The sequence below is a fragment of the Aeropyrum camini SY1 = JCM 12091 genome, assembly GCF_000591035.1.
Lineage (GTDB): Archaea > Thermoproteota > Thermoprotei_A > Sulfolobales > Acidilobaceae > Aeropyrum > Aeropyrum camini.
In genome coordinates this window covers 455,393-512,780 of sequence record NC_022521.1, presented here as the reverse complement: position 1 = coordinate 512,780, position 57,388 = coordinate 455,393, and the positions used below count along the sequence as shown (strand labels likewise).

Genomic DNA, 57,388 nt, shown 5'->3' with positions numbered 1-57,388 from the left:
ACGTCGTAGTTGAGCAGCCTGGCTGCAAGGTAGACGGCAGCGGCTGCCAGTGCAGCAGATTTTTTACCGTGGAAAGTTTTAATGTTGGCCCCGCTACCCGCTTTAAGCGAGACTCTAACAAATTCGAGAGCTATCCTCTTAACCTCGGGGTCTAAGCCCAGGTTAGAGACTAGCCTGTTTATAAATTCCTCTATCCTCCTCATCTTGGTGGAGGAGCCCCGGAAGCGAGCCTTAACTATAGACTTCCTAACAAGATTCTTAACCACTTCCGTCTCCGACATCTGGAGTATGGCTTTCTGAACACTCTCTATCTCGACGCCCGCAGCCTTCGCCACCTCGCCGATGCTAATAGGTATTCCATGTATCTCTACCGCCTTGGCTATGGATGCCGCTACATACTGCTCAACCCTCCCCGGCCTCCTGGAGACCGAGTCGAGATAGCTTCTTAGAATGAGGGCGGCAGTCTCGTGCACGCTAGCCGGGATCTTAAGTATCTCCACCAGCTCCTTCAGTTTTTGAAGTGCGGTTATAGTCGGAACCTCCGACCTTGATATGCTGCTCGTAGCATACTTCGAGGTCCTCAGCCCCCTCTTCAAGGGGTTCCTGGCGGAGCTATAGTCGCTCATCCTAGCACCTATGTTCATATCGTGCGTCTTGAACGATACGGGAGTCGCTGTCTCGGGTGTTGAAGAATGCCTAGGCACCACCATATACTCGGCAAAACTATTTTCCTTCAAAACCTCCCCAGTATCGAGACAAACCCACTCGCCCTCGGGAGTTACTATGACGTTTTCGCACGAACCATGCATTTTAACCACCCCAGGTGGAGAGATGCCAAGCCCTCATGCACGAGGCACACCGCCCGGAGGACTCGGCGCTGTAGCCCAGTAGCTAGGTGTTGGGAAGGGGGATTGTATCCCTCCTACTTCCCCGCCTTTCCCTTCTTGAAACCTCTACCCCTCTTTGAACCCCGTCTTGGAGGGCGAGGACCTCCTTTCATCGGCCGTTTCTTAATGGGAACAAGCATCACAAGCTCCACTCCCGGGCCGAGCTTCTCAATAACCTCCCTATTTCTAGCCCTGACCACTATATAAGGGGAGTTTACAGGGCCTATGACGTCTGAGACGTAGCCCACCTCACCGTCTCCAGCCAAAACCACTTGAAACCTACCACGGGGCGGGTCTCTCCTCACCCTCTCGCTAGGCTCTACCACTATATGCCCCGTCCTCACTATAGCCCTCACAACGCCTAGAGGCACTCTCCTATATTCTACACGCCTTCTCCCCGTACCCCCTCTAGTTCTACGACGCTGCTTTCCGCGGTCCGCCATATCCAAACCCTCCGGGCGGTTGCCTACTCTAGGCCAACGTCCTTGCAGCATTCTATCGTATTACAGGGCCGCGGTTTATAGAAGCTATAACACCAGTTTCCCACGGGAAAAAATTAAATCCTGAAACCCCCGAAGGCGGGAGGCGGGGGAGTTTTAGCCTGCTTCGGCCGCTTCAGCCTCTTCTCCCCCCTTTTCAACACGTGTTGGCAGACCCCTCTCGATCCTGACCCTGGCCGTTCTCGCTAGCTCTCTAACAACGTCCGTCTTTGTGACCACCCCTAGTACGCGCCCATCCCTGTCGACGACGGGCACACCGTCTACATTGTACTTTTCCATAATCTCTATAGCCTTTACAGCATCGTCGTCAGGCCTTACATACACGCCCCTGAGCTCTGTAGTAACATCGAGTACTATGAGAGGCAGTACCTTAACGTACCTCCCCCGCCTGGCGGACCCCCTGACAAGCTTTCTCACCCAGATTAGCCTCCTAGACTTCCTACCCATAGCGTCTTCATATGCAACGAAGGGGAGCCTGTTAGCGGACACCACGCCTATAACTTCTCTGCCGTCGTATACTGCCAGGGCGTCGAGGTAGAAGTTGTGCATCTTGTTTACAGCGTGGTACAGGCTATGGTGCGGATGCACTATTCCGATGCGGCCAGGCGTCATAATGTTCTCTACCTTCGACCGCCCTATCATCAGCCTCCTATACGCCTCTACTAGGTCGTCTTTTGTTATGAAGCCTATAGGCCTGCCGTCCTCGTCCTCCACAATGGCTACTTCGCTTCTCGAGGAGACCATTTTCAGGGCTACCTCCTCTATACTCGCGTCGGGCTTTACTCTCTCCACATTGGTGTCCATCACGAAATCTATGAAGAACTTGTCGTAAACCCTCCTCCTCCAAAGCGGGCCTCTCAGGCCAATGGCCTTAAGCATGCTCCACTTAGACACAACTCCCTTTATGTTACCATCCTCGTCTACCACAAGTACGTAGTTAGACCTGTACCTGAGCATTACCCTCCTGGCGTGCTCGATGCTATCGTTCACTGTTATCGCTGGTAGCTCGCTTCTCGCTATGTCTGCAGCGGTGACCCCAGCTATCTCAACTGGCTGCGGCCTCTCAACCATTACTTGCTGCAGAACCTTCTCCGTGCTAACGTATGCTATCCTCTCCTCAGGCTTGACCTCTATCGGTACGACAGGCTTGGCTACAGGCTTTGCCCTGCCCGGCTTGGCGCCCTCGATGTAGGCCCTCGCCACGTCGAATATAGTGACCACGCCTAAGACGCGGCCCTCCTTCTCATCTATCACCGGCAGTACTGTATACTCGTGTTCGGCCATAACGTCAGCAACATATTCTATGGGGGTTTCAGGCGTGGCCACAGGCACACCTCTCAACATTATCCTCCTAACCTTTGCCACAGTCTTCAACCCGCGCTCGCTCTCCCTATGGAAGAACCATCTGCTGGTTGACACAAACTCGCGGGGGGTCACAACTCCCCATGGAACAGGATCCTCCCTACTCCTCACGACAACCTTACCCGGCATCCTCCTATACACTAGATCGCTCCAAACCCTGTCAACCCTCTCTCCAGGCTCTACCAGATAGCGATCTAAATCCTCAACAGTCATAACCTCGGCTACAGTCTCGGCTACAGGCTTGAAGCCAGCCCTTCTAAGAGCCCTTACTATATCCGCTATGGTCACGACACCGACAAGCCTAGGGTTCTCCTTAGACTCTAGGATGGGCAGTGCGTAGACCCTCTCCTCAACCATCCTCCTATAGATATCGGCTATATCTTCGTCCCTGTAGGCCACAGGGTGGTCGAGTGCAACATCCTTAGCACGCAGGTGTGAGTAGTGGCTTGTCACCTGTATAACCTCGTTCCACGTGATATACCCGGCTACCTTCTCGCTCTTTTCGCTCTCAACCACTACAGCTATCGGCTCCTCCTCACTCCTCATCCTAGCCCTAACATACGTTACCGGGTCGTTGGGGTACACTACAACCTTAGGCTTCCTGGCTATCTCCCAAGCCTTCAACTCAACAGCCCCAGTAGACCTTAAAATTAATGTAAAGTAATTAAACAGTTGGCTAGTCAGGCCGAAAGAACGTCTAAAGAGTGTTTTGAATGCTATAAACCTATCTAGACCGTTCATCTAGTTCGCATTGCAAAAAGGAAATATCATCTAGAGATAAGCGCCGCTCCCTATCCCTCCCACTCCACGAGAATCTCAGGAATTATGTGGGAACTAAGATTTATAGAGTTTCACGTTTTAAATTAATCTAGTAATGGTGAGTCAAGGATCTCCAGAGCGCATAGGCGAGGTGCTTAACAGATAATGGTTAGAAACGTCGAGGTTTACGAGAAGCGCGCCCTAGAGCTTATAAAACAGACGGAAGGTATATTGCAGAGCGAGCTCTGGAAGCTCCTTGGCCTAGATAGCCGTGAAGGCTCGCGGATAGTCCTTCGTCTAGCAAGGAAGGGTATAATCCGTAGGGAGCAGGTTGTCATAAACGGTAGGAAAACGTATAGGCTCTACCCAGCAGAGCCCACAGATAGGAAGCAGCTAAACATTATTGTGGACATAGGGTCGATACTCGATATACCATGTGTTGTATGCCCATATATAGACGAGTGTGGCGAGGGAGGCTTCTACAGCCCCGAGAGCTGCCGCCTTATAGACGAGTGGGTCCACGGCAAGTAGGCTGCCCAATCTACCTTGAGCTGAGTTTCACAACAGCCTCTCGCACTTCCTCCCAGGGGGCATCAGTCCTCACCCCCTCGCCAGAGAAATGAGTGGCAGCTGCCCTATATCCTCTCTCCCTCAGAAACTCTATTACCAAGCTCTTCTTTGGCGTGTTTACCCTGGCTTTAGACGCTAGGCTGGTCAGCGACACGTATATATTCCCTCGGGAGAGCGGTGTTTCTCCCAGCAGAATTTCTAGGAGCCTCTCCACTCTTGCACGCGTTCCGAGCCACCCCGACTTTCCCGCTATATCGAGCATTGCCTCTATAAATGACTTGTCGCCCAAGCTCCCAATCCACGCAGGCTCTCCCGCAACTATATACTGCCCGCCGCACACCTCCCGGGGATCGCTGCTATGAGGCACTGCAATAGCCACGCCAGCCTCGGAGCAGTAGACTACTTTTCCAATACTCTCCTCCAGCATGGCGTCAGACCGCTTTGCACCGCGCTCCACAGAGACATACACCCGGTAGTAGTGGTCTGCATAGTATGCGACCAGAGGCTTCACAGCTTTGTCGTGTGATGCAGCGACCCTAGCCAAATATCCTAGAAGAACCCTTAGCCCCGTCTCCTTGGAAAGAGGCGTTTTTGACACGCCCCTGAGCATGTACCTCCTAACAGCGGCCCTCGCCTTTCGGCCCTCAAGCACGGCTAGATCAGTAGCGGTCACCGCCACCACGCTGCCTTTACCCGAGAGGGCTAGGGCTGCGTCTAGGAAGGGCGCTGGAGACCCGTAGGGGTCTATATCTATCAGCGACACTGGTGTGGGCCTCTCCCTAGAGAGGTGGAACATCAGGCTGTTGGAGTCTCTGTTGAAGATTGTGTAGGAGCCTGGCTCCAGGCCGTTCGCTCTTGCGTTGAGAGCTGAGAGCCTAGCTGCCTTAGGGTTTATATCATTCATTATAACATGCCCCAAACCGGCCTCCAGAGCGTACCTTACACCTCTCACGCCAACGCCTGAGTGGGCGTCTAACGCCACCCCCGACCTAGTCATAAGTCCTAGCGATCTCAGGGCAATGGCTACTATGATGCTCACATCCCTGTTAAACTCCATTGCCGGGTTATAGAAGACCTCAAGCCACGCTGGCTCTAGCCTGCCGGAGACTATAGCGGACTCCGGGCTAGGCATATATACTATAGCCTTGCCCTCCAGAGTCGCTGCAAGCCTCGCTGGAGAGTGCATCAGCAATCTCACCCGCCAACCCGGTTAGGTATCCTCTATTCCCCTCGTCTAACCAGACTATACAGCCCCTCTCTAACAGCTTATACAATCCAGGGTCTAGACTCCTGAGCCTCCTGTGGAAGACTGTTACCACCGGCTTCCCCGACCTGAGGACCTCGACAAGCGCCTCCCTAAACCCGGGCACCGCTAGCTCCATAGGACCCACCTCGTCGACAACTATGACGTCAGCAGAAGCAAGGGCAGCGCGGAGGGAGCTATACATTACCCTCCATGCCTCTTCAACTAGTACAACATACCTCCCATGCCTAGCACGCCTCCCCCCAGGCGCTACAAGCCTCTCGTCGGCTACAGCCAGATAAGCCTCCTCCCCGCTGGCTATGTCAACTATCTTAAACGCGACACGCCTGCCCCCTCTCCTCACCTCCGGAGCAGTAAAACCCCCTAGCCTGCACCCCCTGCCCCGCAAAGCCTCAGCAAGCCTCTCAACAAATGTACTCTTACCAGAGCCAGGCGGCCCGGTAATATGAAGAGACCTCCTCGACTTGACGCAGCCCAAAACCCGGTTAAACTCCCCTCTTGACTGCAATGCCACACAGCCCCTCCAACCAAGATCTGGCGTGGAAACGCATGAAGCATAAAACAGTCTTGCCAGGTCTGTAGAAGGTTTGGCAGGCGAGCAGCCGGTAGGCCTCTCTAAGGAGGTTTAAGATCTGGGGGCACAGAAACATTAGATTATAGTTTTCTCTGTCGGGCTATCTCTTTTTTATGGCTCAGGTAGAGTTTATATGCATCTCTGCCTAGCATTGTCTTGAAGGAGGTCCCGCGGGGCGATGGGAGCCGTGCTCCAAGCCCCGGCGGGGATAGCCTAGATGGGAGTCCCGTGCCGCTGGGCTCCACCGCCCCCCATGACCCCATGCCCCAGTGAAAAGAGGTGGTGTGTGCGAGGCGGGAACCGAGGAAAACTGTGTCACAACGACACGCAAAGATACAGATTGATACGTGTTAGAGGAAGCGGTTGAGAGCCTCCCTGTATTGCCGATCTACGGCACCGCCTCTAGTCCTCTTCTATTCTCCCCTTACTAACTTCATTCAAGAACTCTTTCACATCCTTCACTATAGCGTTTGCGTGGTCAAGATCCTTCACAAGTCTCTTCTCCTCGTCCGTCACCACGGCGTAGAGGCTGCTGGAGAGTATGTTCCCCATCTTAGCCCCCTTCATTATCCTGCTTATCATCCTCTCCCTGCCCTCCCGGCTCCGCTTCACTACTATCATAATCCTGCTCCCCACACCCTCGTCCCTGCTCCTGCCCGCTACCAGGTCAACCACAGTCCTCTTAGCGTGGGAGACTCTGAAGCCCAGCTCAAGCAGCTTTTCGCCAACTATAGCCTCCTCTGGCCTATCAAAGTCCCTCTTCGACACGGGCTTCCTGGGGCTGACGAGAATATCTATGGGCTCCAGTATTTCCTCTCCAAGTATGTCAACAAGCTTCTCCGCCTTCTCTACGGAAGGGGCCATAACACCCCTCTCATACTCGTATATACTCTTCCTGGAAGTCTTGAGAATGTATGCCAGGTGGCCCAGGCTTAGTCCTTTCTCCAGCCTCTTCTCCCTGAGTTTTTCGCTGCTTATGCTTACGGTATAGATGTCCTTGTACCTGGTTACATAGACCTCCTCCCTACCCGATATAAAGTTCTCGAAAGTCTCCAGGTTTACCATATTTACCCCGTACCTGTCGTAGACAACACTGGTCAGCAGTTCTTCGCCGGCCATCTTCTCAGCAATTATTACGGCCGACACGCCTAGGCTGTTGGCGACCGCCGACAGCTCCTCCACCTCCTTCTTAGATATAAGCGACGCATCGTATATCGCCTTAACAAGTACAACCCTGGAGCCGGGGAGGCTGGCTATCAAATCTATACTACGCCTCGTCGGGCTGCTGGGGTAGTCTATGACCACGAGTCTCTCAGCGTACCTGTAGAGTGTCGCTATAACCCTGTAAAGATAGTCCTCGAAATCCCCTGGAAGACCCTGCACCATCAGCTGCCCCCCGGCTTGGAGCTTAGCTCTCTAACCCGCCAACACAATCTATCCCATCTGCTTCCATATATTAATGATTCGTTATCCAGGAATATTTAAATAGACTAGAGGAGACTCTACTGGGGGCAGAAGTTTGAGCCTGCCAGGCGTTGAGGAGTATGCACGCTGCCTAGAAAGCCTATCTTCATACTCCAGGGAGCCACCTTTAAAAGGAGGATACTTCGAGAAATCGGGGGGTGTTATACTGGCTAGGCTCAACAGCGGGGAGGAGGTTGTGGTAGTAGGGGATATACACGGCGACTACAATACATTCAACACTATAGTGGAACACTCGCTGAAAACACTAGAAGGCGGGGGGTATATGTTCCTCCTAGGCGACTACATAGACCGGGGCACGCCGGAGGGCCAAGTTCTAACGCTCTACAGGCTCTGCAAACTCACAGAGACGTTCCCAGGACAAGTTATCATGCTCAGGGGCAATCACGAGCCGCCCCAAGGGCTAGAGCCTATGCCGCACGACTACCCCCTAGCACTTCACAGGTTATACGGAGACCATGGCCGGGAGCTTTACAGGCTGTCGCGGAGACTTTTCGACAGCCTGCCCCACGCGGTGCTTGTCGAGGATACCGTTCTCATGGTACACGGCGGCCCGCCTACTATCAATCTGGAGAAAGCATCCAGCGACCCGGCACTCTACCTCGGCTCCAACGGGGATCCAGAGGTGGTAGCTGAGATACTATGGAACGACCCGGCCGAACTCGACATACTTAGGGCTCCAAACCCGCGCGGGGTAGGCAGCCTATGGGGGCCGCCGGTGACGAGGCATGTTACAAGAGCGTTGAAGGTGAAACGTATAGTCAGGGGCCACGAGCCCGCCATGAGAGGCTACAAGCTAAACCACGGTGGAGCCGTTTTAACACTGTTTTCTAGACTAGGCGCCCCCTACTTCAACAGTCAGGCTGCATTCATGAAATGCAAGCTAGAATACATAGCCCTGGATGACCCAGAGGAGCTTTTGGATAGATGTATAGTAACCCTAGAGCCTGACCACTGGGAATACGCTGCTCGCCCAGGATAGACGCGCCAGCCCCATAGGTAATCATTATTGCATGAACATAGCCTAGGATTCCATTAGGCTCCCTTGCAAGGCTATATTATAGAGTGTGTAGATTAGATGCTTTGCTAACCGCCTTCTCTACCCCATACTATTCGTAAAAATCAAGGCGGGGCATCCATACTTCTGGGCCAGCATGTTGAGCCTGCTGCATGCCTTGCACATTAAAACTTGGAGCTTCCCCATTAATTCTTTATCGCTCCCCTGCTCCTCATTCTTCTCGTGTGCCTCCACGAGGAGGGAGGCCGCCTCCCGCACTATTTCATAGACCTCCTTGTCCCTGATTATCTTGTCAACGAACTTCTCCCCCCTCTTGCCGGATATATAGTAGGACACTGCGGCTGGCGTGGCCCCTAGCATTTTAGCCACACTGTATTTACTCATCTTATACTCTTCAACGAGGATCTTGGCTATGCTCGCGCGTATCGATGGGAATATGTTCTTCGCCGCGTACTCGCATGGAAGCTCTATTCTCTGCTGCATACCTCACCATCCCGCCTAGGAATACCAATACCCCTAGCTTTAACCCATGTTTAAGAGAGGTCCCAGAGTCATTATAAATTCTTGCCTATATACTAGGTCTCTCGTTCTCCGCTAGATCCTCCTATCGCCACACAGGCTCTTTCCACTTTGGGAGACAGGGATTTTTACTATATCAAAAGATAAGTTCTTTAGGTATAAGTATGGCTTGATTAGGACTTGGTTGTAAAACTTTGAGGAGGAAGATGGGAGATGGCTAGGTATTACGTGCTCGATCTGTCGGAAGACTTCAGGCGGGAGCTGAGGGAGACTCTTGCAGAGATGGTGAACCCCGTAGAGGTTCACCTTTTCCTATCTAAGGGAGGCTGCGAGACCTGCGACGACACGCTCCGCCTCTTGAAGGCTTTCGAGGAGGAAGCCCCTACGAGGGATGGTGAGAAGCTGCTGAAGCTTAACATCTACTATAAGGAGAGTGATGGGGAAAAGTTCTCTGAGTTCAAGGTTGAGAGGGTGCCGACTGTAGCCTTCCTGGGGGGCGAGGTCAGGTGGACGGGCATACCTGCCGGCGAGGAGATAAGGGCTCTGGTGGAGGTTATAATGAGGATCAGCGAGGACGAGTCTGGGCTTGAAGACACTACTAAGGAGGCTTTGAAAGGCCTTAAGGGGAGGGTTCATATAGAAACCATTATAACGCCGAGCTGCCCCTACTGCCCCTATGCAGTGCTCCTCGCCCACATGTTCGCATATGAGGCGTGGAAGCAGGGCAACCCCGTCATACTATCTGAGGCTGTCGAGGCCTACGAGAACCCCGATATAGCCGACAAGTATGGTGTTATGAGCGTGCCCAGCATAGCTATCAACGGCTACCTAGTGTTCGTCGGCGTACCATATGAGGAGGACTTCCTAGAGTATGTGAAGAGCGCGGCTGAGGGGAGACTGACTGTTAGAGGCCCTATAAGGGCTGGGGAAGCGGAGGAACTATAGAACACGCCCTTTACACCCTACACACACATATATAGCCCTACACACCCGCTTTATGCAGCTGAGCAGTCCCCCCTACCCGCCTCCTCGCCCGTCAGGAGGCGTTAGTTATAGCTAAAAATATCATGCAATAGCCCGCCTAGCTCTGGGAAGACGTTTGCAACGCTAATGTTAACCAGTGTTTCGGCCCTTCTTCTCTATCATCCTTAGCAGCAATCCCCCGCCCGCGTAGATCTTCGCCTTCATGCAGCCGCATTCGGCAACTGGTAAGCTTATCCTCGGCCCCCCCGGCATCTCGGTGGCCCCTAGCAGCGTCTCAACCTGCACCAACTTACTCTTGAAGGGGGGGTTTAGATAGACTGTGCCACTACCGATCCCCCCGACTGCGGCGGCCTTAAGCTCAACCACCTGGCCGTCCACTCTGGTTAGGTAGGCGAAGCTCTTGACCGAGTAGAAGTTCCCTATACTGGCTGGGGCCCTCTCAAGCAGCCTGTAGCTGTAGAGCAGCTCCATCAGAGCCTTGACGCCCATCTCAACACCTCCCCCCACTATTGCGAAGACGCCCCTAGAATGGACCTCGAGCCGCCCGGGCCCTAGGCTCACCCTCGCCCCCCCAGGGGAGGCTATGGAGACTTCGAGCCCGGGGCCTGAGATGTTGAGGACGTTGCCGACGTACTCCCCGCCTGGAACGGGCTTCTCAAAAGCTAGGCCGTAGAGCATGCCGGCCTTGTACGACGCTACAGGTGTTCGGAGGGAGACCCCAGCGCTATCACCATGAGGTATTATTACTATGCTATCGCCAGCGGCTATGAGGGCGGCCTCTCCGGAGCTGCCCAGGGTTAGAGAGCCTATCCGGAACGCGCGGTTGATAGTCAACAGCGCGCCGCCAACCTCCACCGACCTCCCAATGCCTAGACTAGACCTGGCGCACCTCAGAGAGGCCTCGCTGGAGGAGGCTGGCTGCAAGGTTGGGGGGCTATACGGGCCGAACTCCGTCTCTACGCATCCAGACAAGCCCGCGGGTACTGGAGTGACGGTTCTCCAGGAGAATGGGTTGAAAACCGCGTTTTCTAAGAATCCGTCCCGCCCCGCCTCAAAGCTCTCCAAGCCCTCAGGGGGCTCTAGCCGGGTGTAGCTCCCTACAAAGGAGCTGGGGGGCTCTCCCACGTACTCCGCCGCCAGCCCCTCGCCGTACTCGTAGGGGCCGCACGCCAGCTTCACGCCGCAAGGGGGCTTCGGCCCCTTCAGGTCGATAAGCAGGGGGGCCGAGCCGGGTGTTGAGTAGATCTGTGGGCCGCTGCGCCGGAGGACCTCGCCCCCCCGGGGGGCCAGCAAGCCGTCAAAACACAATGGCAAGTATACCACCGAGGTCCTCCGGCCTCAGCCTCTTCACAGTTATTATAGTGTCGCCGTCCACCTCGTCCACCGAGGCTCCAGCATCCTCCAGAGCCTCGAGACGGGAGCCCCCTATAGAGCCCCTGACGAATATGTGCACCTTCCCAATAGAGCCGTCGCTACTCAGGTAGACGGAAACCTTGGCTGGCTGGGGGGCTGCTCTTATACCCCTCACCACCTCCCTCCTAGCTACACCCCCCGTGAGGGTGGCATAGCTCTCGCTGGAGACGAACACCGTAAACCCCATGCCTTTAAGCATGGAGGCCACAGACCTACAGGCTCCCCCGCACGTGTGTGAGACCAACCCACAACACACCCCGCGACTTCAGCCGGGTAAGTAGTCCTCACAGCAGTGCTCGGTCCGGGAGTAAATCATCACCACACCCCTATAATCCCATCCTACGCTCTTGAGGCCCAATAGTTTTACCCTTCGAGGCTTAAAGCATGATCCACGGGCGGATGACGATACTTGCCCCCACCTGAGCTGTTGTGAAGAGATTACCGCGGACTACAGACGCCCTCCGGCTGGTAGCCTAGCCGCGTCTCCTCTTGCCCGGGCCTATTTTCCTGAGCTCTGTGGCCACCGCCTTTATTACTCCGCTCTTACTAACGCCCTCGGGGGCCAGGACGACGATCCTCCGCCTCACCCTCCACCAGAGCCTCGGATAGCTAGACTCTTCTACAACAGCCTCGAACCCCGCTCTCCTTGCGGCCTCCGCAACGTCCTCGGGCCTCGGCGAAGGCACACCCATGTCACGCGGTACACGTCGGCCAAGACGCCGTGGGAGCGTCGAGTCGAAGTACGCTGGCCACAGGATTATCCTCTTCCCAGAGCCGCCGCCGGGGTCGTCGCCCCCGTCTTTTCCACGCCGGAAAACCATTTTAGACACCCCCTTTCCCGCTGGGCTACAAGGCTCTGTAGGCCATATGTGGGTTTTACCCTGGGGTGTCATTAAGCCGCTACTCCCTGGCGTCCTTGAGGGCTCTTGATATGAGCTCCGTCAGGCTGGCCAGCCCTGTCCCAACTATTATGTATTGTATGAAGCGGGAGCTGCCTACGGCGTCTATAATGTTGGATATCACCGGCTGGCCCGACTCTAGCACGAGCCGTAGGGAGGAGCCTAGGTCGTAGAATGCGAGGGCTGTGAAGCCCAGCATGCTTAGCATGGCTATGTTCTTCGAGATATCCACCCTACCTTCCGTGGCCCCCACTATTATGCGTGATATTATAATGTACATCATGACGCCCGCCATCGCGAGGGGTATGGTGTATGTTAGGAACGATACTATAGCTGAGGTAGCACCCTCGCTCACATAGCTTATGTACGCCAGCGAGACGCCGAGCAGGAGGAGGAGGGTCATCACCGCTAGACCCCCGAGCCTTATATGGGGCGCCTCTCTCAGCTCCTCGACGAAGCTTTGGAGCGAGGTCCTCACCGTGTCGTCGAGCTTGAAACCGTATATGACCATGGCAAGCCCGACTATGAGGAGGGAGATCTTGAGGGCCAGGGAGAAGAAGCCGGCCAGCATTAGGAGTGCAGCCACACTTATAACCAGGCCCGGCACGCCCAGGACGAGGGTGGAGTAGTGGGGGTCTGTGACGGCCTTCCTCAAATACCTTGCTATCAACATGTAGTTTGACTCTATGCCTAGGTGCTGCGAGACTATAACACTCTCTATACCGGCCACCCTCCCCACATCCCTGAGTATGTGGCTGGCCACCGCCTCCTCACCGCCGTCACCCACTATGTAGATGTCGACGTTGGGGCCCAGCTCGGACACTATACCCTCTACCCTCTCCCTGAGCCTCCTCTGAGCCTCGACCCCCAGCCTCCTGCTCCCCCCCACGACAGCTATCTCCACATCACCATAGTTCTCCTTAAGCTTCCTGTAGAGTCTAAGGCCGGCGAACATGGTGTTTGCGTCGGCGTCGTCAGGCCTCTCCATAGCGAACCTAACCGCAGCCTCTAGAACTCTGTTGTACCCTACTAAAACGCTCTCCCCGAGGGTCTCACCCACATCGTCGTCCAGATCGACGACGAGCACCAGAGCTCGGCGAGCCCTCTCACCAGTCTCAACAGCCCTCTGCTCCCCTCCAGACACGGTCCTAGACAACCCGCCTGTTAACCCCGCTTCTGCCCTCTCCACTAGATTATTATAGTGTCCCGGGTAAGAGGTTTATCCTAGCAACCTTGGTTTTCAGATGCGTAGAACATCCTTTATCCTGCTCTTATACTTTTCTATGGGAGGCGTCTCCTCGGGGCTGAAGCCCCTCAAGGCGGCGAGCCTGACGCTGGCTAGGCCGAAGACGAGTGTTTTTGAAAGGTACTCTACAACAGTACCGCCAGCTCCTCCCCCGGTGCCTGCTCGTATACTCGCGGTTTCCACACCGTACTCCCTGTAAATGCTATCGACGACGTCGAGGACCTCAGAACACCGGCTGCCCCCCTGGTCGACCCTTATGAGCACAGCGGCGTAGAGTCCTTCAGAAGCCTCTAGGGCCACTATGTCGTTGTGCGACGACTCGGGATAGATCTCCAGCCTGGAGGGCATCTTAGCGTTCTCGGCAAGCTCGTTCTTAAGCCTGACTCCCAGTGGGGTGCCGGGGCCGCATGTAACGATAGTTGCTATCCTGTGGCCAGATAGGGAGCGGGCCAGCCCCTCGGCCTCCGTCTCAAGGCTCTTTATGTCTATGCTGCCAGCCAGCCTTCCCAGAGACTGTAGATCCACGCCCAGAGACTTGGAGAGCATAGCGATAACAGCCGCCAGCATCCAAGGAAATGAGACGCGTGGGAGTATCCCCGGGGGTAGGCGGGCTACCAGCCAGCCCATGTCCCTAGCCATGTCTAGCAGGCGCCCTCCCGAGGTTATCGCCGCAACCATGCCCGCGTCTCGGTGGAGGAGGGATCCGCACTCCAGAGTCTCCACGGTGTTTCCAGAGTAGCTGGCTAGGACTAGGCCGTATCCCCTGTGGCGTGGGGGTCGGGGGGGTTTGAAGTCCTTGACAACCCTAAACTCCGGCCCCTTGGGGTTATGGAGGCTCAGCAGCGCCTCTACATAGTCTCCCGCAGCGCCGCTCCCGCCCATGCCGCAGTAGTATATCTCCTCGAGCCCCTCAAGAGCCCCCTCAAGGCCGCCGTACCTGGCCAGCGCCTCCGAAAACCATCTGGGCCAAGAGAGGTAGAGGTCCTCCAACCCTAATCCACCCCAGACTCTCACCAGCTATGCGGGGAGGAACACCTGGTTCTCGAGCGTCGCATACCTCCTCTCCCTCGCTATAGCCTCCCTGTATACCTTTGGTATGTTAAGCATGTGCAGCATGGATCCGTAGTCCAGGAACCTGAGCTCAGCCCCTTGTAGCTGCGATGAGAGTCTCGCCTCGAAGAACCCCCTGTCCCCAAGGGCTCCGGGATCCTTCTCGTCGCTCGCCACTACGAAGCCCCACATGCTGTCGAAGCTCGGTATGTAGACGCCGTAGCTCTCAACATGCTTGAAAACCCTGGCAACCGTGTTCCTTATTATCGCGTGGTACTCTGTGAGGTGTGAGATGCTGACGGCCTGGGTGACGAACACGCCCCCAGGCCCCATGACCTCCTTCACCATCCTATAATACTCCTCCGAGTACAGCCTCGTAGCCGGCCCCGCCTCCAGGGGGTCGACCAGGTCTGCTATCACGACGTCGAACCCCGTCTCCGCCCTGCGAGCCACATAGTTCCAGGCGTCGTCAATCACAACCTCCGCACGAGGATCGTCGAAAGCCCCCCTGTGCCACTCGCCCAGATACTCCCTGGCAACGTTTACAACCGTCTCGTCTATATCAACCATTACTGCCTTCTCCACGCTCCTGTGCTTGAGGACCTCGCGCAGGGTAGCCCCCTCCCCACCCCCCAGTATCAGAACCTTCCTGGGGCCGCCGTGCAGGATCATCGCGGGGTGGACAAGGGCCTCATGGTATATGTACTCGTCGGACTCGCTAGACTGGGTCTTGCCGTCGAGGACAAGCACCTTACCCTCCCCGCTAACCCTTATAACAGCTATCTCCTGGAACCTGCTCCTACCCTGGAATAAAACCTCCTCAACATGCTTCAGCGTAGCCCTATCCGGGGTGAGCCACTCCAGGAACCAGCTCCACTTCAAAAACACACTCTTCTCCCCACCGCCAGCCAACCAGAGCCACCCCCCCTTCCCACATGGGGGGTGGGGGGAAATAGCTTAACCGCCTTCCTCGACCTCCCTACAGCTTCTATTACCTCCTCGGCCCGGCTATACTTTGGTGTCGTGGAGCGTTGGGGGTGGCGTGTTGCAGGGGGTGGCTGGGAGCATTAGGGTGGCGGCCCTGGATATAGATGGGACTCTCACAGAGAGGAGGGGGGCCGCCAGGCTGGATGTGTGTAGCATTGCCGTGGCGAGGCTTCTCAACGCGCTGCGGGTTACCACGATACTGATGACGGGTAACAGCCTCCCGGTGGCCGTCGGCCTCGGCGTCTACCTAGGACTTGAGGGGCCTGTCGTGGCGGAGAACGGCTGCGTGGCACTGGTTGGCGGGGAGAGGGTTCACATATGCTCCGGCAGGCCCCCGGAGAGTCTGGTTAGGAGAGTTATGGAGCTCGGGTTCAGGCCTAGCTGGCAGAACGAGTATAGGTATCATGAGTACAGCCTCATACCCGTGAGAAGGGAGCCCAGCGTTGTCGAGAAGGCTTCGGACATTGTCGAGAGAGAGGGGTACAGGGCGATATGGTCAGGCTACGCCCTCCACATACAACCCCCCGGGGGTGGTAAGGCGCGCGGGGTTGGCGAGGTCCTGGAGAGGATAGGAGCAGGCTGGAGCGAGGTCCTCGCGGTGGGCGACGGGGAGAACGACGTCGAGGTCCTGGCCAGGGCCGGCTACTCGGGGGCCCCGGGTGATGCGTCGGAGCAGGCTAAGCGGGTCGCCAAGCTGGTGGCCAGGAGCCCCGGAGCCCGGGGGACGCTGGAGATAATACAGAGGGTGCTAGGAGGCGGGCCAGCCCCCGCCTGCTAACCACTCGATAAGGCCGGAGAACGTCTCCTCTATGCTTCCGTCGAGGGGCACGCCGTGCCTAGACTTGAAGATGTAGCCGCTGCTCACACCCTCCCACGAGGCTGCTAGGGCCGTCGAGGGCGGGGCGAGCCTGCCAGCCATGGAGAAGAGCGGCTTCAACGGGAGCCCTCTACAAGCGCCCCCCCGCAGGGCGGTGCATAACAGCTCGGCCCCCCTATAGTAGGGGGCGTGGTGGGAGACTGCGTGAACCCACTTCCCGTCGAAACCCCCTGAGACAGCCCTCCTATACACCCCCCCCAGGACCCGGGAGGAGACGTAGTTGACTGTGTAGTCGAGGCGTGGATAGAGCCCGAGCCGGGCCAGGGTGAAGAGTATACTCCACTCCCTATGGTAGGCGTGGGAGCCCACTACAAGGCCGGGCCTCACTATGGAGAACCTCCCTCCCAGCCTCCCCGAGCTCGACACCAGCAGCTTCTCCCCCTCAGCCTTGGTCCTCGCGTGGTGAGACCTCCACCGCCGCCTCCCAGATAGGTGTTCCTCCTCCTCGTACACTATAGACCCGGGGGGGAGGTCCTCAAGCCTGCCGTACGCCAGCACACTGCTAGTATACACCACCCGCGAGCCGAGGCGCTCGGCAGCCTCTATCACGGACTCTAGCAGGCCGACGTGAGACTCCCACTGCACCCTATACCTCCCCGATATCTTGCCAGCAAGATGAATATACACATCCCCGCCGAGGCGCTCCAGCCCGTCTGCGGTAATCGGCGGGTCCAGCCTGACGAGCCTAGCTCCTAGGGACTCCAGCCTAGACGCTATAACCCGCCTAAAACCCCTGGCTAAACCCCTGTACACCACAACAAGCTCCCCCACCTCCAGCAGGGCGGGGGCTATGTTGACGCCGACGTAGCCTAGCCCTCCAACAGCAACAATCCTAACCAACAGCACCACAACCCCGAGCCAGGCCTTAAGGGGCGATTTACCCCCTCAAGCCTACCCAGTAATACCGGCGGGATGAAGACTAGCTAACCGTGGCTCACCGCTGGGATGGCCTTGGGCTCTCGCCGGACCGCCATGCTATATCAGCCTTGTCGCGAGGCCCAGGAGTTTCAGCGCGCCCGGGCTTCTGGCGAGCTCCCTGAGGAGGACGTGCTTCCTGAACATGCCGAGGGCTATCTCGGCGTGCGCCCGGGGGGTAAGCGACTTGAGCAGCCTCCTCCTCTCTTCGACCTTCATCTCAGCGACCAGGTCTAGTATCCTCTTCTGCATTGAGACAGCCCTTGCTATAGGCGTGGCTCTCAGTCTCTCCAGCGGCCTGCCGCCCTCTATAAGGGACGCCGCCGCCTCGTAGCCGGATATTAGTGAGGGCCTTATACCTTCTCCCGTGAGTGGGAGGACAAAGCCGGCGGCCTCCCCCGCCTTGACCATGCCATCCACCAGTCCCAGGTCAAGCCCCCCAATAGCTATCCTAGCCCCCTCCAGCTTAACCCTCTTAAGACCCCGCAGGTCGCTCCGCGAGGAGATGAACCGCTCCAGCCTGCTCCTCAGCTCGCCGGCTGTTGCGAAACCCCCTATGCCGACCTCTATGAACCCCTCCTCCTTGGGGAAAACATATGCATAGCCGAGGAGGCTGGTGTCGAAGTGTATCTCCAGCATGTCCCCCACGGGATCGCTCCTGGAGCCGGTCTCCATTATCCACTGGACAGCCGTTATCTTCAGCCCGCCATAGTAGGGGTGTCCCCCGGCGAAGACGCCCTTCTCCACCCTAGCCTCGCCACCCCCGGGCAGCTTAACCCTAGAGGAGCCAGGCTTGTACTTGGCCCTGTAATATATCTCGGCGTCGGACTCTACTGCTATGGCCTCGAGCATAACTGTCTTGTCCACTATATAGCCCTCCAGGAACTCCCTCATCTCGAACAGGAACTCACCGTCCACATACATCCTAGCCCCTCTTATACGCCTGAGAATAGAGTCCCTGGGAATTCTGACCGGCAGGCCGTCGTCAACTACTGGAAGCCCCCTGCCACACGGCTTAAGACCAGGCTTCTCCATGGCCTCGTACACTACAGGCTTCACTCCCAGCTTCGAGGCCGCGGCAGCTGCACCGGCCCCAGCGGGCCCGAGGCCCACTATGCTAATGCTCCTCACGGCCACCAGCCCCCGCCTTCTTGAGAAGCCTGTATACACCCACGTAGTCCTCCCCGCCAAAACCCATCTGGGATAGGGTGGCGTAGACGTTTGACACTGCGTGCGAGACAAGCCTCGGATAACCCCTGTCCGCCAGGGCCTGGAATGCGTATCTAGCGTCCTTCTCGGCGAGGGAGACTGTGAATGTGGGCTTCGGCTTGGACACAGCCCTCTCGAAGTACTTGCCCGCGAGGCCCGAGAAGACCGTTCTCTCGAGTATACTGGAGAACAGGGCCTTGTCCACACCGTAGGCGTCTAGTATCAGCAGGCTCTCCCCCAGGCCCACCAGGGTTGTTAGGAGTAGGTTGTTGAAGGCCAGCTTCAAAGCCGCAGCCGTGCCGTAGCTATCGCCCACCTTCACCAGCTCCCCCAGCTCCGAGAGAAGGGGGAGTACGGGGGCTAGAGCGCTCCTGGGGGCTGCCGCGAGCACTATAGCCTCGCCGCGCTCCAGAGCACCCGGCCCGCCTATTACTGGGGCCTCAACATACTGTATACCCAGCCCCTCTAGATACCTTGCCGCCGCTATGCTTGCCCTCGGCGTTGTGGTAGCGCTATTCACGAAGACTAGGCCGTCGCTCCTCCTAAGCTGGGACACCACGCTGAGGAGGGCGTCGTCGTCTGAGACGAAGGCCAGCGCCGCCTCCACGCCGGCTATGGCCTCAGCAAGGCTCCCAGCAGCCTCCACTCCAGCCTCCCGCGCTAGCCTCTCAGCCTTCTCCCGGGTCCTATTCCAGACTACCACCCTGTACCCTCTCGAGGCCAGCCTTCTAGCCGCCCCCGACCCCATCCTGCCAGCTCCTACAACAGCAACCCTCTCCACCACACGCCTCCACCCCCTGTTAAACCGGTGATTCGGCCCTTTCTAAACGGGTGGTGGGCGTCACATCTCCTCCCTAGCCCACATTCTAAGGCGCTCCCTCCTCTTTATCTCCCTCATAATCCTCTCTAGATGCCTGTAGACCGTGCTGTGCATCCTCCCCTCCGCCAGCATCTCTATAGCCTGCTTCGCCGCCATAGCCCTCTCGTAGTCGCCTATTATGGCGACCTCGTGTTCGCCCACGTTTATGTAGGTGTCCGTCATCTCCTCAATAGCCCTCCTGGCCCTGCCGCCCTCTCCTATGATCCTGCCCTTTATCCTCCTCAGGTGGTTCTGGCTATCCCCCACTATCTGCTTCAGGTCTACTACTACAAGTATCTGATCTTCCTCCAACAGCCTGAAAGCTTTCTCAGGCGGGAAGCCCAGGGATATAGCCTTAACCACCTCGGCGGCCTTCATCATGTTAACCGGTGGGACGCCCTCGGCCTCCGGCTCAACTATAACCATCGAGTTCTCGGTATCCACTGTTATCACAGTACCAGTCCTCCTCATTATCTCGGCCTTAACCTCGCCCTGCGGCCCTATCACAGCACCAAGCCTCTCAGGCCTCACCTTCACATATATCCTTGGCTTCGCCCCCTCCCCGCTCAACCCCTCACACCCCGGTGGATACAGCTTCGCAGCCTAGAGAGATAAGCGTCAAAGTCGAACTCAAACCCGATCTTAACGGTAAGAAACCTGTAGAGGTTCTCCACGTCCCTCTCGAGAAACTCCTCCGCCCTAGGGTGGCTGTGGGGGACGGCCTGGGAGACGTCTATGATCCAAGGCTCCCCCCTCCAGAGCAGAATATTGTACTCGCTGAGGTCCGCGTGCACCAGCCCAGCCCTACACACTATAGCCTCCGCCTGGCGGAGGACCTCGGCAGCTATAGCCTCCGCCTCTCCCCCCTCCAGCTCCTCCGCAACCTCCGCCAGAGTTGGGGCCCTGTAGCCCCTCTCCCCCAGGAACTCCATGACTATTATGTTAGCCTCGACAGCAATGGGTCTGGGCACCCTCACACCCGACTCGCGCATCCTCCTAAGGTTTCTATACTCTTTCCTAGCCCACTCGTAGATCAGCCTCCTGATGTTGCCGGCGGGTATGTCCTCGAACCTGGGGTCCCCTACTATGTACTTCTTTATGCTCTTTCTGAAGTCGGACGTGAAGGATAGGTATATCTTAACGGCTACATCGCTCTTATCCCACCCAACACCCCAGTAGACCTTTGACTCCTTCCCACTGCTTATAGAGCCCTTGAGCTCCCTGAGAACCCTGCGGGAGTAGAGCTTGTAGAGGTGAGAAAGGGTTATGGAGTCGAATACCTCGTCTACAATCTTGAACATATCCCGGTCCTTAACCCTCTCTTCCTCCTCCCTCTCCCTCCGCAGCCATCTAGCCCTCCGCCTCACTCCGCTCCAGCCACCTCTTCCACCAGCTCTTCGGGCAGGAGGTTCATCTCGACGAGCTTCCTAACCTCGTCCCTAAGGTACCTGTATACAACCTCCCCCTTCTTGTCCGCAGTACCCCAGGGGAGGAAGAGGACCACGTCGCCCTCCCTCATCCACACCCTCCTACGCATCTTCCCAGGTATCCTGGCCATATACACCTCGCCATCTGTGCAGAGGACCTCCAGGAACCCCGCGCCCACTACCCGCTGCACTATGCACAGCATAGTACCCTCGTCCTCGCTGGGGAGCGGCATCTCGCCCCTCCTCTCATGCCTACCTCTACCCCTAGCCATGCCGCTTTACCTCCACTCTAACCGGTCTCCCTCAAGACATATATCCGGCCGCCGTGTATAAAGACCTCGTAAACCCTGCCGGGCTCCATGCTATCTACGAAGGACATGACGGAGCCCTTAGGAGCGTCCACAACCTCCTGCATCCCCTTGTCGGCGTCTAGGAAAACAATGGAATCGCCGTCGCTGCTGAGGAGCATCATCCTCCTCAGGCTGGAGCCGGGCTCGTAACGCTTCACACCAGCGAGAACGCCAGACCTGCTGGTGTCTACCACCCTCTCCCTACCGCTATCCAGATCTATAGTCACCAGCCCCCTACCGCTCCTGCCCAGGTATAGGTGGGGCCTCCCATCAACAGATATAATCTCCCCTGGCCTGTACTCGGGTATCCTGACGGATATTGTCAGCCTACCCTTCCTTTTTCCAGACGGCTGCCTACCCACAAGCTTGTAGGACTCCTTGACCTCGGCCGAGAACTCCGACCTGAGCTTCCCCGCCAGCATCCTGGCTGCTGTCTGGTCTGTGAGGTAGATGTCGAGACCCTCCCTCGACTCGTCAACCTTCACTATGAAGCCCGCTATAGACCTGTTCCTCCTTATAACTCTTGCCACACCCGCCTTCACATCTCCACCCAGAGAACCGGCCGTGCTCCTCACCCTAACCTCAGCCTCGAAACCCCTCCCGGTAGACCTGGCTGTGCAGCGGGGGCAGAGGGCCTGGGAGGCCTCTACAGAGACAGTTCTCCTCTCAACCAGATCCCGGCCGCCAGCCCTCCCGGCTATCGTAACCAGGACCGTATAGAGCCCCGGCCCCTCGAAGCCCTGCATTAACTCTATAGACTCTACCCAAGCCTCCTCCACAGCCTCCGTGGGCTTCATCCTCATCGTAAGCACCATGTGCAAGTACTCCCTGAGAGTGTCCTCGGCGCTCTCCAACCCCTCGTTCCACCCCCCCTGGTACCTGTAGGCTCCGCAGTCCCTGCAGTAGACGAACCTGATAGTCTCCGGCAGCCTAGCCACTCCGTACCGCTCCACATAGCAGTCTGGGCAGAGCCTCCTAACACCCTTGCCCTCTAGAGGCCTTCCGCAAGAGGGGCAAACACCCGGCATACCAGAGCCACCGCCGCATACGCGCCGCATACGCAACAGGTAAACGCCTATCCACGGCCAGTCCCGAATAGTCACAACCCGTGCATTATATTGTTGAATATCTTGTTTACCGGGCAAATCGTCTCCATAGACTCCCCCGGCCGCCTCACACGGCTCAGCTGCTCATCGTGGGGTACAGCTGTCCAGGCGAAGATTCCGCTAGGTACACCCCCAAGTATCGGATTATCGAAAAACTCCACACCAGTCTTCAACTGCTCCACGCTAACCATCTCTACCCGGAGAATTGAAAAGGACGCCCAAGGGTATAAGGGTTAATCCAGGATGCCAGCCAGTAGTGTGGGAGAAGCATATAGGGCTGGACGTAGGGACATTATGATTTTTGGAGGACTCCTCGGCGGGCCTATGAAGCCAGTCGTGCCCAGGAGGAGGTCGGTGACTGCCTCTGGGGTAGCGAGGCCCGCCGCCGCGCAGAGCATTTATCCTGCCTGTGCACCCCCTCCTCCACCGTAGCCAGTCTATTAATAGCCCCAGCTGAATTCCCGGGGGGCGGGGTCTCGTGTCCTCTGGCGAAAGTATAAAAATATATAATTCATATATATAGCTCTCCAGGGCTCGAGAGCGGGTTTCCAGATTTTACAAATAAATATTGTTGAAATAATTATTAATATGTGAGTGGCAATAGAAGTGTTACATTCCTTTATGGTGGTTTGCGGTGTCGGAGCAGATAGTTACCGTGATAAGGGTCAGGCTTGTAGGCAGGAGGTGGAGGCTCTCTTTCCTGAAGGCTCTCTCAGAGAAGCTTATGGAGGTCCTCGGCGGGGATACCGAGGTGCGTATAAACAGTTTCATAGCCCAGCCCTCAAGGCTTCCTATAACCGATATAGACATATTCTCCGGCTCAGTCGAGAAGCTAACCGACGTCAGGAGGGCTGTCGAGGACGTGCTACAGGAGATGAAGTACCCCCTGGGCAGGCTGCTGACGGTGAAGCATGTCCAGGTTTCCATGGCGGCTGGTGAGGGGTAGGGCGCCCGCGCCGGGGACCGGGCCTGCTTAAACGGTTTTAAATAAAGCCTGCTCTTAAACCGGTGCACGAAATATTTATCCTAATTATTAAACTATTCTTTAACTCCGTTAACATACTATCTCATGTGGTTCGAGCAGGTGACTTGGCATGGTTAGTTTTAAGAGGTACGAGCTACCCCCGCTCCCCTATAACTACAACGCGCTGGAGCCCTACATCATCGAGGAGATAATGAGGCTGCACCACCAGAAGCACCATAACACCTATGTCAAAGGGGCTAACGCGGCTCTCGAGAAGATAGAGAAGCATCTCAGGGGTGAGGCCCAGATAGATGTCAGGGCGGTTATGAGGGACTTCAGCTTCAACTATGCAGGCCACATAATGCACACCATTTTCTGGCCAAACATGGCTCCCCCGGGCAAGGGTGGAGGGACGCCCGGCGGCAGGGTGGCGGATCTGATCGAGAAACAGTTCGGCGGCTTCGAGAAGTTTAAGTCTCTCTTCAGCGCGGCCGCCAAGACTGTTGAGGGCGTGGGCTGGGGTGTCCTCGCCTTCGACCCCCTAACCGAGGAGCTTAGGATACTGCAGGTGGAGAAGCATAACGTCCTCATGACCGCGGGCCTGGTGCCCATACTGGTCATCGACGTTTGGGAGCACGCATACTATCTGCAGTACAAGAACGACAGGGGCAGCTACGTTGATAACTGGTGGAACGTGGTAAACTGGGACGACGTGGAGAAGAGGCTGGAGCAGGCTCTAAACAACGCGAAGCCCCTATACCTGCTGCCCCAGTAGACCTCCACTAGCTCCGGCCTGCTAGCACTTTTTTAACAGTCCTACCAGCTATATAGTCCATAAGCACCTCCTTCGCCCCCTCACCTATGTCAATCACCTTTGCATCCCTGTACATCCTCTCCGCCTCACCCCACATGGCCAGCCCCCTGCCGCCAAGTATCTGAACCGCCGACCAGGCGGCTTCGAGGGCCAGCTCACCCCCCAGGATCTTCGCCATAGCCGCCCTCTCCGGGTCCACCCTGGCTCCATCCTGGAGGGCCGAGTGCACTAGGCTCTCGAGGGCGGCTCTACGCGCCACTATGGAGGCTATCCTCCACTGCACCCCCTGATACTCTATTAGGCGCCTGCCGAAGACGGTCTTTGACGAGGCTGCCTCGGCTATAATCTCTATGGCCCTATCCGCTATGCCGAGGGCGAGCGAGGCGTAGCCGAGCCTCCCGACGTTTATATACCCGAGCGCCACCCTAACCCCGTCCACCCCCGGCTCCGTCAGCCTCTCGCAGACGGCGCCGCCGAAGAAGACCTTACCCACCCCGGAGCCCCTGAAGCCCGAGAGGTCCAGCGGCTCCACCCTTATCTGGGGCTGCCTCTCGCACAGGAACAACCCTGGCTCCCCCCCAGCCGTGGCCAGCACGACAAAGTGGGTGGCGTAGAGGGCGTTGCTGGTAAAGTACTTCATACCCTCCAGCCTGTATGAACCGTTGCCCAGCTCATCCGCCCTCGTCGTTATGTTAGCCCTAACATCAGTACCGCCCCCCGCCTCGGTTATGCCCAATGCGTATATCCTGCCCTCCCCGCCAGCGGCAAGCCTACAGCTACCATGGACCAGCAGGACGTGGGCAAACCCACGGCTATACCTGGAGGCCCTCCTAACAGCCTGGAGAAGGCACTCCACACTCTCTATATCGAAGAGGCCCTCAGCAGCAGCCTTGTCCAGCAGGCTACTGGGAACCCGGTTCTCCCTGTCAATGTCTCCCGCCAGGCCTGCAAGCTCCTCATCCAAGAGCCTCGAAGCACCGGGCCCTAAACAGGATTCCGAGTACACTAAGGACCACCCGGGCCACACTGTACCAGGTTGAGTAGGCTGCCGCGGCGAGTATTTTTAGCCAGACCCGGGGAGAAATACTTACCTATGGTGCGGGGGTGCCCGAGCCTGGCCAAAGGGGGCGGGCTTAAGACCCGTTGGCGTAGGCCTGCGTGGGTTCAAATCCCACCCCCCGCACCATCCTAACAGCCTAAATAGGTGTCGGCAGGGGGAGCCTTCCGGACGCTCAGGGCTTCCTGCTTGGATAGTGAGAGGGGGAGCGGCGGCCCGTCGAGGTGCTAGATTCTGCCCCTGGCGGTTTCCACCAGGTATTTTGCGGCTACTATGTATGGGAGTATCTCCAGCCTCCCCAGCAGCATCCCAGCTATCAATATTATCTTCATCCCTGCGGGAGCCTCTGGGGATGTGACGCCGGTTGAGAGGCCTATGTTCGCTAGGGCGCTTGTAACATCGAATATGATGTCGACAGTGCTGTACTGGCTTGAATAGAGGGCTACGGCGGTGAGACCCAGGAGGACCTCGACAGTGGTGAACGCCATTATAACAGCCAGACTCCTCTTCACCATGTCCTCCGTCAGCCTCCTCCCTCCCAGGAGGTTCTTGGGTACGTAGCTGCTTGGCTTCAGTATCCTCGTCGTCTCCACGTCTAGGGTCTTCAATGCTATGGCCAGCCTGAGAACCTTTATACCCCCCGCAGTGCTGAACGCACTCCCCCCTATGAGGCCTAGGGCTGCTATCGTCAGCTTGTAGCTGTCGCTAGCCCCCTCCAGGCTGGCGGTTGAGAAGCCGACTGTTATGTAGCCGGAGACGCTGTTGTAGACGGCGTCGGCCAGGCTATATGAACTCCTCATCACAGGGTCCACATACCATATTACCGTGGCCGCGACGGCTGAGACTGCAGTCAGAAGTAGTATTGCTCTGAACTCAACGCTCCTAAGCACCCTGCCCAGCCTGAGCCTCATCATGTTGTCCAGGTCGACAAAGCTGAGGGCGCCGAACAGGGATACGAGCAGGGTTGAGGCGTACACCGCGTAGTTGCCCTTGTAGAAACCCACGCTGTCGGCGTGGGTCGAGAAGCCCGCCGTCGATATGGCTGTCATGCTGTGCTGTATGGCGTCTGAGAGGCTCATACCCGAGAGGTATATTATTATGGCTCCCAGCAGCGTGTACACAGTGTACACCAGCGTCATCCTTATGGCGCTCGCCTTCAGGCTGGCCTCAAGCCTCTCAAACCTACCCTCGGCTATGTACAGGGCGGCGGCCGAGATCCCCGGCCTTGCCAGGAAAGCCACGGTAAACACCACAATACCCACACCCCCCACCCACTGCAGCATGCTCCTCCACAGCTTGACGGACTCCGGTATCTCGTCAACGCTCGGCACATACCCCCCACTGCTGCTCTCCGCACCAGTGAGTATGGAGAGCCCCGTCGTCGTCCAGCCCGCCACAGTCTCCAGCAGGGCGTCGATATACGGTATATCCAGGATCTCCGACATCAGGGCGGCTGAGAACAGGGGTACCGCCAGCCAGGTAGCCACGGTTATGAAGACGGCATCCCCCCGGCCAAGCAGCCCTCCAGGCGCCCTGGATAGGAGGAGGCCGAAAAGCACAAGCCCAACACCAGAGGCGAGCAGCTCGGCTGAAACCCTAAACTCCACCTCACTACGGCCGCCCCATACGAGAAGGCCCGTGAGGCCTGAGACCGTGAAAGGCAGGCTAGTAACCATGAGTATGAGACCTAGGTACTGGACGGCTGTAAACAGGGTTTGACGCCGCCTCCCGACAGCCAAGGGACGCACAGCACCCCTCCGCGGCTCATACACGCAGGGCCTCCCCATTCCACGGGTAAAGAGTCCTAGGGTGTTGATGTCGGGGTCGGAGGTTATAATCACAGCCGCGGGGGGTCGAAGCCAGGCTAAACTCCTCACCGGGGCCCTCGGTGGAGGTGCATGTCTTCAGCCCCCCATTTTCGATTATTTGGATGATTTGGATCGTATTAATATGGCTGTGGGTCTGTTGGGAGGGTGCTGCACGGGTTGGAGGTGGCTAGGCTCGAGGTTTTCGAGGTTTGGATGCCCCTTGTCTCAGAGTTTAGGACGAGCTTCGGGAGCACAAGGCTCAGGCCAGCCCTCCTGGTTAGGGCTGTGGAGAGGGGTGGCGAGGAGGGTTGGGGGGAGGTTGTGGCCGGCGAGGGGCCATGGTACTCTAGCGAGACAGTCTGGACAGCCTGGCACGTTATCGAGGACTACATAGCAAGGCTGCTGCCGAGCAATATAGAGTCGCCCGAACTAGTGGGGGAACGCCTCTCAAGGATCAGGGGGCACAACATGGCTAAAGCTGGTGTTGAGATGGCTCTGTGGGATCTTAAGGCTAGAATGGAGTCGAAGCCCCTCTGGAGCCTCATCGGGGGGGTTAAGAGGGATGTGATCGTGGGGGTGAGCGTGGGCATCCAGCCCTCCATAGACATTCTGGTTAAAACGGTTTCCCGCTATCTCGAGGAGGGTTATGGCAGGATAAAGATCAAGATAGAGCCGGGGTGGGATATAGAGCCTGTCGAGAGGCTTAGGAGGGAGTTCCCAGATGTGCCGCTGCAGGTGGACGCTAACGCCGCCTACACCTTCCTCGACGCCCCCCGGCTGTCGAGGCTAGACGAGTACAGCCTCCTTATGATAGAGCAGCCTTTCCACCACGAGGACCTGCTCGAGCACGCGTACTTCCAGAGCATGGTTAGAACGCCGGTTTGCCTCGACGAGAGCGTTAGGAGCGTTAGAGACGCCGTTGCAGCCCTCAGACTCGGGTCGGCCAGGATAATAAACATCAAGCCGGGGAGGGTGGGGGGGTTGGCGTCCTCGCTCGAGATACACGACTTCTGGAGCCTCAAGGCACACCTACCGGTCTGGATAGGGGGCATGCTGGAGACGGGGGTGGGCAGGGGCCATCTTGTAGCCCTAGGAACCCTCCCTGGCGTCAGGTACCCCTCCGACATAAGCGCCAGCAGCAGATACTACGCGGAGGACATAGTAGACGCGCCGTGGGAGCTTGAGCCTGGCAGCGTCATAAGGGCGAGGAACAGGCCCGGGATAGGGGTTGAGGTGAACTGGGAGCGGCTGCGTAAATACGTTAGGAGGAGTAGAAGCTTCACCCTCCAGGGCAAGGCCTCCTGACGAGCTCTGAAGCGAGGAGCAGGGCCTTCTCCCTATCGAGGGCGCGTGAGAGCAGACTAGCCACCATATCCCGAGCCTCGCCCGGCGGGAGCTCCCTAGGGGCCCAGCCTGTTACCCACAGTATCGAGTCTATGTGGAGGACCGGTATGCCCGAGGACCTCGAAACGTAGCCCCAAGCCCTCTGCGCCGCCTCAGGCCTGGCTACAACCTCCCTATAGCTAGGGGCGTCCACCATCCCCGAGGATATGCTGGCGCAGGCAACCCTAACGTCAACCGGTATGGGGACGTCTAGCGTCAGCGGCCTCCTACCGGCTAGCGGCCTTACAGCATAGTACGCTATCTTAACCGAGAATACCGTGGTCTTCCTGAAGCCCTTCTCGCCCAACGCCGTCCTCAGAGCCTCCAGTATCTGGGGGGCCATCTCCACCAGGGCTGGAGGATCCTCCAGAACACCCCGGAGGGTTTCGGCCGCGCTGGCGGCCTTCCTAACCCTCCTCAGCTTAGCCTCCCTACCTATAGCGGCCCCGCTGCAGGAGGTGAGAAACCCCTCTACAGCCCTCAAGACACCCTCCAGGCCCTCGGCACGGGGTAGCGAGGACCTCATGTGCCTGTAGAAGCAGAGCCACCACTCCTCACCCCTCATGGCCAGCCTGTAGCTGGCGAGGCCTGTGAGGAGGGCGGCGACAGCCGCCTTCCCCGGCCCCACCTCGGAGGCCAGCCTCGACACGAGCTTGTACTGGGGGTCTGCCTGTTCCTCGAAAGCGAGGACCTCGCCCAAGCTAAGCCTGGAGAACGCCCTGGCAACCCCCTCAACCCTCTCCCACCTGAGCCTCTGGGCCAAGAAGCCTCACCCACCCCTCCTCAGCAGCATGAGCACGGCTACTATAACGGCAGCGGCTATGAGTATCGAGGCCAGCGTGGCGGTGGCTATAGCCCCCTTCAGTATCGAGGCGGCCAGGGCGAGGGCCAGCCTGTAGGCTACTATGAAGACTATGGCTGCGATGACTATAGTCTTGAGCCTCCTGAAAAACAGCCTCCTAGGCGGCGCTGGCATCTCCCCCTATCCTCTCGCCGGTTCAACCCTCGGCGCTGAGGGCAGCCAGTATATCCTCGGGCTTCACCGGCAGCCTCCTCACCCTAAACCCTCGGCGCCCTGTATACCTCCTAACCGCGTCCTCCACAGCCCTCGCAACGGCGGGTGGCGCGGCTATAGTGCCAATCTCCCCTACACCGCGGGTGCCGTGGGGGTGGTGTGTGGGGGTCTCCTGGAAGTGGATCTCCACAACGTCGGGGTACTCGAGGGCCGTGGGCACTCCGTAGTCCGCCAGGCTCAGCGAAGCCGGGTAGCCGTCGCTGGTGTACACCATCTCCTCGTATAGGGTGTCGCCTATACCCTGCACTATACCGCCCACCAGCTGCCCCTCAAGAAGCATGGGGTTGACTATGCGGCCTACGTCGTCGAGAGACCTATACTCCACAACCCTCGGCACCCCCGTCCCGGGGTCTATCTCGACAACCGCCACGTGCAGGCCGTAGGGGTAGACGGGCTTCCTAGGGTCGTACTTTGCGTATGCAGAGAGTACCTCGCTGGCCCCCTCACCCAGCTCCCTGTACAGCTGCTCGACCACGTCCCACAGGCCCACGAAGTCCTCGGGGCTGTCGGCGACGTAGAACTCGCCCGGCCTGTACTCGACCCTCTCGGGCTCGACTCCCAGCATCTCCGCGGCCTTCGCCCTCAGCCCCTCCAGGACTTCGGACACGGCCTCTATAACGGCCCCGCCGCCTACAGTTATGGTCCTGCTGCCGAAGGTGCCTACACCCTCTCCTATGAGACCGGTGTCCCCCCAGTAGACCCTCACCCTCCCGACGTCAACTCCCAGGAGGTCGGCCGCGATCTGGGCGAACCCGGTGGCGTCTCCCTGGCCCGTGGGGGTGGAGCCCACTACAATGCTCACCGTGCCATCCCGCCCCAGCGACACCTTAGCCGTCTCGAAGGGGCCGCCGCTGGTTATCTCGACGTAGAAGGCGTAGCCGAGGCCCAGCATCCTACCCTTCCTACTCTCCTCTTCGACCCAGGACTCGAGCTCCCTCAGCCTCAGGAGTTTCAGACCGCGTTTCAGGGTTCCAGGATAGTCGCCGGAGTCGTACTGCCAGCCGAAGCAGTTCTTATAGGGCATTGCCTCGGGCTTTATCATGTTCCTCAGCCTAAGCTCGGCCGGGTCCATACCCAGCTCGTCGGCCAGCAGGTCCATCATCCTCTCTATGAAGAAGATGCCCTCAGGTCTCCCAGCCCCCCTGTAGGCAGCTAGAGGCGTCTTGTTAGTGTAGACTGCGAGGACCTCCACATCCCCGTTCCCAATATCGTAGGCTCCCGGGAGTATGCGGCCAGCTATCAGGGGGAGGAAGATGCCTAGGGGGTAAGCACCCACATCACCTATTATCCTACCCTTCAAACCAGTATCATACCGTCCCTTGAGGCGGCTAGGGAGAGTTCAGCCCTTATGTCTCGCCCATGGGTTGTGGCTACCATGTCCTCCCTCCTGGAGGGATACCATTTGACCGGCCTCCCAAGCCTCATGGCTAGGTAGGGAACCACAATCTCCTCAGGGTACACCTCTATCTTAGCGCCGAAGGCGCCGCCCACGTCAGGCTGTATAACCCTAACGTCAGCCGGGGGAGGCACTATCTTCTCGAGAAGCTCGTCCCTATGGTCGTGGGGGGTCTGTGTCGACACCCACACGGTCAAAGTCTTACCGTCGAAGCTGGCGGCGACTCCCCGGGGCTCGAGGCTCGCCGCATACTTCCTCGCAACCCAAAGGCTGTCCTCCACAACCACCGCGGCCTCCCTGAAAGCCTTCTCCACATCACCGCACGACAGCCTCCTAGAATATGCTATGTTACCCTCGGCCTCGTCATGCACCCTAGGCGCCCCAGGCTCCATAGCCTTCAGAGGGTCCACGACGGGCTCCAGGGGCTCGTAGTCGACCGACACCAGCTCCACAGCATCCGCCGCCTGGTACGGGTCCCGGGCGACAACAACCGCTACAGGCTCCCCATAATACCTAACCCTATCCCTCGCCAGGGGGTACATGGGGCTCGAGGGGACGTCGAATGTCCACGGCTTCAGCGAGCCCTCGAGATCCTGATAGCTGAACGCGGCCACGACGCCCGGCGCCTTCAAAGCATCGCTAAGGTCAACCTTCCTAACCTCCGCGTGGGGGTACTCGGACCTGGCGAACGCGGCGTAGAGCACGCCCTCCAGCCTAACATCGTCAACATACCTCCCCCTCCCTGTCAACAAGCGGTAGTCCTCAAGCCTCCTCACACGCCTACCCACATACCTCCAGCCTACCCACCTGGATAGACGCAATACACCACACCCGCTTCAAGACCCTAATGTGGAATCCAGGATTAATTCACTATCGCAGTATAGATTAAGTTGCCGCTATACACATATACGGACAAGCAGTCCCTTCAAACCAAAGCTTCGGACTGGTACTTGCGGGTCGAAGTCTACAGTATTTGAATCTGAACTGTACCAGACTCCAACCACTCCAACAGTCACCGCCGTGAATAGGCTTTTTAACAATTAGCCTATGGTTCCCGACGACGATTTAGAACACAAGCGGGATGTAGGGGGTTGGGGCTACCCTGTTATGTAGTCTGGCCTGCATATAGCCTTAGGGGGTTATTTCTTTTTCCGGGGGTAGGTTTGCCGCCTCTCGCCAACGCTTCTGCGGGGGTGGGCGGGTAGCTTGAGCGCTGTGGCTAAGAGGAGCAGGAGGTCGAGGGCGAGGGCTGAGGAGGCTGCGAGGCCCGGGTCTACGGGCGAGAAGTATAGGGAGATGAGTGTAGCCGAGTTCTTCGCCAAGAATAAGGAGCTGGCGGGGTTCGCAAACCCCACTAGAGCCCTCTACCAGACTATAAGGGAGCTAGTGGAGAATAGCCTGGACGCCACCGACGCGAAGGGGATTCTACCGTGGATCCACATATCCATTAGGCAGATAGAGGGCTCGGAGGATAAAGGGGGGAGGCCCCGTTACAGGGTTACGGTTGAGGACAACGGTATTGGGGTGCCCGTCACCAGCATGGCTATGGCTTTCGGCAAGGTCCTCTTCAGCAGTAAATATGTTATAAGACAGACGAGGGGGATGTACGGCCTGGGCGTGAAGGCCGCCATACTCTACGGCCAGATGACTGCGGGGACCCCTGTGGAGGTTTACAGCGCGACTAAGGGGTCCCAGTACGTCTATATGATGAAGCTCGTCATAGACGTCCAGCGTAACGAGCCCAGGATACTGGAGAGGGGTGAGTGGAATAAGAGGGGCTCGTGGCACGGCACTAGGGTCACCCTCTCGCTAGAGGGGGACTGGAGCAGGGCTAAGAGCAAGATCCTGGAGTACATTAAGAGGACTGCGGTTATAGCGCCGTACGCCGAGATAATACTTGAGACGCCCGACGGCGAGATATACTATTTCCCCAGGTCTACGAGGAAGCTGCCCAAGCCGCCGAGGGAGTCTAAGCCGCATCCACACGGCGTCGATATTGAGCAGCTTAAATCCATGCTCCGGAACACCAGAGCCTCCACCCTCAGGGAGTTCCTCGTGAAAGAGTTCCAGAGCATAGGCGACAAGACCGCCCAGGACTTCCTCGAGAGGTACGGGCTGGACCCGGGTCTGAAGCCCAGGGAGCTTTTGAAGAAGGGTAGGGAGGGCCTCCTGAGGCGCCTGGTAGACGCCCTGATGGAGTACCCCTTCAGAGCCCCGAAGAGCGACTACCTGAGCCCAATAGGCAGCGATATAATAGAGATTGGGCTTAGGAGGATGTTCAACCCCGAGTGGGTGGGGGCTGTCTCGAGGAGCCCCAAGGCCTACAGGGGCCACCCGTTTATAGTGGAGGTTGGGATAGCCTACGGGGGCGGTATAGAGCCCCGCAGCGAGCCGCTGCTGCTGAGGTACGCCAACAAGATCCCTCTGCTCTACGAGGAGAGGGAGGACGTGAGCTACAAGGTGGTCAGCAGCATCAACTGGAGGCAGTATAACGTCGACTTCCCAGCCCCCCTTGTTGTGCTCGTCCACATAGCCAGCACCAAGGTGCCATACAAGGGCGTGGGTAAAGAGAGCGTCAGCGACGTCCCAGAGATAGAGGCGGAGATAAGGAACGCGGTGCAGGAGGTTGCCAGGAGGCTTAGGCTCTACCTGTCCAGGAAGGCCAGGGAGGAGGAGGCTATAAGGAGGAGTGTGACCCTGGCGAAGTACATACCCGAGGTTGCCGTGAGCCTGGCATACTTCCTACGGCCCCCCAGCAAGTGGCAGCCGCCCAAGCCTGAGGAGGTTAAGAAGCTGCAGGAAGCCCTCATCAAGATTGTAGCACGCCACATAGAGCTGCCGCCCGTCGATGGCAAGACCGAGGATCCGGAGGCGATTGTAAGGAGGATAGTGGAGAGCGTGGAGCTCGAGTAGCCGGGGGGGTGACGGTGGGTGTCGGGCGAGATGTTCGGGGACGAGGTAGATATTAAGGCTAGGCTTAGGGCGGCTGAGGTTATGTATAAGAAGTTCCACAGGCTGATAAGCGACGTCATAAAGGGTAGGCCGCCTAAGCTGGAGATACCGAAGAGGACCCTCTCCAACACCATATTCGACCCGGAGAGGGGTATACTGGTTATAGGCGAGGAGAAGCTGGAGAGGGAGTTCCTGAACGTGGGCGAGTCGAGGAGGTTCATGCAGACCCTGCTGATGGCCTCCATAATATACCAGTCCCTCATCGAGAACGAGTACCCGACTATAAGGGACCTGTACTACAAGGGGAAGCACACTATAGTGTATAGGGACTATACTGGGAGGAAGAGGGAGGAGAACACGTGGGACGAGCAGAAGGAGAGCGACAGCGTGATACAGGATATAGAGGTCTACACTGGCCTCTTCAGGGAGGACATGCTAATACTCTCGAAGGAGAAGGGCAAAGTAGTCGGCAACATGAGGATAAGGAGCGGTGGAGACGTTATAGACCTCTCCAAGCTAGGACACGGGGCGTACGCAATAGAGCCCACCCCCGACCTGATAGAGTTCCTCGACGTCGACGCTGAGTTCGTGCTTGTTGTTGAGAAGGACGCTGTGTTCCAGCAGCTACACAGGGCCGGGTTCTGGAAGAAGTATAAGGCCCTTCTCGTTACGGGCTCCGGCCAGCCCGACAGGGCCACAAGGAGGTTCGTCAGGAGGCTGCACGAGGAGCTGAACCTGCCAGTGTACATTATAACCGACAGCGACCCCTACGGGTGGTACATCTACTCGGTCTACAAGGTGGGCAGCATAACCCTCAGCTACGAGAGCGAGAGGCTCGCCACCCCCAAGGCCAAGTTCCTCGGAGTCCAGATGACAGACATCTTCGGCTACAGGGGGAAGAAGCCGTATCTTAGCGAGGCTGAGAGGAAGAAGTTCATGATAAAGGCTACAGACAAGGACGTGAAGAGGGCTAAAGAGCTGCTAAACTACTCGTGGATAGGGAAGAACCGTAGGTGGAACGTCGAGATAAGGCTGTTCCTGAAGCACCTGGTGAAGCTCGAGATAGAGGCTATCGCCAGCAAGGGCCTCAAGTTCTTCGCCCACCAGTACATACCGGAGAAGATAGAGACGGGAGACTGGATAGACTAGGGAGGGCGGCAGGCCTAAGAACTACCCAACGCTCCCCACCCCATCGCCCGCAAGCTCCTCCAGGGTGGCGTTGACGTCGGGTATCTCGAAGCACACTCTATGGCGGCTGGTTCTCGGCGGGTAAAGCCTGCCCTCTACACCCCTCCTCCTAACCTCCTCCTTCGAAACGCTAACACCCTCCCTCCACGAGCCTACTGAGACGCATGGTGAGTCGTAGTCTACTAGCACAGCTGGCGCGTACCTGGCTCCCAGTATCTTAAGGGCGTTGAACCTATGGTGGCCGTCCAGTATCACAAGGGTTTTGGCGTCAACGAGTATGGGCTTCACAACAAGCCTCCTACGCTTAATATCCTCGAGGAGGATATGGAGCCTTTCACCCTCTATCTCCTCATGCGGCTTTAGGGAGGAGATGGAAACCAGGCCTACCACACCATGGCTAAGCCTGAAGAGGGGCTTGAACACATTCAGAGGCATTCCAGCCAGTCCAACCCCGCGCACCCCCACTTTACAGACCAGATAACACGCCGGAGGATTTAAAGATAAGGTATGTCGGTTTAGCCTCGTGGGAATGCTGGGCTGGCCCCAGTAAATCTTTAACCCTCCGGAGACAGTACTCAAGAGTCTGGGCGCGGCGGTCGTCTAGCCTGGACTAGGACGCCGGCCTGCCAAGCCGGAGGTCCCGGGTTCAAATCCCGGCCGCCGCACCAGCTTTCTTAACCTTGGCATCTTCTAGCTCGGGCTTAAACCTTCTTCCCTCCAGATACCCCCCAGTAAATTCCAGGGGGTGGGGGTTTGGAGGCTGCCTATCCTGTTATACCCTATAAGCCTAGGATGGAGGGTGAGAGGGACCAGCCTCTGGAGCTGCAGCTGGTGGATTTGGAGAGGCTTGAGGCCGGCGGCTATATGAGGGTTGTGCATCACGCTGGGGAGAAGGGGTTCCATATAAAGCTTGTTCTTAACGATAGGGAGGCGATCAGCCTTTTCGTGTGGAACGACAAGGTTTTCAGGTGCCTTAACACCCTGGCCCGCAGCTACGGCGTCATACCTATTGAGGAGATAGAGGTTGACGAGGAGGAGGGTGACAGGCTTATAGCAGAGGGTAGGTACAGGCTTCGCAAAGGTGTTCTAGAGCTGGTTTTCGAGAAGAGCTATGACCCCAGCATAGTAACACCTGGGAGGTGCGTGTACAGGCTGAAGCTGAAGGGCGTGAGGGAGTATATCTCCCCAAAGCACGGGCACTCGGCCAGGCCGGAGTACTTCCTAATAGCGTCACACAAGGCTAGAGGCGGCTAGCCGCAGCCGTGTAGGAGGCAGTAGGCTATTATGGGGAGTGTTATAGTTGCGTCGCCGTAGACTACAACCCTCCTGGAAGACTCCTTTATCTTCCCCCAGCTGACCGCCTCTCGCGGGTGCGCCCCGCTGAGGCTGCCGTCATACTCCACAGCAGTAGTAACGTAGATGGCGTAGTCGAGGCCCCCTCTGAACTGGCTCCACCATATGGCGTGGTGCTTGCTGATGCCGCCCCCCACTATCAGTGCGGCCGCTTTGCCCTCCTGGGGGAAGAATATGTCTGCGAGGCGGGTCATATCCCTGAAGTAGTCTACCGCTATGCCGGCGCCCCGCTGTCTCTCCATGAACAGGGAGGTTCCGAAGGCTCCGTCTGGCCAGCCTGGCACGAAGACGTCCACGCCCCTCCTGGCTGCGGCGGCTAGTATGGAGTTCTCATCGCCCTCCATAAGCTCGCCAGCTAGCCTCAGCAGCTCGTAGACACCCCACTCCCTCCTCTCCCCGGCCGCCCGCTCGACGAGGGTTCTTACAAACCTCTCCACAAGGGGGCCGTAGCTCTCCACAGGTATGAACACGTTGCCGAGCCTGTGCACACCCCTCCTATGAAGCTCCACATCGTCGGCCTCGAAGCGGCCCCTCAGATACCTACCCCCCATGAACCTGGCTATATCGTGGTCTAGGGCTCCGGTGGTTGTGAACACCACGTTGAACAAGCCTCCGGCTATAAGCTGGGCTATAACCCCCCTCAGCCCCGTGGCCACAAGGTTGCCCGTGAATGTGAGTATCCTCACTCTACTAACCCCCAGCCCCTCCCTGAGGACCTCAACCGCCTCAGCCAGATGGCCGGCCATGAAGCCGTGTATCCCCCGGTAGCAGCCTATAAGGCCGTCTACAGTCAACCCCTCCTCCAGCCTGCAGTCCCTAACCTCCTCCACCGCAGCCGCACCAAGCCACCCTTCTTAAATGTTTAAACGTTAAAACGACTTCGAGTATAACGCCCCCTACACTAGATCACGGCTGGAAGACATGGGAGGAAGGAGCAGGAGGGGGCTCTCCCCCCTGGTAGCCTCCATAATCCTAATAGCGTTCACCATAATAGGGGGTTTCGTCGTCTACGAGTACTTCATGTCCAGCAGCGAGTCGGTCATGGCGGCTGGCGAGGGTGTAATAGTCAATGCAAACACAGTGTACGTCAGCAACTCCGAGAAGCTCGTCTACCTCTCGGGCGTCAACGGTCACAGCGGCACAATAACCATAACCCAGGTTAAATATTACATGCCAGACGGCACCCCGCAGACCGTAGATTTATCGCAGAACGGTGGCACAATAACAGTCAAACCGGGAGACAAGTTCACTATCGATCTCCTACTACCAGCAGACGCAGCCGCAGCCACACTGGTCTACACAACAGACACGGGGGAGACACTGTCATCTCCTCCGGTGAGCCTCTCCTAGGCTAGGGCTGCGGGAGGTCCTCGGGTGTGAATGTTGATTAGGAGGTTTTTTACACCCAAACAGCGTCAAACCCCCAGCAAGCCGGGTGTAGAGCAGGGTGGCGGGCGTGGATGGAGCGGCCTCGAGGAGTGGAGGCTAGTGGCCAAATACTCTGTAGGGCCTGTGGAGTACTACCTCTACCGGGATAACAGCGAGGGTGTGAGGCTCGCCTTCAATGAGCCGCCCGAGCCTGGGGAGGCCGTTGTCAAGGAGATCATAGCCGGAAACATAGAGCCGTCCGGGGAGGGGGAGAGGTATCATGTTGAGAAGAGGATGAGCGGCTACGGCAGACTATACCCGCTCGTGATAGACAGCCATATAGAGGAGATAGCCTTCGAGGGGCCTGGGAGAGGCGTTTCCGTCATACACAGCCTAGTCCCCGGAAGGTGGATAGACGTCGATCTAGACCTGGGAGAGGATGAGGCCAACTCCCTGGCCCTACAGCTCGCTAGAAAGGCTGGGAGGAGCCTCAGCCTAGCACAGCCGCTCGCCGAGGGGCTAACGGGCGAGGGCCATAGGGTGGCTATCACCTTCTCCAGGGAGGTCTCCCGGTTCGGCAGCAGCTTCGTCATAAGAAAGTACCCGGAGAAGCCCGTCACCATGGCTGACCTGGTGGCGGGGAGGGTTATCACCCCGCTGCAGGCCGCCTACCTGTGGCTGCTTGTAGAGGCGCAGCAGTTCATAATAGTCTCCGGGCCCATGGGCAGTGGTAAGACGACGCTGCTCCAGGCCCTCGCAGGCCTCATACCCCCCTTCTACAGGGTCATAACCATCGAGGATACGCCCGAGATAAGACTCTACAACAGGCACTGGGACTCGCTGGTGACAAGGCCGCCCCTGCCCGGGGAGAGCATGGTTGAGGTTGGGCTTGAGGAGCTCCTCAAGTTCGCCCTCAGGAGGAGGGCTGAATATATTATAGTTGGGGAGGTTAGGGGGAGGGAGGCGAGGCTCCTCGCCCAGGCCGCAGCAAGCGGCCACGGCTCCATGACTACAATGCACGGTGACACGCCCGAGGGTGTAGTGCTCAGGCTCCAGCTCGAGCCCATAAGCCTCCCCCCGGTCTTCCTCAGCCTCGTCGGAGCTATCGTGATGCTCCGCAGGCTCCCAGGCTATGGAGGGGCTGTTAGGAGGCGTGTTATCTCGATCACCGAGATTGAGGGTGGCGAGGCGATAGACGTGTTCGCATGGGATCCCAAGGGAGATTCTGTGGCCCCCGACACCCCAGGTGGCGTTGTCGAGTCTAGCTACAGGCTTAGGGAGTCGGTGTCGCGGATACCGGACCTGGTTACAGATCTAGAGTCGGAGCTGGAGGAGAGGGCCGGGCTCCTCGAGAAGCTGGCGGGCTCGCCGCCTGAGGTGTTCCACAAGGCTCTAGCCAGGTTCTACTCAGAGCGCTATGGGAGGGTGTAGCGCCGTGGCCAGCAGGCTACACGCCCTCAGGCTGAGGAGCCTCAGGCTGCTGCACATAAAGCTGCACAGATTCTCAGACCCACTTCTCCTAGGCCCCGGTGCCGCCAGGCTCTCGAGGTACTCCCTGGCTGCCATGCTCGCCCTAGCACTCATAGCATCCGCCAGCCTCCTCCTCTGGCTGGCCGGCCACGCCCCCTACTGGCTACCCCTCCTTGCCGGGGGTGCCTCGGCCGCCGCCGGGCTCGCGCCAGCCTTGTACAGGCTTATAGTTGGTAGCATGGTGGAGAGGGAGGTGCCCATGCTCCTCCTCTACATGCTACCCTACTCCCCGGTGGCCTCGAACGTCGCTGACCTGATGCTCGCCTCCGACCACCCCAGCCTCAGGTGGGCTAGGAGGGAGGTTGAGAGGCTTAGGCTGATGATAAAGTCCGGCCTCGACCCCGAGGCCGCGGCGAGGATGCTGGCCAGAACCACCCCCTCTAAAACCCTGGGAGCCATGCTCAGGGAGTATATAACAGCCGAGAGGCTGGGCTTGTCGAGGAGCAGGCTGACCCTGTATATAATAGAGCATACAGCTAGGGCTATCAAGACCCAGTGGGACTCCTACTCCAGGCTAGCCCAGTCCCTGGGGGAGATCAACCTAACCCTGGTATCCACAGCCCTTCTCCTCACACCCATGGCAATACTTGTAAAGCCCCAGGCTGCCGCCGCAGCAGTCCTCCTCCCAGCAGTAGCCTCGCCAGCCCTAGCTCTCGTCCTGGCCGCGCTCAAGCCCCCCTTGGGCTCGCCCCCCACCAACACCTTACTAGCCCTAGCCTCATACGGTGCACCAGCAGCAATGGCGGCGGCCCTAACGCTGGCAACACCGCTCCACGCCCTCGCCGCGGGCGCGGCTCTCGCCCTAGCAGTCGAGGCTGGCTACATGATCCAGTCCGGGAGGGAGAGGCGGGCGCTGGAGAGCCTTGGGGTGGCTGTTGCAAAGGCCAGGGCCGGGCTAGACTTCCACGAGGACCTCAGGAGGGCCAGGGGGGCTGCTGGCGCCGTTGTTGACATTGTCATAAGCGCGTCCACAACCGCCGGGAAGACGGGGCTGTCTAAGGCTATGGAGGCCGTGCACGGCACTATACTCGAGTCCAGGCTCCTAGCCGGGAGGGCTAAGACCGTGGCTATAATCCTAGGAGCCGCCAGCGTGGCCGTGCCCGCCATATCCATACTACTTCTAAAGGTTATAGGCGAGGCGGCGGCCTCCTGGCAGGCAGGCCAGGTCCTGGTGCCTCTAGACACCCTCACGTCCACAGCATCCCTAATAATGACTGTATCCCCGCTGATACCAGTCCCCGCCGCAGTCATACACAGGCCCGGGGCCCCCAGCCCCCTATACAGCCTCGCAGCTGCATCCCTAGCATACGCAGCTGCAGGAGGGGGGCTGCTGGCCTGGTGAATAATAGGCACACAAGCCACTAAGGGGCCAGCCACTAAAAACAGGTTGCCCAGGCCTATGGCTTGCCGCTAGTTTCCCCGCCGGGCGCGGTCCGCCCCCCTACCCGGTTTTTCCTGTGGGCATGAGGACCTCGTTCAGGTCTGCCTCCTCTATATAGGCTACCAGCGTCTCGGTGTACTCGCTCGTCCTAAGCGGCTGGACCCCGGGCATGTGCCTGGCGAGGTCCTGGGTGACCTTCCTGTTCTGCACCGCCTTTCTCACAGCATACTCTATAATCTCCTTCACCTCTCTCCAGCCCATGAACTCTCCAATCAGCAGGGAGGCGCTCAGTATCTCGGCGGAGGGGTTTATCAGGTCCTTTCCAGCGTACTTCGGCGCCGTGCCGTGCACTGGCTCTGCAACTGCTATCCCGTCGCCCATGTTCATCCCTGCGGCCATGCCTATACCGCCTACGAGGGCGCTGGCCGCGTCGCTTATGTAGTCTCCATTTAGGTTGGGGGCTACTATGACCTGGTAGTCCCAGGGCCTCGTTATGATCTGCTGCAGCATGTTGTCGGCTATCCTGTCGTTCACCAGTATCTTATCCTCAGGCCTGGCGCCGCCATACTTCTCCTGGACCTCCTGCTCGGTGACGACGTAGTCCCTGAACTTCTCCAGCGCCACCTCGTAGGCCCACCTCATGAAAGCGCCCTCCGTATACTTCATTATGTTTCCCTTGTGCATTATTGTGACTACCTTGTTTCCGTTCCTGATAGCCCACTCGAGAGCCCTCTCCATAAGCCGTCTCGTGGCGAACCTGCTTATCGGCTTAACCCCTATACCCGCGTCCTCCCTTATGGATATGCCGAACTCCTCGGCCAGGAACCTCCTTATCTTAGCCGCCTCAGGGCTGTCGTGGGGCCACTCTATCCCGGCGTACACATCCTCAGTGTTCTCCCTGAATATAACCATGTCAACCTTATCCGCGTATTTATGGGGGGCGGGCTGGCCGTAGTACCTCACAGGCCTTATGTTGGCGTAGAGGTCCAGAGCCTGGCGTATAGCCACGTTTAGACTCCTATAGCCCGTGCCGACTGGGGTCTCAAGAGGCCCCTTAAGAGCCACCCTAGCTAGCATTATACCCTCCAGCGTCGCCTTGGGGAGTAGCTCGCCACACCTCTCCCGGGCCAGGTGGCCAGCTAGCAGCTCCCACCAGACTATCCTCCTAGACCCCCCGTAAACCTTCCTCACAGCGGCGTCAACAACCTTCAGAGCGCTCTCAACAACCTCAGGCCCAACCCCGTCGCCCCTGATGAATGCAACCACGGGATTATCAGGAACCCTAAGGCTCCCGCCTCTATACTCCACCAGAGAGCCCTCCGGAGGAGGCGAGAGGTCCTCGGGAGAACAGGGAGGAGAAGCCATAGCCTACACCTCCACATAGTTAGCATGAAAGGTAGAAGGATAATATTGTTGGAGAAAGACGGGCTCGCCGAGGGCAGGTTATGCTGGGCGAGAAAACGAGTTAAGCCCTTATCACTAGAGCCGTTGCAGACAGTCTAGTCAAGCTATCCTTTCACACGTCTAAAATAGCTTTAAACCCGATGCTACAAACCCTGTCAAAAACTCGAGGGCTACGAAGCTAATATAGCACTGTGCCAATCGTCTAGCCTTCTAGAGCCCTCTTAATGTTAACGTCGAACGGAGGCTCTATGACGCCCCTGTCAGTTATGAACGCGGTTATCAGGTCGGGCGGCGTAACGTCGAAGCTCGGGTTATAGGCCTCCACATCACCCAGGGTTATCCTCACATACCCCGCCTCGCTGATAACCCCCCTAACCTCGTCGGGGCTCCTCTCCTCTATTACTATCGCCTCGGGGCCGGCGTCGAGCTGGAAGGTGCTTGCGGGAGCCGCCACGTAGAACGGCACCCCGTGCCTCCTGGCAGCGAGGGCTACCATGTAGGTGCCTATCTTGTTTGCCGTGTGGCCTGTGGACACTATTCTGTCAGCCCCAACTATAGCCTTGGAAACCATCCCCCGGCTCATAACAAGGCCCGCTGCACTGTCTACTATGAGTTTGAAGGGTATACCCTCCTTCCTCAGCTCCCACACGTTAAGCCTGGCCCCCTGCAGCACCGGCCTGGTCTCCGTCGTTACAACACTGATATCCTTCCCCTCCATCCACGCGTACCGTATAACGCCCAGGGCTGTGCCGAAGCCAGCCGTCGCCAGAGCCCCCGTGTTGCAGTGGGTCAGCACCGTGTCGCCGCTCTCCAGGAGCCTCGACCCGACCCTGCCTATCTCCACATTACCCTTCACATCCTCCACGTAAATCCTGGTCGCCTCCTCCAGCCCAGCCCTAACAGCCGCGTCCAGACCAGACTTCCTATAAGCCTCGGCAACCGCGTTGTAAACACTTGCTGTAGCCCAGAAGAGGTTGTAGGCTGTGGGCCTCGTCGACTCTATCCTCCTCCTAGCCTCGGAGACTGCCTCCATAAAGCCGTCGCCGCCCCTAGAGGCCGCCTCGGCCGCCGCCAGGGCTAGGCCGTAGGCCGCCGCCACACCTATCGCGGGCGCCCCCCTTATCTCCATGTCGACTATAGCCCTGGCCACCCGCCTGTAGTCGGCCGTCCTCCGGTACACCTCCTTAAAGGGGATTAGCCTCGTGTCGAGCCAGACGAACACGCCCTCGTCGAAGTCGAAGTACAGCGGCTTAACCCTGAGGAACCTGTTTAGAGACTCCAGCTCGCGCCTTAGAGAAGGATCCACATCCACCAACACGTGCATCCCCTATACTATAGGTGTGGCCCAGAACGTGAAATATTGGGGGCGGCGATTCACTGTATGCCCCTCACAGCCCTGGCCTCATAGTAGGTTATCAGCCCTGTCCTGTCGACTATGGCCACTATGGGGGAGTGGTTGTCCATCGAAGCCCCCCTACTCCACTCCACCAGGCTCCCTATCTTCAGCGGGTAGCCCTCGCTCAGCACTAGGACCTCGTAAACCCTGCCCCCATGCTCGTAGACGAGGGTACCCCTCCTCACGCCCGCCAGAGGCTTCCTACCCTTCCTCCTCAGGTCGAAGTATACTAGTGCAGTGTCGAGGCTTAGGCCCAGGCTGGCTATAACCCCTATAGCCGCCCTCCAGCCCCTAATCCCCCCGAGGCAGAGCATATCCCGGGAGGCCTGGTAGGCGGCCTCCAGCGGGTCTAGGGTCCTGTCCCTTAGGTAGCCGAGCCTCTCCAGGTTCCTGCAGTACCCGCTGTCAAAACACTTCTCCAAAACAACGCTGCCCCCCTCCAGCCTGGCCCTAGCCTTGCACGCAGCTACCTCGCCCTTATCCTCCCCCACTCCTCAACCACCCTAGGTACCTCCAGCAGGCTGGCGACCCTCACCTTAGCCACCCCTTCAAGCTCGCCCCCGTCGTTGTATGCTATCGGTAGTCCCACTATCCTCATAGCACTCGCATCCCACATGCTGTCGCCCACGTAGGCCACCTCCTCCAGGCTAGCGCCCAGCTCGTACGCCATCCTAGCCACCGCACCCCGCTTGTCAACCCCCACGAGGGGCGAGCCTCCCGGGAGTAGGAAGCCGTTCCTGTCGAACAGCAGCCTGTTGGACACCCACGCGTCAGCCCCAATCTCGGCGGCCACCCGCCTCACTAGTATGTCTATCCCGCTGCTGACCAGCCCTATCCTCAGCCCCATGCGGCGCAGCGCCTTCACAGCGGCGAAGGCTTCCTCCCTCACCGGTATCTCACCCACTATCTCAAGAAGCCTGCTCCTATGAAGCCTACCCCCCGAGGCTCTGATCCACAGCTCCGTGTCCAGCCGCATCCACTCTATATAGTCTATAGCCCCCCTCTCAAACATCTCCTTAACCTTCAGCGCCTCCTCCTCAACGCCCAGCCTCCTATGAACATAACCCCAGCTGCTCTTGACCGCAACTAGAACACCGTCAACATCGAATATGACAAGCTTGATGCCCCCAGCCATAGCCCCGCTACCCCGCCAGCACCCGGGGGGCTACAGGCCCGCTAGCCTCGAGAAGTCTGTGACTATAATGCTTATCAGCCTCCCCTCCCTGATGTTAGCAATTATGTTATCCCCTATAAGCACGCTCTCGTCGGGCTCCCCCTCCCCGAAGTTTATGTAGAGTGTGTCGGTGTTCCTATCATACTCTATCCAGAGCCTCGAGAGATCCTCCACCACCAGGTTCCTCAAACCCTCCAAACAGGGTACACCCAAGGGAACCTAGCTGCTCTCCAAGGTCAAATTAATTCGACTCCCCATAGGAGTAAATGGGTGGGGGGTCCCTTGCTTGTTGGAGTCTTGAGTGATACCCACGATAACCTGGCCCTGGCCAGGAGGGCTGGGGAGGTCTTCATCGGTGAGGGTGTTGAGGCTGTCATACACCTCGGCGACTATGTTGCGCCCTTCACACTAGCCGAGCTCCTCGGGGTTGTGGGCGGTAGGGCAAGGTTCTACGGTGTCTTCGGCAACAACGACGGCGAGAGGCTGGGGCTCGCTAGGATTGCCGAGGGCTTTGGCGCCACCCTCCTCGACCCCCCTGCCACCGTCACCCTCGGCGGCAGGAGGCTCCTGCTGCTACACGGCTTCGGGTCGCCTGAAAACACTGTAGAGATAGTGGATGCCCTTGCAGCGAGCGGCAGGTGGGACGCCGTTCTATACGGCCATACCCATAAGGCTAGGATAGAGAGGGTCGGGGGCTCTCTAGTACTAAACCCCGGCGACGGGGGAGGCTCTCTAGAAAAGCCCTCGGCGGCACTTCTAGACCTGGAGGCTATGGAGGCGAGGCTGGTAAGCCTTGAAGGCTAGAATAGGCCCTCTGAGGCAGGTCCTGAAGCTTATGGCCCTCGCCCAGAACGAGGAGGCCGGCCTGGTTATAGGGGCTAGGGAGGGGGATACCGTCCACGCCTACATACTCTACAGGACTGACAATCTAAAGCAGAGCCCCCGGGAGTTCGAGTCGGACCCCTGGCAGGTGGTTCAGGCCCACAGGGCGGCGGAGAAGCTGGGGCTAGAAGTGTTAGGGGTCTACCACACCCACACATCCTGCCCTCCAGACCCGAGCGGGAAGGATGTGGAGGGGATGAAGAGGTGGCCCGGAGTCTGGCTTATAGCCTGCCCAGGCGAGGTCAAAGCGTGGAGGCTGGAGGGTGAGGAGCCTGTAGAGGTAGAGCTGGAGGGGTGAGGACGCGGGGCCGCCAGCCCCCTATTCCCCCTGCTCGACCTCCTCCTGCTCGACTATTTTCTTACCGGCTACAGCCTGGTCTATACTGTGTACAATGCACCCAAGCTCCTCCAGCTTCTTCTCCACAGAACCATAATCTATGTCGCTGCCCTCGATCGTCATGGTCAGCGTCACAGTCTCCACGTCTATCTCCTTAACAGTTATGTTGACGCCCTCTATCCCGGGGAGGGCGGCCACCTCTCTACTCACATCTATTATTGAGGGGCCCCTTATGGGCTTCAGCACGTCGAGGACGACCTTCCTAAGAGGCGCGGGCAACCTCCAGCATCCCCAAGGGGATTAGAGTATAGTGTTTGGAGGTTAAAGCAGTTGGCCGCCGTTCCCTACCGCCTCCCACCTTCACCATGCCGCGCCCCAGCCGCCAGCAGCCTCTCCCTTATATAGCCCGGAACCTCCACCGACTTGAAGCCCCTCGGGTCCACCGCCACAGTGACAAGCCTGCACTCCGCCGAGAGGGTTGAGTGCGTCTCGTTCCACACCTTGAACGCGTAGGATATGCTCTTAACGCCTATAGACACATCGACAATATCAACCCTGAAGTCGTCGTGCACGTGGAGTGGGTAGTGGTAGGTGCACTCGGCCCTAACCCTGGGGAACATCACGTTAGACTCCAGAACACCGTGGAAAGCCTCGTCCCCTAGAGCCCGCCTGAAGAAATCCTCCTCAGCCCACTCGCATATCTTGAAAAACGTGCTGAAATGGGCTATCTGCGCGGCGTCAGTCTCACTCCAGAATACAGTACCCCTGAGGGAGTGGATAGCCCCCGCCACGCCAAGCACCAAACCCACTAGAGGGCCGCCGGCGGGTTTTACGTCCTTAAGGCAGAAACGGTTGTATAAGCCCTAATCCTTAAAACCGCTTCATAAAGTATGATAGGTATCCTGGGGCCCCGCACCTCCAGCGGGAAGCGGGCGTGGGCCGGTAGCTCAGCCTGGAAGAGCGCCCGGTTGGCATCCGGGAGGCCCCGGGTTCAAATCCCGGCCGGTCCACCACCCACCCCATCCTCCCCCATGGTAGTCTAGACGGAGTGCGGGCTGGGCTCCGGGGTTAGTCGGGGTGAATGCGTACTGCATAGTTGGGATGGGCGGTGTAGGGAGCCTGCTGGCATACTACATACACAGGGCTACAGGCAGGCCGCCTGTAGCGGTGGTTAGGAGGCGGCGTCAGGCTATTAACCTGCTGGCTGGCCTCAGGCTCTACGGCCTCATAGACGCCCACGTCCCTATAGAGCCGTATGAGGGGTCGCCGCCGCGCAGGTGCAGGCTCTCCTTCATAGCTGTGAAAGCGTATGACGCAGCCGCGGCTGTAGAGGCTGCCTCAGGGTTCTCCGATATGGTGGCTGTAGCCAGCAACGGGTGGGGGGGTTATGAGAGGGCCGTGGAACTGGGCCTCGACGCTGCTGCCATAGTTGTGGAGAGCGGGGTCTCCTCGATGGAGGCGGGGCTTGCTAGGGTCGCGGGTATAGGCAGGTTGATAGTGGGGTCGCGGGGCGAGGCTGGCGATGCCGCTCTAGAGGCTTTCGAGATACTTCGCAGGGGCGGGGCGCCTGCGGTGATGACGGGTGATATTGAGGCGTGGAGGTGGCTGAAGGCCGCTGCAAACACGGCCATAAACCTTATCACGTCGATACTGGGCTCGAGGAACGGTATAGTGGTCGAGAACCCTGGGGCGTGGAGGCTGGCGTCGAAGGCGACCTCGGAGGTTGGGCTGGTGGCATCTATGCTGGGCTACAGGCTCCCGGAGGACCCTGTCGGGTATACCAGGCTTGTGGCGCTGCAGACGTACGACAACGAGTCCTCCACGCTCCAGGACCTGAAGAGGTGTAGGAGGAGCGAGGCACCCTACATAGCGGGGCGTGTGGTAGAGGATGCGCGGAGGCTCGGCGTCGGGGCGCCTACGGTGGAGGCCCTCTACCTCCTCTTCCAGGCCCTCTACACGCTTAGATGCGGCTCCATGGAAAGACTAAACCCCACGGCGGACAACTAGCCCGGCATCACGGTGTGGCTGCATGGCCCGGGAGAAGGTCACGGCTAGGAGGATACTGAAGATGAAGGGGGAGAGGCCGATAGTGGCGGTGACGGCCTACGACTACCCTACAGCGTGGATAGCAGAGGATGCGGGGGTTGATGTGATACTAGTGGGCGACAGCCTGGGCATGGTTGTACTCGGCTACCCCTCGACGCTCCAGGTAACCCTGGATGACATGGTGAGGCACACAGCAGCCGTTGCGAGGGCCGCTAGGAGTCCGTTGATAGTGGCTGACATGCCCTTCGGCAGCTACGAGTCAAGCGTGACCTCCGCGGTCGAGAGCGCCATAGCACTGGTCAGGGCGGGGGGCGAGGCGGTTAAGCTCGAGGGCGGCAGCGAGTACGCCGACAGGGTGAAGGCTATAGTTGACGCGGGCATCCCGGTCATGGGCCACCTCGGCCTAACGCCGCAGAGAGCCTTGAGGATAGGGGGCTACAGGCCGAGGGCCCGGGGGAGGGGTGAGGCGCGTGAACTCCTCCTAGACGCCGAGTCCCTCGTGGAGGCCGGGGTTTTCAGCATAGTACTGGAGTTCGTCTCGGAGGAGGCGGCCGAGATAGTGACAAGGAGGTTGCCGGTGCCGACTATATGCATAGGCAGCGGTCGAAGGTGCGACGGCCAGATACTAGTGTTCCACGATATAGTAGGGCTCTCACGCCTCACACCACCCTTCGCCAAAAAATATGTTGACGCCAGGAGAATAATGCTAGAAGCCCTCTCCAGATACGCCGAGGACGTGAGGGCCGGCAGGTTCCCCAGCGAGGAGCATGTGGTACACGCGAAGGAGCCCCTGGATGACCTAGACTAGAGCTGGCCAAGGTCAGACAAGGCTGAACTCCTCACAACACCCCCAGGCTCCCTCCCGGGGGTGTTCGGTGTCGCCTGGGGTCGTCACCCCGGGAATTAGATTCTTTATCCCCCTGGCGGGATATTTCAGCGTGGTGGAAGGTTGTGGCGCAGGGAGGAGGGGATGAGCTCATAGGTATAGAGGACTTTGCCAAAGTCGACCTGCGTGTGGGGAGGGTTGTCAGGGCTGAGAGGCTTCCGCACAGCAAGAAGCTACTCAAACTAATAGTAGACATAGGCGGTGAGGAGAGGCAGGTCCTCGCCGGCATAGCCAGATGGTACTCGCCCGAGGAGCTGGTTGGAAGGCTCGTCATAGTGGTCGCCAACCTGCGGCCGAAGAGGATGGCGGGGGAGGTGAGCCAGGGGATGGTGCTGGCGGCCCCCTGCGGCGACGGGGAGAAGCCGGTTCTACTGACTGTGAGCGAGCCGGTTGAGCCTGGAAGCAAGGTATGCTAGCCGGGGGCGGATAATAATAGTATGGGGCTTCCGGTTTCCGCCGTTTTCATCCAAGCCTCTCAAGGAGGCTGGCCAGCCTCCTTATACCCTCTCTTATCCTCTCCGGCGTCTCCGTGGCGAAGCTCAGTCTTAGCATGGTGTCTCCGCTGGGGCCGAAGTAGCGGCCCGGCACCGTGGCTACTGACTCCTCGTCCAAGAGTTTCACCGACAGCTCCTCCGAGGTTAACGAAGCTCTAGATAGGTAGCTGGAGAGGTCCACTGTTATGAACATGGAGCCGCCCGGCCTCGTGAACACCGCCTCCGGCAGCATCTCCTCTAGGGCAACAGCCATAGCCTCCATCCTCGTCTTCAGGAACTCCCTGGCGTACTCTAGGTGCTTGAGCCTGGCCTCCCTGTCCCCCAGGTATATCTTGGCGGCCACCTGCGCTATGCTGGGGGGACAGTATACCAGCTCCTCCGACACAAGCCTTATCTTCCCTACGATCCACCTAGGCCCGTAGAGGTAGCCCAGCCTCCAGCCGGGGAAGCCCGGGTCTTTGCTGAACGTGTTTATAGATATAGTGTTGTCCGGGGCGAGTTTGTAGAGGTAGACGTGCTCCCCCTCGAAAACCAGTGTCTTATAGGCCTCGTCATAGACTATCCACGCCCCCGAGTCTACAGCGAGATCCGCGACGAGCTTCGCAGAGTCTGCTGAGAGAAGCCTGCCTGTAGGGTTGTCGGGCGACACCAGCACCACAGCCTTCACACCCCTCGTGAAAACCTTCTTAAGCTCCTCCTCGTCCGGCTGGAAGCCTAGAGAGGGGGGTGCTCTAACCCACTCCACCCTCCCCCCAAGGTACTCGACTATCGGCTTGTAGCCGAAGTATGTCGGGTCCATAAGCACTACCTTGTCGCCAGGCTCCAGTATGGTGGAGAGGGCTGCAAACATGGCCTCCTGCCCGCCGGCGGTAACAAGTATGTCGTCGGGCTCAACCCTGGGGCCGCCTAGGGCTGCGAGGTCCTCGGCTATAGACTCCCTAACGTCAGCATAGCCTGGGGTCGGGGTGTAGGAGTACAGCCTCTTAAACCCCTCGTCGAGAAGAGCCCGGGCCAGCCTCTCCCTAAGAAACCTGGGGGGCAGGAAGCCGGGCTGGCCGGTTGAGAGTAGGATAACGTCCCTACCCTCCCGGGCCAGCCTCTCCCTCACAGCATCTATCTTCCTCGTAGGGCTGCCTGTTATGAGGTCTACCCTCCTGTTATAACTCACTGCCAAGGGGGCGTGCACCGTTTAAAAAGTCTGGCCTGCTATTTTTATCCTTACACCCTCAACCCTGATCGGCGTGTAAGGCACCCCTGTGCCGCTGTAGAACTTGCTGAACCACTCGTAGAAGTGCAGCCTCGATGCGTGGGCGAACGCCAGCAGGCCCTCCATACCGGCTACGGCGAGGTTGCCTCCAACGTACAGGAGGGCGCCCACCACGTCAGCCAGTATCCCCCCCTGCATTATCATAACTGTTAGATAATAGACCACGAAGACCAGGCTGGAGTGGGCCAGTGCGAGGGCCATAATCCTGAGGAAGCTGGGTATGTTGCCGACTAGCATCAGGAGGGATTCGTAGGCCTCTAGGAAGCTGTTTGCCAGCCCGGCTAGGGGGCTGTGGCCCTCCAGCATGTACAATATGGGGCCGGCCAGCAGCATCCACACCAGGCCGAGTAGGGAGCCCGCTAGAACAAGCTTGGCCGCCAAGCTATCTCCACCCAGCTCGAGGAGCGCCTGCCTAAGCACCGAGCCAGCCTCCCCAGCGTCCATGTAGACTAGGAAGGGGCTGGTTATCGAGGCGAACAGGAGGAACCTTGGTAGCCTGGACTCCACCAGGCCAGCCCAATCCCTCTTTATAACCCCGTTAACGACTCCAAGCAGCGTTCCAAAGCTGAGCATGAAAGCACCCATGAAGAGGCTGACGTTCAACGCTCTGTAGACCAGAGTAGGGACGAGCTCCTCCTCGCCATGGTCTATAGCGTAGGTTGGCATGGCGTAGGGCGGCGTCTCAAGCCCCAGCCGGAGCCAGAGCTCAGGCAGCCCCAGCATCTTAGACACTAGAGGGCCGAACACCTCCCCCGCCAGCAGCCCCGAGACTATGCTCGCACCGCCCATAACAGCCAGAACGTACGCCCAGTCTCTACTCACCCTCCTCAGGTAGAATATCGAGAATAGGAGGACTAGGAGGCCGTGGCCCGCGTCAGGGAACATGAGGGCGAATGTTAGCGGCAGGGTTACAGCGAGGAACGCCGTGGGCACTATCTCGTTGGGGTCGGGGTAGCCGTACAGCTCAACAACCCTGGAGAAAGGCTTGAGGAACTGGGGGAGGTCGACCTTGCTGGGCGTGGGCGTCTCGCCCCCCCGCCTGACGCCGAGGCTGAGTATAACGTAGCTACCCCGGGTCATCTTATCAAGTATACCCCTAAGCCTCCTCGAGTCCCTGACGTCCACGAACCCCCTGACTATCCTCGTCTCTCCCCTCCTCAGCGTCGACACCAGGAACCTGAATATATTCTCGAAAGCCGAGACCACTGTGTAGAACTCCGCCAGCTCACCCAGCCTCTCCGATGCCATCTCCTGGATTCTAGCCAGCCGCCCGCCGAGCCTCCCCTTCTCCTCCCTAATATACTCCATAGCCTTCTTAGGGCTGCCGGGCACGCCCTCCGGTGGAGTGTATATCGAGAGGTTGAGGCCGAGTATCTCGGGGGACACCTTGGAGAGGGCGCCCTTCGGCACGGCGACCGCCACCACCACATAACCGCCGGAGGGCTCCACAACCGCGAGACCCCCAACCCTAGACACTATCTCGCCGACCCGGGCCTCCAGCCCCTCCCAGTAGCTTCCGTAGTAGACCGCGAAGTCGAAGGCCCTGGAGCTGTAGAGCCTTGCTATATCCGCGTCTACATGTGAGACAGGGGATATCCTAGCCTCTATGTCGAGAAGCTCCTTAAGCCTCGACTCAGCCTCGGAATACTCCTCCAGGAGGCCTGAGTAGAACTTCTCCACCTCAGAGTACTTCTCCAGGTATCTCCTGAAGCTCTCCTCCCAGCCCCCAACCTCTACCTCCACACCCGACACCCTGTAGGGCTCCACCCCGGCGAGCTCGAAGTACTGCCTTATCCTTGAGGACCTCTCGGAAGCCTGGGTCAGGAGCGACCTATAGCTCCTGTCGACCTCCCCCTTGACACCCTGCGGCGGGGTGTCGACGTGGAAGATGCCCTCGACAGCCAGCCCGGCCACAACCCTGTCATAATCCCTGGCGGGTACCGCCAGCACCACCTCCTCCAGCGTCCTGGGTAGCAGCAACACCCCTCCCCCTTAATCCCAACTAGCGCCTGGGAGAGCCAGGGTAATTAAGAAATTCCCGTGGGCCAGCGGTTCGACGGTAACTCCGGAGACTTATTAATTCTACATTTTTAGACTATGAGGATATGGTGGAGACGCTTTGATAACGATACTTGGCGCTGGCAAGGTTGGTATGGCCGCTGCTGTTATGCTGATGATGAGGGGCTACGACGACCTCCTCCTCATAGCCAGGACCCCGGGGAAGCCCCAGGGGGAGGCGCTCGACCTCGCCCACGCGGCGGCGGAGCTGGGGGTGGACATAAGCATCAGGGGGAGCAACAGCTACGAGGACATGAGGGGCAGCGACATAGTGCTGGTGACGGCTGGCATAGGCAGAAAGCCGGGTATGACCAGGGAGCAGCTCCTCGAGGCGAACGCCCAGACCATGGCCGACCTGGCTGAGAAGATTAAGGCGTACGCCAAGGACGCTATAGTGGTCATAACGACAAACCCTGTCGACGCTATGACCTACGTGATGTACAAGAAGACGGGCTTTCCCAGGGAGAGGGTGATAGGGTTCAGCGGCATACTAGACTCGGCCAGGATGGCCTACTACATATCCCAGAAGCTCGGCGTCAGCTTCAGAAGCGTCAACGCCATAGTCCTCGGCATGCACGGCCAGAAGATGTTCCCCGTACCCAGGCTATCCAGCGTAGGGGGGGTCCCGCTGGAGCACCTAATGTCGAAGGAGGAGATAGACGAGGTTGTCTCCGAAACAGTCAACGCAGGTGCAAAGATAACAGAGCTCAGAGGCTACAGCAGCAACTACGGCCCAGCGGCGGGCCTAGTCCTCACCGTGGAGGCTATAAAGAGGGATGCCAAGAGGATCTACCCCTACAGCCTATACCTGCAGGGCGAGTACGGCTACAGCGATATAGTGGCCGAGGTGCCCGCCGTCATAGGGAGGAGCGGGATAGAGAGGATAATCGAGCTCCCCCTGACCGACGAGGAGAAGAGAAAGTTCGACGAGGCTGTAGAGGCGGTTAGGAAGCTGGTCCAAGCCCTGCCACCACAGCTCAAGGGCTAAAAAGGGGGTAAACCCGCCCTAAACACGGAAACCTGGGGAGATTTTTACCCGCCATGAGCTTTACGGCCCACATAGACACTATATCCTCCTCGCCCTGGCCGAGGCCAGTAGGGTGAGGGGTATAAGTCCTGAGGCGAGTGTGCCCGCAACGGCCAGCCTTATCCACGCGTCCACTCCAGCAGCGTCCATTATCCTCCCAGCCACGCTGGTGCCCAGTATCCAGCCTATGTTGAAGGCGAATGTGTAGAGGCTGGAGGCGGTATACCTTATCTCGCTGGGCGCCAGAGCTATTATCATCGTGTTGCCCGCGACAACCGTGGCGCCGTAGAACGTGCCGAGGGCCGCCTGGGCGGCCGCCAGGTCTAGGGCGGAGTCTGCGCTATGGTATATATAGAATGTTATGGCAGTGCCGCTCAGCCCCGCGGAGTAGAAGAGGAGGGCCCGCCCCCTCATAATCCTCTGAAAGAAGCTGCTGGCCGAAGCCTGTATAGCCGGGCTTATAGCCAGCACGGCGCCAGTGGAGAGGTAGGAGATCCCGACTATCTTGTTGAAAATTATGGATACTATACTGAAGACACCGCTGGCGAAGGTGTTCCTAACAGCTATCCCAGCCATAACAACGAAAACCTCCCAGGGCACCCTGGCGAGGGCCGCCAGAAGGCCTGGACCTCCTGAGGGGGGCGGCGGGGGGCTCCATAGCAGGGCCACTACGGTTGAGAGGGCCGCCGGGACTGCAGCGGCGTAGAATAGCATAGGGAACCCCAGATACTCGACTATAACCCCCGACAGGAGGGCGCCCCCGGACATGCCCAGGCCAGAGGCTATCACCGTAGAGGCGACCCCCCTCCTCACACCCTGTATCAGCGATAGGCTCCCCAGGGCTATCGGGAGACCGACGGCGAGGCCCAGCCCCTGGAGGGCTCTAAGGGCCATGAGCAGGGGAGGGTCCTCGACGTGGGGCATCGCGGCCGAGGTTGCAGCCACCACAGCCATACCAGCCGCTAGTATGTAGCCCGGCCTCCTAGTCAGGTCGGAGAGCAGCCCCACGAGGGGGGTGGCCAGCGTGACGGCCACAAAGTACCAGGTGGCTATGAGCGTTATGTAGGTGTATGGCCATCCAAGCTCTCTCACATGTAGCGGAAGCCAGAAGCCTATGGAGCCGACGTTGTAGAAGTAAGCGTAGGCCGGCAGCGCAGCCGCCATAACCCTGAGGCCTCTATATCCACCCATCGGTCAGGCCACCAGCTCGCAGCATAGCTAGAATATCTCCAGACCTCTACCGAATATTATGGTGCCCCATATGGGGGAGTCGTCTCTGAGTGAGAGGCTAAAGAGGGATAATAACGATCTCTGGGCCCTCCTGCCCCAACACCCCTTCGTGAAAGCCCTATATAGCGGGGACCTCCCCCTAGACAGGTTTAGGTTCTACGCCGTCCAGGACTACAACTACCTGGTAGGCCTGGTGAAAAGCCTAAGCCTCGCAGCCTCCAAGTCGTGGGACTTCGACGTAGCCAGGCTGGCTCTATCGCACGCAAGCTTCCTAGCATCGACAGAGATGGAAAACTATGAAAAGCTGCTGGGCGAGCTAGGCTTAAGCCTCAGCGAGGTCCTCAGGGAGGAGCCAGCCCCCACTAACGAGGCGTACGTAAACTTCATGATAGCCACGTGCAGCACCGGCACGGCCCTAGAGTGCATGGTATCCCTACTACCATGCTACTGGAGCTACAGGGACATAGCCCTGGCTAACCGGGAGCTGCTAGAGAACAACGGTGTAGACCTGTATAGGAGGTGGGCGTCCGTCTACCTCAGCAGAGAGTATGGAGATGCGGTAGACGAGTATAGGAGGGCCGTTGACAGGCTATGGGAAGAGGAGGGAGGGGTCTACCAGAGGCTTAACAGGATATTCAGGAAGGCCGTTAGATACGAGTACATGTTCTGGGATATGGCCTGGAACATGGAGAAGTGGCCTGTGTAGCTGGGTATGGTGCGGGGGGTGGGATTTGAACCCACGCCGGCCTACGCCAACGGGTCTTGAGCCCGCCCCCTTCGCCCTGGCTCGGGCACCCCCGCACCCGTAATAATTAGTTGTTTATAACGTCCCGGGGGAATTATCTGCTAACCACCGGCAACCCTAGATAGCTCCTCACCCTCTGCCTATACTCGGCCAGCAGGCTGCCACGGCACCTGCAGACGCCCGAGGCTGCGAGGACCTCGCAGGGGGGTAGCCTGTGGTCAGTGGGTGGTGACTGGCCGTACACCCTGGCCAACGCCCTGGCAGCCCCCCTGCCGATGCTGGGAGAGAGGACCTCAGCCACCACCTCCGGCCCCGCCCTAATCCTGGCGAGGAATACCAGGGCCAGGTAGAGCTCCAGCCACCCGAGCCTAACCCCCCTCACAGCCTTCCCGAGAACCTCCTTCACGCAGGCGGGCAGCGCCTCCGGCACGAACGGCAGCCCCCCCTCGGCGAGGGCCGCCAGGTGCCTGGCATACCTCTCGATAGCCTCCGACTCGAGGGAGCTGGCCTCAGACACCCTCCCCTCTATAGCCAGCCTCGAGGCTGCGGAGGCTAGAGCCCTCAGCCTAGCGTCGCTCAGATAGACGCCGCCCGAGAGCAGCATCTGGTTGGCGAGCCTCAGCTCCGGAGCATGCTCGTCAGCTGCGGAGAGCCTCAGGAAAACGTCAACACCCATCCTCCAGCCGAGAGGGAGGGTGACAACCCCGCGCCTATCAACAACCCATGGAATATTCAAGCCGCCCCTCTCAACAGGAAACCCCAGCCCCCCGAGTATACTGGCTGCAACCTCCCCAGGCTCGCCAGCCACCAGCCTCGCAGCCCTTGAAGACTCGCCGGCCACAACCCTCGACACGGCAGCCGGGCCAGCCCTATAGGCTATAGCCAGCCCGAGGTAAAAGCTAGCCACCTCCCCCTCCACAGTATCGGCGAAAGGATAGTCGAGCCACCCCTCCACAGCGGCCACAGCCCTCCTAAAACCAAGCCTAACAAGATCCTCATCACCAGCTAAAACACGCCTAGCAGCCTCACCCCTAAACCCCGCCACAAGCTCCAAAGCCCTCTCAAGGCCTATGAGGAAGGGATACTTCTTAACAAGCACACCACCACAACCCAAAAACCAAAGTAAAACCCCCCCACGGGAAATAACCTGTAAACCCGGGGGCGGCGCTGGCCGGCGGCCCACGGTCCCCTATACCCTCGGGGGCTGAGGAAACTCCGCCCTCCCCGCGGCAGCCGGGCCCCGCAAGGGGCACGGGTGAAACCCGTGGCAACGGCACAGAAACGACACGGCCCCGGGGCGTGTCGAGGACGCGGCTAGGCCGCCCTGGCAACAGGGCGGCAGCAAACCGCAGAGGAACCCCGGGGATGCGGTGAAACGGCCGCCCCCGGCGGAGCAAGGCCCCCGGGCGGTGAGGGCCGCGCGAAGCCCGGGGGGTAGACCGCTAAGCCCAATGCCGCCGAAGTACAGAAGGCGGGTTATGGCCGGCGCCGCCCTCCAGTAAACATGGATCACGCCGATGCACCTCCATACCCAGCCCTCGGCCGTGTTGGGGTTGTGAGTTGTGATAGGTGTGATGGGTACTGCTCTACCCTGTTAACCCCCCAGTATACACCCCCTCAGTTTCCTGTGGAGAGTCAACGCCGCTTCACAACACCCCCCACACCCCCTGGCTTCCGGTGGATCGTGTGAGGCTGCGGGTCTAGTTTCAAACGAGATTCGCTGTTTGTTTTGATCATCTTTTCTATATAATGTTTTTGTATCATTATATTGTATGTGCATCCGTGGAGAGGCTGTGAGAGCCCAGTTCTCCTGACGCTCCATGGGAAACAGTGGGGTGTGGGGCTCGAGCCTCCGGAGGGCTGGCTTTGTATGCTCGGGGTTTATAAGGACCCCTCGGTTTCCTGTGGAGAATTAT

59 protein-coding genes, 4 tRNA genes, 1 other RNA gene and 2 pseudogenes (1 of these 66 only partly in view) are annotated in these 57,388 nt (G+C 58.7%); 24 read left to right on the top strand and 42 right to left on the bottom strand.

Translation table 11 applies throughout. From position 1 onward, the window contains the following. The 3 genes from ACAM_RS02845 to ACAM_RS02835 all read right to left on the bottom strand — a co-directional run. Positions 1-809, bottom strand: partial view of a transcription initiation factor IIB family protein gene (locus ACAM_RS02845; RefSeq protein WP_022541297.1) — the 5' portion only. Its footprint begins 103 nt before the window's first position; only the first 809 of its 912 coding nucleotides appear in the window; the start codon lies at positions 807-809; its stop codon lies beyond the left edge, outside the window. Between the two features lie 113 nt (positions 810-922). Further along, a complete protein-coding gene (locus tag ACAM_RS02840) occupies positions 923-1,330 on the bottom strand; it encodes an H/ACA ribonucleoprotein complex subunit GAR1 (RefSeq protein ID WP_148706368.1) in 408 nt (135 codons plus the stop codon). Positions 1,331-1,483: 153 nt separating this feature from the next. Next, positions 1,484-3,373, bottom strand: a complete 1,890-nt coding sequence (locus tag ACAM_RS02835; RefSeq protein ID WP_022541295.1) for a CBS domain-containing protein — start codon at positions 3,371-3,373, stop codon at positions 1,484-1,486. Between the two features lie 300 nt (positions 3,374-3,673). Here ACAM_RS02835 and ACAM_RS02830 point away from each other — a divergent pair, with 300 nt between their 5' ends. Further along, complete coding sequence (locus ACAM_RS02830) at positions 3,674-4,039, top strand: helix-turn-helix transcriptional regulator (protein ID WP_022541294.1); 366 nt, start codon at positions 3,674-3,676, stop codon at positions 4,037-4,039. A 10-nt stretch (positions 4,040-4,049) separates the two neighbouring features. On the opposite strand, the gene ACAM_RS02825 is transcribed toward ACAM_RS02830, so the two are convergent. The 3 genes from ACAM_RS02825 to ACAM_RS02815 all read right to left on the bottom strand — a co-directional run bounded on the left by ACAM_RS02825 (position 4,050) and on the right by ACAM_RS02815 (position 7,302). Continuing rightward, a complete protein-coding gene (locus ACAM_RS02825) occupies positions 4,050-5,264 on the bottom strand; it encodes a tRNA (guanine(10)-N(2))-dimethyltransferase (RefSeq protein WP_082398227.1) in 1,215 nt (404 codons plus the stop codon). Next, the gene (locus ACAM_RS02820; protein WP_158318586.1) at positions 5,203-5,856 is read right to left on the bottom strand and encodes a nucleoside-triphosphatase; all 654 of its coding nucleotides are present in this window, start codon (positions 5,854-5,856) and stop codon (positions 5,203-5,205) included. The genes ACAM_RS02825 and ACAM_RS02820 overlap by 62 nt, the downstream gene beginning before the upstream one ends. Positions 5,857-6,318: 462 nt before the next feature. Continuing rightward, positions 6,319-7,302, bottom strand: a complete 984-nt coding sequence (locus ACAM_RS02815; protein ID WP_022541291.1) for a transcriptional regulator — start codon at positions 7,300-7,302, stop codon at positions 6,319-6,321. Between the two features lie 133 nt (positions 7,303-7,435). On the opposite strand from ACAM_RS02815, the gene ACAM_RS02810 reads away from it, so the two are divergent. Then, a complete protein-coding gene (locus ACAM_RS02810; protein ID WP_022541290.1) occupies positions 7,436-8,380 on the top strand; it encodes a metallophosphoesterase family protein in 945 nt (314 codons plus the stop codon). Positions 8,381-8,497: 117 nt separating this feature from the next. Here ACAM_RS02810 and ACAM_RS02805 read toward each other — a convergent pair whose 3' ends face one another. Then, entirely contained in the window at positions 8,498-8,899 is a 402-nt protein-coding gene (locus ACAM_RS02805) for a transcriptional regulator (protein WP_022541289.1), read from the bottom strand. A gap of 249 nt (positions 8,900-9,148) precedes the next feature. Between ACAM_RS02805 and pdo the strand changes: the two genes are divergently transcribed. Then, positions 9,149-9,880 carry a protein disulfide oxidoreductase gene (pdo, locus tag ACAM_RS02800; protein WP_022541288.1) on the top strand — a complete coding sequence of 244 codons (732 nt, stop codon included), beginning with the start codon at positions 9,149-9,151 and terminating at the stop codon, positions 9,878-9,880. A gap of 168 nt (positions 9,881-10,048) precedes the next feature. Here the strand turns inward: pdo and ACAM_RS02795 are convergent, their stop codons facing one another. The 6 genes from ACAM_RS02795 to ACAM_RS02770 all read right to left on the bottom strand — a co-directional run bounded on the left by ACAM_RS02795 (position 10,049) and on the right by ACAM_RS02770 (position 15,439). Further along, positions 10,049-11,233 carry a hypothetical protein gene (locus ACAM_RS02795; protein ID WP_022541287.1) on the bottom strand — a complete coding sequence of 395 codons (1,185 nt, stop codon included), beginning with the start codon at positions 11,231-11,233 and terminating at the stop codon, positions 10,049-10,051. Beyond that, positions 11,217-11,576, bottom strand: a complete 360-nt coding sequence (locus ACAM_RS02790) for a hypothetical protein (protein WP_062661926.1) — start codon at positions 11,574-11,576, stop codon at positions 11,217-11,219. The genes ACAM_RS02795 and ACAM_RS02790 overlap by 17 nt, the downstream gene beginning before the upstream one ends. A 229-nt stretch (positions 11,577-11,805) precedes the next feature. Further along, positions 11,806-12,153, bottom strand: coding sequence for a signal recognition particle subunit SRP19/SEC65 family protein (locus ACAM_RS02785; RefSeq protein ID WP_022541285.1), 348 nt, complete (start codon positions 12,151-12,153; stop codon positions 11,806-11,808). Between the two features lie 79 nt (positions 12,154-12,232). Continuing rightward, the gene (locus ACAM_RS02780; RefSeq protein ID WP_022541284.1) at positions 12,233-13,387 is read right to left on the bottom strand and encodes a DUF373 family protein; all 1,155 of its coding nucleotides are present in this window, start codon (positions 13,385-13,387) and stop codon (positions 12,233-12,235) included. An 84-nt stretch (positions 13,388-13,471) separates the two neighbouring features. Next, entirely contained in the window at positions 13,472-14,467 is a 996-nt protein-coding gene (locus ACAM_RS02775; RefSeq protein ID WP_022541283.1) for a bifunctional phosphoglucose/phosphomannose isomerase, read from the bottom strand. Between the two features lie 27 nt (positions 14,468-14,494). Further along, entirely contained in the window at positions 14,495-15,439 is a 945-nt protein-coding gene (locus ACAM_RS02770) for a fused MFS/spermidine synthase (RefSeq protein ID WP_022541282.1), read from the bottom strand. Between the two features lie 142 nt (positions 15,440-15,581). On the opposite strand from ACAM_RS02770, the gene ACAM_RS02765 reads away from it, so the two are divergent. After that, positions 15,582-16,292, top strand: coding sequence for a phosphoglycolate phosphatase (locus tag ACAM_RS02765; RefSeq protein ID WP_232502306.1), 711 nt, complete (start codon positions 15,582-15,584; stop codon positions 16,290-16,292). On the opposite strand, the gene ACAM_RS02760 is transcribed toward ACAM_RS02765, so the two are convergent. The 9 genes from ACAM_RS02760 to ACAM_RS08335 form a co-directional block, all read right to left on the bottom strand. Then, positions 16,263-17,231: an NAD-dependent epimerase/dehydratase family protein gene (locus ACAM_RS02760; RefSeq protein WP_022541280.1), complete on the bottom strand. Its 969-nt coding sequence runs from the start codon at positions 17,229-17,231 to the stop codon at positions 16,263-16,265. The genes ACAM_RS02765 and ACAM_RS02760 overlap by 30 nt on opposite strands. Before the next feature lie 135 nt (positions 17,232-17,366). Further along, entirely contained in the window at positions 17,367-18,497 is a 1,131-nt protein-coding gene (locus ACAM_RS02755) for a geranylgeranyl reductase family protein (protein WP_148706363.1), read from the bottom strand. Next, positions 18,424-19,299 carry an NAD(P)-dependent oxidoreductase gene (locus ACAM_RS02750; protein WP_022541278.1) on the bottom strand — a complete coding sequence of 292 codons (876 nt, stop codon included), beginning with the start codon at positions 19,297-19,299 and terminating at the stop codon, positions 18,424-18,426. Before ACAM_RS02750 ends, ACAM_RS02755 begins: the two co-directional genes overlap by 74 nt. Positions 19,300-19,356: 57 nt before the next feature. Further along, positions 19,357-19,944 carry a KH domain-containing protein gene (locus ACAM_RS02745; RefSeq protein WP_022541277.1) on the bottom strand — a complete coding sequence of 196 codons (588 nt, stop codon included), beginning with the start codon at positions 19,942-19,944 and terminating at the stop codon, positions 19,357-19,359. Beyond that, a complete protein-coding gene (locus ACAM_RS02740) occupies positions 19,941-20,741 on the bottom strand; it encodes a serine protein kinase RIO (RefSeq protein WP_022541276.1) in 801 nt (266 codons plus the stop codon). The genes ACAM_RS02745 and ACAM_RS02740 overlap by 4 nt, the downstream gene beginning before the upstream one ends. Then, entirely contained in the window at positions 20,738-21,073 is a 336-nt protein-coding gene (locus ACAM_RS02735) for a translation initiation factor aIF-1A (protein ID WP_022541275.1), read from the bottom strand. The genes ACAM_RS02740 and ACAM_RS02735 overlap by 4 nt, the downstream gene beginning before the upstream one ends. Before the next feature lie 17 nt (positions 21,074-21,090). Next, on the bottom strand, positions 21,091-22,179 hold the full coding sequence (locus tag ACAM_RS02730; protein ID WP_022541274.1) for a 60S ribosomal export protein NMD3: 1,089 nt from the start codon (positions 22,177-22,179) through the stop codon (positions 21,091-21,093). Positions 22,180-22,250: 71 nt separating this feature from the next. Further along, a complete protein-coding gene (locus tag ACAM_RS02725; protein ID WP_148706361.1) occupies positions 22,251-22,448 on the bottom strand; it encodes a hypothetical protein in 198 nt (65 codons plus the stop codon). Positions 22,449-22,490: 42 nt separating this feature from the next. After that, positions 22,491-22,655, bottom strand: a complete 165-nt coding sequence (locus ACAM_RS08335) for a hypothetical protein (RefSeq protein WP_158318585.1) — start codon at positions 22,653-22,655, stop codon at positions 22,491-22,493. A 236-nt stretch (positions 22,656-22,891) separates the two neighbouring features. On the opposite strand from ACAM_RS08335, the gene ACAM_RS02715 reads away from it, so the two are divergent. After that, positions 22,892-23,203, top strand: a complete 312-nt coding sequence (locus ACAM_RS02715) for a hypothetical protein (RefSeq protein ID WP_022541272.1) — start codon at positions 22,892-22,894, stop codon at positions 23,201-23,203. Between the two features lie 148 nt (positions 23,204-23,351). Further along, the gene (locus ACAM_RS02710) at positions 23,352-23,996 is read left to right on the top strand and encodes a superoxide dismutase (protein WP_022541271.1); all 645 of its coding nucleotides are present in this window, start codon (positions 23,352-23,354) and stop codon (positions 23,994-23,996) included. A gap of 7 nt (positions 23,997-24,003) precedes the next feature. On the opposite strand, the gene ACAM_RS02705 is transcribed toward ACAM_RS02710, so the two are convergent. Beyond that, a complete protein-coding gene (locus ACAM_RS02705; RefSeq protein ID WP_158318584.1) occupies positions 24,004-25,041 on the bottom strand; it encodes an acyl-CoA dehydrogenase family protein in 1,038 nt (345 codons plus the stop codon). 92 nt (positions 25,042-25,133) lie between these two features. On the opposite strand from ACAM_RS02705, the gene ACAM_RS02700 reads away from it, so the two are divergent. Further along, positions 25,134-25,221 (top strand) — tRNA-Leu (locus tag ACAM_RS02700). A 98-nt stretch (positions 25,222-25,319) separates the two neighbouring features. Here the strand turns inward: ACAM_RS02700 and ACAM_RS02695 are convergent. Beyond that, a complete protein-coding gene (locus ACAM_RS02695) occupies positions 25,320-26,831 on the bottom strand; it encodes a TrkH family potassium uptake protein (RefSeq protein WP_022541269.1) in 1,512 nt (503 codons plus the stop codon). A gap of 252 nt (positions 26,832-27,083) precedes the next feature. On the opposite strand from ACAM_RS02695, the gene menC reads away from it, so the two are divergent. Further along, positions 27,084-28,205 carry an o-succinylbenzoate synthase gene (gene menC / locus ACAM_RS02690; protein ID WP_232502319.1) on the top strand — a complete coding sequence of 374 codons (1,122 nt, stop codon included), beginning with the start codon at positions 27,084-27,086 and terminating at the stop codon, positions 28,203-28,205. Here the strand turns inward: menC and ACAM_RS02685 are convergent. The 4 genes and pseudogenes from ACAM_RS02685 to ACAM_RS08525 form a co-directional block, all read right to left on the bottom strand. Then, positions 28,180-29,046 (bottom strand): N-glycosylase/DNA lyase, encoded by an 867-nt coding sequence (locus ACAM_RS02685; RefSeq protein ID WP_022541267.1) that lies wholly within the window; start codon positions 29,044-29,046, stop codon positions 28,180-28,182. The genes menC and ACAM_RS02685 overlap by 26 nt on opposite strands. A gap of 6 nt (positions 29,047-29,052) precedes the next feature. Then, complete coding sequence (locus tag ACAM_RS02680; protein ID WP_022541266.1) at positions 29,053-29,259, bottom strand: hypothetical protein; 207 nt, start codon at positions 29,257-29,259, stop codon at positions 29,053-29,055. 22 nt (positions 29,260-29,281) lie between these two features. Beyond that, a pseudogene (locus tag ACAM_RS08440) lies at positions 29,282-31,146 on the bottom strand (molybdopterin cofactor-binding domain-containing protein). Positions 31,147-31,230: 84 nt separating this feature from the next. Further along, positions 31,231-31,458 (bottom strand): annotated as a pseudogene (locus tag ACAM_RS08525) (dehydrogenase); the annotation flags it as partial. Positions 31,459-31,960: 502 nt separating this feature from the next. Here ACAM_RS08525 and top6B point away from each other — a divergent pair. Both top6B and ACAM_RS02665 read left to right on the top strand, forming a co-directional pair. Next, positions 31,961-33,667, top strand: coding sequence for a DNA topoisomerase VI subunit B (gene top6B / locus ACAM_RS02670; RefSeq protein WP_022541263.1), 1,707 nt, complete (start codon positions 31,961-31,963; stop codon positions 33,665-33,667). A gap of 18 nt (positions 33,668-33,685) precedes the next feature. Further along, a complete protein-coding gene (locus ACAM_RS02665) occupies positions 33,686-34,855 on the top strand; it encodes a DNA topoisomerase IV subunit A (protein ID WP_022541262.1) in 1,170 nt (389 codons plus the stop codon). Between the two features lie 21 nt (positions 34,856-34,876). Here the strand turns inward: ACAM_RS02665 and ACAM_RS02660 are convergent, their stop codons facing one another. Next, on the bottom strand, positions 34,877-35,353 hold the full coding sequence (locus ACAM_RS02660; RefSeq protein ID WP_232502305.1) for a ParB N-terminal domain-containing protein: 477 nt from the start codon (positions 35,351-35,353) through the stop codon (positions 34,877-34,879). Positions 35,354-35,483: 130 nt separating this feature from the next. Here ACAM_RS02660 and ACAM_RS02655 point away from each other — a divergent pair. Together ACAM_RS02655 and ACAM_RS02650 are read left to right on the top strand one after the other, a co-directional pair. After that, a tRNA-Gly gene (locus ACAM_RS02655) sits at positions 35,484-35,562 on the top strand. Positions 35,563-35,647: 85 nt separating this feature from the next. Continuing rightward, on the top strand, positions 35,648-36,148 hold the full coding sequence (locus tag ACAM_RS02650) for a hypothetical protein (RefSeq protein ID WP_022541260.1): 501 nt from the start codon (positions 35,648-35,650) through the stop codon (positions 36,146-36,148). On the opposite strand, the gene ACAM_RS02645 is transcribed toward ACAM_RS02650, so the two are convergent. Next, positions 36,145-37,077 (bottom strand): deoxyhypusine synthase, encoded by a 933-nt coding sequence (locus ACAM_RS02645; protein ID WP_022541259.1) that lies wholly within the window; start codon positions 37,075-37,077, stop codon positions 36,145-36,147. The genes ACAM_RS02650 and ACAM_RS02645 overlap by 4 nt on opposite strands. 91 nt (positions 37,078-37,168) lie before the next feature. On the opposite strand from ACAM_RS02645, the gene ACAM_RS02640 reads away from it, so the two are divergent. The 3 genes from ACAM_RS02640 to ACAM_RS02630 are packed head-to-tail and all read left to right on the top strand — an operon-like array spanning position 37,169 to position 40,487. After that, positions 37,169-37,597: an archaellin/type IV pilin N-terminal domain-containing protein gene (locus ACAM_RS02640; RefSeq protein WP_022541258.1), complete on the top strand. Its 429-nt coding sequence runs from the start codon at positions 37,169-37,171 to the stop codon at positions 37,595-37,597. Positions 37,598-37,630: 33 nt separating this feature from the next. Then, on the top strand, positions 37,631-39,046 hold the full coding sequence (locus ACAM_RS02635; protein WP_022541257.1) for a type II/IV secretion system ATPase subunit: 1,416 nt from the start codon (positions 37,631-37,633) through the stop codon (positions 39,044-39,046). Between the two features lie 4 nt (positions 39,047-39,050). After that, positions 39,051-40,487 (top strand): type II secretion system F family protein, encoded by a 1,437-nt coding sequence (locus ACAM_RS02630; protein WP_022541256.1) that lies wholly within the window; start codon positions 39,051-39,053, stop codon positions 40,485-40,487. 99 nt (positions 40,488-40,586) lie between these two features. On the opposite strand, the gene ACAM_RS02625 is transcribed toward ACAM_RS02630, so the two are convergent. From ACAM_RS02625 to ACAM_RS02605, 5 genes are all read right to left on the bottom strand, one after another. Further along, positions 40,587-41,891, bottom strand: coding sequence for an NADP-dependent isocitrate dehydrogenase (locus ACAM_RS02625; protein WP_022541255.1), 1,305 nt, complete (start codon positions 41,889-41,891; stop codon positions 40,587-40,589). A gap of 241 nt (positions 41,892-42,132) precedes the next feature. Continuing rightward, positions 42,133-43,245, bottom strand: coding sequence for an S-methyl-5-thioribose-1-phosphate isomerase (gene mtnA / locus ACAM_RS02620; RefSeq protein WP_022541254.1), 1,113 nt, complete (start codon positions 43,243-43,245; stop codon positions 42,133-42,135). 59 nt (positions 43,246-43,304) lie between these two features. Further along, positions 43,305-43,817, bottom strand: a complete 513-nt coding sequence (locus ACAM_RS02615) for an SEN2-like domain-containing protein (protein WP_022541253.1) — start codon at positions 43,815-43,817, stop codon at positions 43,305-43,307. Continuing rightward, on the bottom strand, positions 43,793-44,461 hold the full coding sequence (locus ACAM_RS02610; protein ID WP_022541252.1) for an HAD-IB family phosphatase: 669 nt from the start codon (positions 44,459-44,461) through the stop codon (positions 43,793-43,795). Before ACAM_RS02610 ends, ACAM_RS02615 begins: the two co-directional genes overlap by 25 nt. A 30-nt stretch (positions 44,462-44,491) precedes the next feature. After that, complete coding sequence (locus tag ACAM_RS02605; protein ID WP_022541251.1) at positions 44,492-44,698, bottom strand: DUF2283 domain-containing protein; 207 nt, start codon at positions 44,696-44,698, stop codon at positions 44,492-44,494. A gap of 84 nt (positions 44,699-44,782) precedes the next feature. On the opposite strand from ACAM_RS02605, the gene ACAM_RS02600 reads away from it, so the two are divergent. Together ACAM_RS02600 and ACAM_RS02595 are read left to right on the top strand one after the other, a co-directional pair. Next, positions 44,783-45,304: a metallophosphoesterase gene (locus ACAM_RS02600; RefSeq protein WP_022541250.1), complete on the top strand. Its 522-nt coding sequence runs from the start codon at positions 44,783-44,785 to the stop codon at positions 45,302-45,304. Further along, entirely contained in the window at positions 45,294-45,680 is a 387-nt protein-coding gene (locus tag ACAM_RS02595; protein ID WP_022541249.1) for a M67 family metallopeptidase, read from the top strand. Before ACAM_RS02600 ends, ACAM_RS02595 begins: the two co-directional genes overlap by 11 nt. 21 nt (positions 45,681-45,701) lie before the next feature. Here the strand turns inward: ACAM_RS02595 and ACAM_RS02590 are convergent, their stop codons facing one another. Next, positions 45,702-45,998 (bottom strand): DUF211 domain-containing protein, encoded by a 297-nt coding sequence (locus tag ACAM_RS02590; RefSeq protein ID WP_010865900.1) that lies wholly within the window; start codon positions 45,996-45,998, stop codon positions 45,702-45,704. A 65-nt stretch (positions 45,999-46,063) separates the two neighbouring features. After that, the gene (locus tag ACAM_RS02585; RefSeq protein WP_062661976.1) at positions 46,064-46,510 is read right to left on the bottom strand and encodes an acyl-CoA thioesterase; all 447 of its coding nucleotides are present in this window, start codon (positions 46,508-46,510) and stop codon (positions 46,064-46,066) included. Positions 46,511-46,655: 145 nt separating this feature from the next. On the opposite strand from ACAM_RS02585, the gene ACAM_RS02580 reads away from it, so the two are divergent. The 4 genes from ACAM_RS02580 to metG all read left to right on the top strand — a co-directional run bounded on the left by ACAM_RS02580 (position 46,656) and on the right by metG (position 49,067). Next, positions 46,656-46,732: transfer RNA gene (locus ACAM_RS02580), tRNA-Ala, on the top strand. 64 nt (positions 46,733-46,796) lie between these two features. Then, positions 46,797-47,726 carry a 2-dehydropantoate 2-reductase gene (locus ACAM_RS02575; RefSeq protein ID WP_022541247.1) on the top strand — a complete coding sequence of 310 codons (930 nt, stop codon included), beginning with the start codon at positions 46,797-46,799 and terminating at the stop codon, positions 47,724-47,726. A gap of 22 nt (positions 47,727-47,748) precedes the next feature. Next, entirely contained in the window at positions 47,749-48,573 is an 825-nt protein-coding gene (panB, locus tag ACAM_RS02570) for a 3-methyl-2-oxobutanoate hydroxymethyltransferase (protein ID WP_022541246.1), read from the top strand. Between the two features lie 143 nt (positions 48,574-48,716). After that, complete coding sequence (metG, locus tag ACAM_RS02565) at positions 48,717-49,067, top strand: methionine--tRNA ligase subunit beta (protein WP_022541245.1); 351 nt, start codon at positions 48,717-48,719, stop codon at positions 49,065-49,067. A gap of 46 nt (positions 49,068-49,113) precedes the next feature. Here the strand turns inward: metG and ACAM_RS02560 are convergent, their stop codons facing one another. Further along, entirely contained in the window at positions 49,114-50,319 is a 1,206-nt protein-coding gene (locus tag ACAM_RS02560) for a pyridoxal phosphate-dependent aminotransferase (protein WP_022541244.1), read from the bottom strand. Positions 50,320-50,334: 15 nt separating this feature from the next. Beyond that, complete coding sequence (locus ACAM_RS02555; protein ID WP_022541243.1) at positions 50,335-52,392, bottom strand: V-type ATP synthase subunit I; 2,058 nt, start codon at positions 52,390-52,392, stop codon at positions 50,335-50,337. Positions 52,393-52,531: 139 nt separating this feature from the next. On the opposite strand from ACAM_RS02555, the gene mdh reads away from it, so the two are divergent. Further along, positions 52,532-53,458, top strand: a complete 927-nt coding sequence (gene mdh, locus ACAM_RS02550) for an NAD(P)-dependent malate dehydrogenase (protein ID WP_022541242.1) — start codon at positions 52,532-52,534, stop codon at positions 53,456-53,458. Positions 53,459-53,536: 78 nt separating this feature from the next. Here mdh and ACAM_RS02545 read toward each other — a convergent pair whose 3' ends face one another. After that, complete coding sequence (locus tag ACAM_RS02545; RefSeq protein ID WP_022541241.1) at positions 53,537-54,688, bottom strand: MFS transporter; 1,152 nt, start codon at positions 54,686-54,688, stop codon at positions 53,537-53,539. 70 nt (positions 54,689-54,758) lie between these two features. Here ACAM_RS02545 and tenA point away from each other — a divergent pair, with 70 nt between their 5' ends. After that, on the top strand, positions 54,759-55,433 hold the full coding sequence (gene tenA, locus ACAM_RS02540; RefSeq protein ID WP_062661980.1) for a thiaminase II: 675 nt from the start codon (positions 54,759-54,761) through the stop codon (positions 55,431-55,433). A gap of 7 nt (positions 55,434-55,440) precedes the next feature. On the opposite strand, the gene ACAM_RS02535 is transcribed toward tenA, so the two are convergent. Further along, positions 55,441-55,528: transfer RNA gene (locus tag ACAM_RS02535), tRNA-Leu, on the bottom strand. Positions 55,529-55,566: 38 nt separating this feature from the next. Then, entirely contained in the window at positions 55,567-56,586 is a 1,020-nt protein-coding gene (locus ACAM_RS02530) for a DNA primase large subunit (RefSeq protein WP_022541239.1), read from the bottom strand. 48 nt (positions 56,587-56,634) lie between these two features. Between ACAM_RS02530 and rnpB the strand changes: the two genes are divergently transcribed. Further along, positions 56,635-56,963, top strand: an RNA gene (gene rnpB / locus ACAM_RS02525) — RNase P RNA component. The last annotated feature ends 425 nt before the right edge of the window (positions 56,964-57,388 follow it).

Coding starts and splice junctions, on each gene's coding strand:
- ACAM_RS02625 (WP_022541255.1), bottom strand. CDS start 41,891: ATGGCTTCTCCTCCCTGTTCTCCCGAGGACCTCTCGCCTCCTCCGGAG.
- ACAM_RS02545 (WP_022541241.1), bottom strand. CDS start 54,688: ATGGGTGGATATAGAGGCCTCAGGGTTATGGCGGCTGCGCTGCCGGCC.
- tenA (WP_062661980.1), top strand. CDS start 54,759: ATGGGGGAGTCGTCTCTGAGTGAGAGGCTAAAGAGGGATAATAACGAT.
- ACAM_RS02785 (WP_022541285.1), bottom strand. CDS start 12,153: ATGGTTTTCCGGCGTGGAAAAGACGGGGGCGACGACCCCGGCGGCGGC.
- ACAM_RS02710 (WP_022541271.1), top strand. CDS start 23,352: ATGGTTAGTTTTAAGAGGTACGAGCTACCCCCGCTCCCCTATAACTAC.
- ACAM_RS02610 (WP_022541252.1), bottom strand. CDS start 44,461: ATGGCTGGGGGCATCAAGCTTGTCATATTCGATGTTGACGGTGTTCTA.
- ACAM_RS02815 (WP_022541291.1), bottom strand. CDS start 7,302: ATGGTGCAGGGTCTTCCAGGGGATTTCGAGGACTATCTTTACAGGGTT.
- ACAM_RS02730 (WP_022541274.1), bottom strand. CDS start 22,179: ATGCCGGGTGTTTGCCCCTCTTGCGGAAGGCCTCTAGAGGGCAAGGGT.
- ACAM_RS02640 (WP_022541258.1), top strand. CDS start 37,169: ATGGGAGGAAGGAGCAGGAGGGGGCTCTCCCCCCTGGTAGCCTCCATA.
- ACAM_RS08335 (WP_158318585.1), bottom strand. CDS start 22,655: ATGCTCTGCGCGGCGGCGGGCCTCGCTACCCCAGAGGCAGTCACCGAC.
- ACAM_RS02830 (WP_022541294.1), top strand. CDS start 3,674: ATGGTTAGAAACGTCGAGGTTTACGAGAAGCGCGCCCTAGAGCTTATA.
- ACAM_RS02840 (WP_148706368.1), bottom strand. CDS start 1,330: ATGGCGGACCGCGGAAAGCAGCGTCGTAGAACTAGAGGGGGTACGGGG.
- ACAM_RS02805 (WP_022541289.1), bottom strand. CDS start 8,899: ATGCAGCAGAGAATAGAGCTTCCATGCGAGTACGCGGCGAAGAACATA.
- pdo (WP_022541288.1), top strand. CDS start 9,149: ATGGCTAGGTATTACGTGCTCGATCTGTCGGAAGACTTCAGGCGGGAG.
- ACAM_RS02680 (WP_022541266.1), bottom strand. CDS start 29,259: ATGCCAGCGCCGCCTAGGAGGCTGTTTTTCAGGAGGCTCAAGACTATA.
- ACAM_RS02725 (WP_148706361.1), bottom strand. CDS start 22,448: ATGGTTAGCGTGGAGCAGTTGAAGACTGGTGTGGAGTTTTTCGATAAT.
- ACAM_RS02825 (WP_082398227.1), bottom strand. CDS start 5,264: ATGCACTCTCCAGCGAGGCTTGCAGCGACTCTGGAGGGCAAGGCTATA.
- ACAM_RS02735 (WP_022541275.1), bottom strand. CDS start 21,073: ATGGCTAGGGGTAGAGGTAGGCATGAGAGGAGGGGCGAGATGCCGCTC.
- panB (WP_022541246.1), top strand. CDS start 47,749: ATGGCCCGGGAGAAGGTCACGGCTAGGAGGATACTGAAGATGAAGGGG.